50 protein-coding genes, 1 pseudogene and 2 riboswitches (1 of these 53 running past the window's edge) are annotated in these 57,671 nt (G+C 73.8%); of the genes and pseudogenes, 14 read left to right on the plus strand and 37 right to left on the minus strand.

From position 1 onward, the window contains the following. Positions 1 to 429 precede the first annotated feature (429 nt). The 19 genes from tyrS to infC form a co-directional block, all read right to left on the minus strand. The gene (gene tyrS / locus BXY45_RS16420) at positions 430 to 1,710 is read right to left on the minus strand and encodes a tyrosine--tRNA ligase (RefSeq protein ID WP_109775607.1); all 1,281 of its coding nucleotides are present in this window, start codon (positions 1,708 to 1,710) and stop codon (positions 430 to 432) included. Further along, positions 1,707 to 2,438, minus strand: coding sequence for a DNA-3-methyladenine glycosylase (locus BXY45_RS16425; RefSeq protein WP_109775666.1), 732 nt, complete (start codon positions 2,436 to 2,438; stop codon positions 1,707 to 1,709). Before BXY45_RS16425 ends, tyrS begins: the two co-directional genes overlap by 4 nt. A 45-nt stretch (positions 2,439 to 2,483) precedes the next feature. Further along, entirely contained in the window at positions 2,484 to 3,917 is a 1,434-nt protein-coding gene (gene argH / locus BXY45_RS16430) for an argininosuccinate lyase (protein WP_170131565.1), read from the minus strand. After that, positions 3,914 to 4,504, minus strand: coding sequence for an arginine repressor (locus BXY45_RS16435; protein WP_109775608.1), 591 nt, complete (start codon positions 4,502 to 4,504; stop codon positions 3,914 to 3,916). Before BXY45_RS16435 ends, argH begins: the two co-directional genes overlap by 4 nt. Then, positions 4,501 to 5,502: an ornithine carbamoyltransferase gene (argF, locus tag BXY45_RS16440; protein WP_109775609.1), complete on the minus strand. Its 1,002-nt coding sequence runs from the start codon at positions 5,500 to 5,502 to the stop codon at positions 4,501 to 4,503. The genes BXY45_RS16435 and argF overlap by 4 nt, the downstream gene beginning before the upstream one ends. Further along, complete coding sequence (locus BXY45_RS16445; RefSeq protein ID WP_245961875.1) at positions 5,499 to 6,887, minus strand: acetylornithine transaminase; 1,389 nt, start codon at positions 6,885 to 6,887, stop codon at positions 5,499 to 5,501. The genes argF and BXY45_RS16445 overlap by 4 nt, the downstream gene beginning before the upstream one ends. Continuing rightward, the gene (gene argB / locus BXY45_RS16450) at positions 6,884 to 7,807 is read right to left on the minus strand and encodes an acetylglutamate kinase (RefSeq protein WP_109775610.1); all 924 of its coding nucleotides are present in this window, start codon (positions 7,805 to 7,807) and stop codon (positions 6,884 to 6,886) included. Before argB ends, BXY45_RS16445 begins: the two co-directional genes overlap by 4 nt. After that, a complete protein-coding gene (argJ, locus tag BXY45_RS16455; protein ID WP_109775611.1) occupies positions 7,804 to 8,997 on the minus strand; it encodes a bifunctional glutamate N-acetyltransferase/amino-acid acetyltransferase ArgJ in 1,194 nt (397 codons plus the stop codon). Before argJ ends, argB begins: the two co-directional genes overlap by 4 nt. Further along, complete coding sequence (locus BXY45_RS16460; protein WP_218566932.1) at positions 8,994 to 9,395, minus strand: ACT domain-containing protein; 402 nt, start codon at positions 9,393 to 9,395, stop codon at positions 8,994 to 8,996. Before BXY45_RS16460 ends, argJ begins: the two co-directional genes overlap by 4 nt. Then, positions 9,392 to 10,462 carry an N-acetyl-gamma-glutamyl-phosphate reductase gene (gene argC / locus BXY45_RS16465; protein ID WP_245961876.1) on the minus strand — a complete coding sequence of 357 codons (1,071 nt, stop codon included), beginning with the start codon at positions 10,460 to 10,462 and terminating at the stop codon, positions 9,392 to 9,394. The genes BXY45_RS16460 and argC overlap by 4 nt, the downstream gene beginning before the upstream one ends. A gap of 45 nt (positions 10,463 to 10,507) precedes the next feature. After that, positions 10,508 to 11,329, minus strand: a complete 822-nt coding sequence (locus BXY45_RS16470) for an SDR family NAD(P)-dependent oxidoreductase (RefSeq protein ID WP_109775613.1) — start codon at positions 11,327 to 11,329, stop codon at positions 10,508 to 10,510. Continuing rightward, positions 11,326 to 13,983 (minus strand): phenylalanine--tRNA ligase subunit beta, encoded by a 2,658-nt coding sequence (gene pheT / locus BXY45_RS16475; RefSeq protein ID WP_211319658.1) that lies wholly within the window; start codon positions 13,981 to 13,983, stop codon positions 11,326 to 11,328. Before pheT ends, BXY45_RS16470 begins: the two co-directional genes overlap by 4 nt. Then, positions 13,983 to 15,044: a phenylalanine--tRNA ligase subunit alpha gene (gene pheS / locus BXY45_RS16480; protein WP_170131564.1), complete on the minus strand. Its 1,062-nt coding sequence runs from the start codon at positions 15,042 to 15,044 to the stop codon at positions 13,983 to 13,985. The genes pheT and pheS overlap by 1 nt, the downstream gene beginning before the upstream one ends. A 58-nt stretch (positions 15,045 to 15,102) precedes the next feature. Beyond that, positions 15,103 to 16,293 carry a sensor histidine kinase gene (locus tag BXY45_RS16485; RefSeq protein WP_211319659.1) on the minus strand — a complete coding sequence of 397 codons (1,191 nt, stop codon included), beginning with the start codon at positions 16,291 to 16,293 and terminating at the stop codon, positions 15,103 to 15,105. Positions 16,294 to 16,400: 107 nt separating this feature from the next. Then, positions 16,401 to 16,781, minus strand: coding sequence for an ATP-binding protein (locus BXY45_RS16490; protein ID WP_170131566.1), 381 nt, complete (start codon positions 16,779 to 16,781; stop codon positions 16,401 to 16,403). After that, complete coding sequence (locus tag BXY45_RS16495; RefSeq protein ID WP_218566933.1) at positions 16,778 to 17,779, minus strand: TrmH family RNA methyltransferase; 1,002 nt, start codon at positions 17,777 to 17,779, stop codon at positions 16,778 to 16,780. The genes BXY45_RS16490 and BXY45_RS16495 overlap by 4 nt, the downstream gene beginning before the upstream one ends. A 38-nt stretch (positions 17,780 to 17,817) precedes the next feature. Continuing rightward, positions 17,818 to 18,201 carry a 50S ribosomal protein L20 gene (rplT, locus tag BXY45_RS16500; RefSeq protein ID WP_109775617.1) on the minus strand — a complete coding sequence of 128 codons (384 nt, stop codon included), beginning with the start codon at positions 18,199 to 18,201 and terminating at the stop codon, positions 17,818 to 17,820. 59 nt (positions 18,202 to 18,260) lie between these two features. Further along, positions 18,261 to 18,455 carry a 50S ribosomal protein L35 gene (gene rpmI / locus BXY45_RS16505; protein WP_109775618.1) on the minus strand — a complete coding sequence of 65 codons (195 nt, stop codon included), beginning with the start codon at positions 18,453 to 18,455 and terminating at the stop codon, positions 18,261 to 18,263. A gap of 114 nt (positions 18,456 to 18,569) precedes the next feature. Beyond that, the gene (infC, locus tag BXY45_RS24875; RefSeq protein WP_218566934.1) at positions 18,570 to 19,766 is read right to left on the minus strand and encodes a translation initiation factor IF-3; all 1,197 of its coding nucleotides are present in this window, start codon (positions 19,764 to 19,766) and stop codon (positions 18,570 to 18,572) included. A gap of 354 nt (positions 19,767 to 20,120) precedes the next feature. Between infC and BXY45_RS16515 the strand changes: the two genes are divergently transcribed. Beyond that, a complete protein-coding gene (locus BXY45_RS16515; protein ID WP_109775619.1) occupies positions 20,121 to 20,498 on the plus strand; it encodes a DUF1844 domain-containing protein in 378 nt (125 codons plus the stop codon). Positions 20,499 to 20,579: 81 nt separating this feature from the next. On the opposite strand, the gene hrpB is transcribed toward BXY45_RS16515, so the two are convergent. Together hrpB and BXY45_RS16525 are read right to left on the minus strand one after the other, a co-directional pair. Next, entirely contained in the window at positions 20,580 to 23,240 is a 2,661-nt protein-coding gene (gene hrpB, locus BXY45_RS16520; RefSeq protein ID WP_109775673.1) for an ATP-dependent helicase HrpB, read from the minus strand. A gap of 89 nt (positions 23,241 to 23,329) precedes the next feature. Next, a complete protein-coding gene (locus tag BXY45_RS16525; protein ID WP_109775620.1) occupies positions 23,330 to 25,051 on the minus strand; it encodes a phosphoenolpyruvate--protein phosphotransferase in 1,722 nt (573 codons plus the stop codon). 242 nt (positions 25,052 to 25,293) lie between these two features. On the opposite strand from BXY45_RS16525, the gene BXY45_RS16530 reads away from it, so the two are divergent. The 10 genes from BXY45_RS16530 to BXY45_RS16575 all read left to right on the plus strand — a co-directional run bounded on the left by BXY45_RS16530 (position 25,294) and on the right by BXY45_RS16575 (position 34,851). Next, complete coding sequence (locus BXY45_RS16530; protein WP_109775621.1) at positions 25,294 to 26,058, plus strand: DeoR/GlpR family DNA-binding transcription regulator; 765 nt, start codon at positions 25,294 to 25,296, stop codon at positions 26,056 to 26,058. Continuing rightward, a complete protein-coding gene (locus BXY45_RS16535; RefSeq protein WP_109775622.1) occupies positions 26,055 to 27,041 on the plus strand; it encodes a 1-phosphofructokinase family hexose kinase in 987 nt (328 codons plus the stop codon). Before BXY45_RS16530 ends, BXY45_RS16535 begins: the two co-directional genes overlap by 4 nt. A gap of 82 nt (positions 27,042 to 27,123) precedes the next feature. Further along, positions 27,124 to 29,235, plus strand: a complete 2,112-nt coding sequence (locus BXY45_RS16540) for a PTS fructose transporter subunit IIABC (RefSeq protein ID WP_109775623.1) — start codon at positions 27,124 to 27,126, stop codon at positions 29,233 to 29,235. Between the two features lie 80 nt (positions 29,236 to 29,315). Further along, positions 29,316 to 29,573 carry an HPr family phosphocarrier protein gene (locus BXY45_RS16545; RefSeq protein WP_109775674.1) on the plus strand — a complete coding sequence of 86 codons (258 nt, stop codon included), beginning with the start codon at positions 29,316 to 29,318 and terminating at the stop codon, positions 29,571 to 29,573. Positions 29,574 to 29,878: 305 nt separating this feature from the next. After that, positions 29,879 to 30,865 (plus strand): ABC transporter ATP-binding protein, encoded by a 987-nt coding sequence (locus BXY45_RS16550; protein ID WP_109775624.1) that lies wholly within the window; start codon positions 29,879 to 29,881, stop codon positions 30,863 to 30,865. Then, positions 30,862 to 31,698: an ABC transporter permease gene (locus tag BXY45_RS16555; RefSeq protein WP_109775625.1), complete on the plus strand. Its 837-nt coding sequence runs from the start codon at positions 30,862 to 30,864 to the stop codon at positions 31,696 to 31,698. Before BXY45_RS16550 ends, BXY45_RS16555 begins: the two co-directional genes overlap by 4 nt. Before the next feature lie 122 nt (positions 31,699 to 31,820). Next, the gene (locus BXY45_RS16560) at positions 31,821 to 33,068 is read left to right on the plus strand and encodes a sensor histidine kinase (protein ID WP_146211244.1); all 1,248 of its coding nucleotides are present in this window, start codon (positions 31,821 to 31,823) and stop codon (positions 33,066 to 33,068) included. Next, on the plus strand, positions 33,065 to 33,667 hold the full coding sequence (locus tag BXY45_RS16565; RefSeq protein ID WP_109775627.1) for a response regulator transcription factor: 603 nt from the start codon (positions 33,065 to 33,067) through the stop codon (positions 33,665 to 33,667). The genes BXY45_RS16560 and BXY45_RS16565 overlap by 4 nt, the downstream gene beginning before the upstream one ends. A 93-nt stretch (positions 33,668 to 33,760) precedes the next feature. Further along, on the plus strand, positions 33,761 to 34,282 hold the full coding sequence (locus tag BXY45_RS16570) for a ferritin (protein ID WP_109775628.1): 522 nt from the start codon (positions 33,761 to 33,763) through the stop codon (positions 34,280 to 34,282). A gap of 44 nt (positions 34,283 to 34,326) precedes the next feature. After that, positions 34,327 to 34,851: a protein-tyrosine phosphatase family protein gene (locus BXY45_RS16575; RefSeq protein ID WP_211319660.1), complete on the plus strand. Its 525-nt coding sequence runs from the start codon at positions 34,327 to 34,329 to the stop codon at positions 34,849 to 34,851. On the opposite strand, the gene BXY45_RS16580 is transcribed toward BXY45_RS16575, so the two are convergent. Genes BXY45_RS16580 through BXY45_RS16590 form a run of 3 tightly spaced genes read right to left on the minus strand, consistent with a single transcriptional unit; the run spans position 34,773 to position 37,734 of the window. After that, positions 34,773 to 35,600: an ABC transporter ATP-binding protein gene (locus BXY45_RS16580; protein ID WP_109775629.1), complete on the minus strand. Its 828-nt coding sequence runs from the start codon at positions 35,598 to 35,600 to the stop codon at positions 34,773 to 34,775. The two genes, BXY45_RS16575 and BXY45_RS16580, sit on opposite strands and share 79 nt — an antisense overlap. Further along, positions 35,597 to 36,670, minus strand: a complete 1,074-nt coding sequence (locus BXY45_RS16585) for a FecCD family ABC transporter permease (RefSeq protein WP_211319661.1) — start codon at positions 36,668 to 36,670, stop codon at positions 35,597 to 35,599. The genes BXY45_RS16580 and BXY45_RS16585 overlap by 4 nt, the downstream gene beginning before the upstream one ends. Beyond that, positions 36,667 to 37,734, minus strand: a complete 1,068-nt coding sequence (locus BXY45_RS16590) for a FecCD family ABC transporter permease (protein WP_211319662.1) — start codon at positions 37,732 to 37,734, stop codon at positions 36,667 to 36,669. The genes BXY45_RS16585 and BXY45_RS16590 overlap by 4 nt, the downstream gene beginning before the upstream one ends. A 61-nt stretch (positions 37,735 to 37,795) precedes the next feature. Here BXY45_RS16590 and BXY45_RS16595 point away from each other — a divergent pair, with 61 nt between their 5' ends. Then, positions 37,796 to 38,860 (plus strand): ABC transporter substrate-binding protein, encoded by a 1,065-nt coding sequence (locus BXY45_RS16595; RefSeq protein WP_109775631.1) that lies wholly within the window; start codon positions 37,796 to 37,798, stop codon positions 38,858 to 38,860. Between the two features lie 43 nt (positions 38,861 to 38,903). On the opposite strand, the gene BXY45_RS16600 is transcribed toward BXY45_RS16595, so the two are convergent. Beyond that, positions 38,904 to 40,361, minus strand: coding sequence for an aminotransferase class V-fold PLP-dependent enzyme (locus BXY45_RS16600; RefSeq protein ID WP_109775632.1), 1,458 nt, complete (start codon positions 40,359 to 40,361; stop codon positions 38,904 to 38,906). A gap of 33 nt (positions 40,362 to 40,394) precedes the next feature. Beyond that, positions 40,395 to 40,507, minus strand: a riboswitch (SAM riboswitch). Between the two features lie 111 nt (positions 40,508 to 40,618). Beyond that, positions 40,619 to 40,729, plus strand: a riboswitch (SAM riboswitch). A gap of 30 nt (positions 40,730 to 40,759) precedes the next feature. On the opposite strand from BXY45_RS16600, the gene BXY45_RS16605 reads away from it, so the two are divergent. Beyond that, the gene (locus BXY45_RS16605; RefSeq protein ID WP_109775633.1) at positions 40,760 to 41,800 is read left to right on the plus strand and encodes an LLM class flavin-dependent oxidoreductase; all 1,041 of its coding nucleotides are present in this window, start codon (positions 40,760 to 40,762) and stop codon (positions 41,798 to 41,800) included. Positions 41,801 to 42,139: 339 nt separating this feature from the next. On the opposite strand, the pseudogene BXY45_RS24760 reads toward BXY45_RS16605, so the two are convergent. The 10 genes and pseudogenes from BXY45_RS24760 to priA all read right to left on the minus strand — a co-directional run. Continuing rightward, a pseudogene (locus BXY45_RS24760) lies at positions 42,140 to 42,685 on the minus strand (DNA polymerase beta superfamily protein); the annotation flags it as partial. Positions 42,686 to 42,718: 33 nt separating this feature from the next. Continuing rightward, positions 42,719 to 44,380, minus strand: a complete 1,662-nt coding sequence (locus BXY45_RS16615; protein WP_211319663.1) for an alpha-amylase family glycosyl hydrolase — start codon at positions 44,378 to 44,380, stop codon at positions 42,719 to 42,721. Further along, a complete protein-coding gene (locus tag BXY45_RS16620; RefSeq protein ID WP_109775634.1) occupies positions 44,380 to 45,480 on the minus strand; it encodes a TIGR03885 family FMN-dependent LLM class oxidoreductase in 1,101 nt (366 codons plus the stop codon). The genes BXY45_RS16615 and BXY45_RS16620 overlap by 1 nt, the downstream gene beginning before the upstream one ends. 94 nt (positions 45,481 to 45,574) lie before the next feature. After that, a complete protein-coding gene (locus BXY45_RS16625) occupies positions 45,575 to 47,392 on the minus strand; it encodes a glycoside hydrolase family 3 N-terminal domain-containing protein (protein ID WP_109775677.1) in 1,818 nt (605 codons plus the stop codon). A 133-nt stretch (positions 47,393 to 47,525) separates the two neighbouring features. Next, entirely contained in the window at positions 47,526 to 48,359 is an 834-nt protein-coding gene (locus BXY45_RS16630) for a carbohydrate ABC transporter permease (RefSeq protein WP_109775635.1), read from the minus strand. Positions 48,360 to 48,375: 16 nt separating this feature from the next. After that, positions 48,376 to 49,299, minus strand: a complete 924-nt coding sequence (locus BXY45_RS16635; protein ID WP_109775636.1) for a carbohydrate ABC transporter permease — start codon at positions 49,297 to 49,299, stop codon at positions 48,376 to 48,378. Between the two features lie 78 nt (positions 49,300 to 49,377). Next, a complete protein-coding gene (locus BXY45_RS16640; RefSeq protein WP_211319665.1) occupies positions 49,378 to 50,643 on the minus strand; it encodes an extracellular solute-binding protein in 1,266 nt (421 codons plus the stop codon). A 130-nt stretch (positions 50,644 to 50,773) separates the two neighbouring features. Then, complete coding sequence (locus BXY45_RS16645; RefSeq protein WP_109775637.1) at positions 50,774 to 51,898, minus strand: LacI family DNA-binding transcriptional regulator; 1,125 nt, start codon at positions 51,896 to 51,898, stop codon at positions 50,774 to 50,776. 27 nt (positions 51,899 to 51,925) lie between these two features. Further along, positions 51,926 to 52,942, minus strand: a complete 1,017-nt coding sequence (locus BXY45_RS16650) for an SseB family protein (RefSeq protein ID WP_245961881.1) — start codon at positions 52,940 to 52,942, stop codon at positions 51,926 to 51,928. Between the two features lie 49 nt (positions 52,943 to 52,991). Further along, the gene (gene priA, locus BXY45_RS16655; RefSeq protein WP_109775639.1) at positions 52,992 to 53,759 is read right to left on the minus strand and encodes a bifunctional 1-(5-phosphoribosyl)-5-((5-phosphoribosylamino)methylideneamino)imidazole-4-carboxamide isomerase/phosphoribosylanthranilate isomerase PriA; all 768 of its coding nucleotides are present in this window, start codon (positions 53,757 to 53,759) and stop codon (positions 52,992 to 52,994) included. Between the two features lie 83 nt (positions 53,760 to 53,842). On the opposite strand from priA, the gene BXY45_RS16660 reads away from it, so the two are divergent. Next, a complete protein-coding gene (locus BXY45_RS16660; RefSeq protein WP_211319666.1) occupies positions 53,843 to 55,285 on the plus strand; it encodes a DUF2252 domain-containing protein in 1,443 nt (480 codons plus the stop codon). 165 nt (positions 55,286 to 55,450) lie between these two features. Here the strand turns inward: BXY45_RS16660 and BXY45_RS16665 are convergent, their stop codons facing one another. Both BXY45_RS16665 and BXY45_RS16670 read right to left on the minus strand, forming a co-directional pair. Beyond that, complete coding sequence (locus BXY45_RS16665) at positions 55,451 to 57,136, minus strand: amidohydrolase (protein ID WP_109775641.1); 1,686 nt, start codon at positions 57,134 to 57,136, stop codon at positions 55,451 to 55,453. After that, positions 57,133 to 57,671, minus strand: partial view of an APC family permease gene (locus BXY45_RS16670; RefSeq protein ID WP_109775642.1) — the 3' end only. It continues 961 nt past the right edge of the window; only the last 539 of its 1,500 coding nucleotides appear in the window; its start codon lies off the right edge, out of view — the gene reads right to left on this strand; its stop codon occupies positions 57,133 to 57,135. Before BXY45_RS16670 ends, BXY45_RS16665 begins: the two co-directional genes overlap by 4 nt.

Raw genomic sequence — 57,671 nt, forward strand, 5'->3', positions numbered from 1 at the left:
CGAAAAAGACGTCATCTGACATCCAACTCGAGCCAACATAAAGCTGGCATCGACATTCGGCACGCTGTTGAGTTCTCAAGAAACGAACACACACCGATTCGCAGCCTTTCGGCCGTTCGCTCGGGATGTCTCCATCCTACCCACAACAATCCCCCGGTCGTTACCGACCGGATTCTGTCGAGGTGGTCCTCCTCACCGGGGCTGGCCCTTTCAGGCCGGCCCGCCCGGCGGGCGAACAAGAAGAACATTACGTGACGCTCCGGTGAGCGTCAAACTCGGGGTGTCGGCTGCACGTCATCAGCAGCCCGATCGGCCGCCCAGCCCCGCACCTGCGCAGGTCACACGGGGTTCACACAGCCGAGACATGGGTGTCACCGACCGGACGCCCCGCTCGGTGACACCCCGTCACCCCGATCTGTCCCCCGTGCGTCAGGCGACGTCGACAGCAGCAAGCGTGCGCTTACCCCGTCGCAGGACGAGCCACCGCCCGTGGAGGAGCTGCTCCACGGGCACCGGCGCATCGGCGTCGGCCCATCGCTCGTTGTTGACGTACGCGCCGCCCTCGACCACGGCCCGCCGTCCTGACGAGGCACTGGGCACCACGCCTGCCTCCGCCAGAAGCCGGGGCACGATAAGCGGCTCCCCCGGCGACACCCGCGCCGTCGGTAGTTCCGCGAGGGCCGATCCCAGGGTCTCGGCGTCCAAGGTGGCCAGATCGCCCTGCCCGAAGAGCGCCGCGCTGGCGGCCTCCACGCGCGCCGTCGTCGTCGCGCCGTGGACGAGGGTGGTGACGTCCTGCGCGAGCAGTCGCTGCGCCGCCCGCGCCTGCGGACGGGCCGCCGTCTCCTCCGCGAGCGCCGCCAGCTCCTCCTGCGTGCGCTGGGTGAAGACGCGCAGGTACCAGTCGACGGCGGCGTCCTCCGCCGCCAACCAGAACTGGTAGAAGGCGTACGGGCTGGTCATCTCCGGGCTCAGCCACACCGTGCCCGACTCGGTCTTGCCGAACTTGGTGCCGTCGGGCTTGGTGATGAGCTGGGTCGACAGTGCGTGCACCGAGACGCCCTCCACCCGGTGGATGAGGTCGACACCGCTGGTGATGTTGCCCCACTGGTCCGACCCACCGGTCTGCAGCGTGCAGCCGTGGCGGCGGTACAGCTCGAGGTAGTCCATCCCCTGGAGGATCTGGTAGCTGAACTCGGTGAAGCTGATGCCCTCCTCGGAGTTCATCCGCGCCGAGACGGCCTCCTTGGCGAGCATCCTGCCGACCCGGAAGTGCTTGCCGACGTCGCGGAGGAACTCGATGGCGCTCATCGGCGCCGTCCAGTCGAGGTTGTTCACCAGGCGCGCCGCGTTCGGCCCCTCGAAGGACACGAACGGCTTCACCTGGTCGGCGATCCGCGCCACCCAGCCCGCCACGACCTCCGGGTCGTTGAGGACACGCTCGCCGCTCATGCGCGGATCGCCCACGAGCCCGGTGGACCCGCCCACGAGGATCAACGGGATGTGGCCCGCGTCCTGCAGGCGCCGGGCGGTGACCAGCTGGACGAGGTTGCCCATGTGCAGGCTCGGGGCCGTGGGGTCGAAGCCCACGTAGAAGGTGACCGGGCCGGCGTCCAGGGCCGCGCGCAGCGCGTCCTCGTCGGTGCTCTGCGCCAGCACACCTCGCCAGCGCAGCTCGTCGATGATCCCGGATCCGGGTGCCGTGGTCACTGCGTGCTCTCCTCGTCGGTCGGCCTCGTCGTCGTCGTCGTCGAGGTCGTCGGGGCAGAGCCTGCCCGACGGCGCCGCGGCGCCGCCACGCGGTAAGCCGACACGGTGGGCTCCCCCGTCAGCCAGAGCCGCCAGGGGTAGCGCGCGCCGTCCCCGCCCTCCCCCGAGACGCCGACCCGTGGGCCGGTGAGGATCTCGGAGGACGACGACGGCGAGCGCCCGTCCAGCACGCGCAACGCCGAGCTCGGGGCACACAGGTCGGCGCCGTCCTGCACCTGGCCGAGACCGAGCGCCGCGGCGAGGCGGGCCGGGCCGCGGGCGAGGTCGACGTCCTTGCGGGCGGTCGGGCGACGGTGGCGCGCCAGCTCCAGGCCGCTGACCACCTCCCCCGCTCGGAGCAACACGGCGCTGGCCGTGCCCTCGGGCCCGCAGACGAGGTTGGCGCACCAGTGCATGCCGTAGCTGAAGTAGACGTACGCATGACCGGGCGGGCCGAACATCACCGCGGTGCGCGGGGTGCGGCCTCGCGCGGCGTGGGAGCCCGGGTCTCCGGGGCCGGCGTACGCCTCGACCTCCGTGAGTCGGACGGCGACAGTGCCGCCGCCGACGCCGTCGACGCCGTCATCGGAGGTGTGGACGACGACGCGGCCGAGGAGGTCTCGCGCGACGTCGAGCACCGGCCTGTCGAAGAAGGCGCGCGGCAGCGATTCAGGTGGCCGACTGCCCATGATCACGGCCGGAGGTTTGTGCAGCGCCCATGATCACGGGGGGCGTCAGGAGAGGGTGGCGGCGGCGGCGCGCAGCTCGGCGAGCTGCTCGGCCACCCTCACCGGTGCGGTGCCGCCGCGAGCGTCACGAGAGGCGATGGAGCCCTCGACCGTGAGCACCGCCCGCACGCCTGCCGGGTCCTTCCCCAGCACGGGGTGAATCGCGGCGAGGTCGGCGTCGGGCAGCTCGTCGAGCTCGCAGCCCAGCTCCTCGCAGCGCCGCACCGCAGCACCGGCGGCCTCGTGCGCGTCGCGGAACGGCACGCCGAGCCGCACGAGGTGGTCGGCGACGTCGGTGGCCAACGAGAAGCCCTGCGGAGCGAGCTCAGCCAGGCGGGCGGTGTCGAAGCGCAGTGTGGCGACCATGCCCGTGAAGGCCGGGAGCAGCAGGAGCAGCGTGTCGGCGGCGTCGAAGACGGGTTCCTTGTCCTCCTGGAGGTCGCGGTTGTACGCGAGCGGGAGGGCCTTGAGCGTGGCGAGCAGGCCGGTGAGGTCGCCGATGAGGCGCCCCGCCTTGCCGCGCGCGAGCTCGGCGATGTCGGGGTTCTTCTTCTGCGGCATGATGCTCGACCCCGTGGAGAAGGCGTCGTCGAGCGCCACGAAGCCGAACTCCTTGGTGGCCCACAGCACGACCTCCTCGGCGAGGCGGGAGAGGTCGACGCCGACCATGGCTGCCACGAAGGCGAACTCCGCCGCCACGTCGCGGCTGGCCGTGCCGTCGATGCTGTTCGGCACCGACCCGGCGAAGCCGAGCTCCGCCGCGACGGCCTCCGGGTCGAGGCCCAGCGACGAACCCGCGAGGGCGCCGGAGCCGTAGGGCGACAGGGCCGCGCGGGCGTCCCAGTCGCGGAAGCGCTCGACGTCGCGCAGGAGTGCCCACGCGTGGGCGAGCAGGTGGTGCGCGAGCAGCACGGGCTGGGCGTGCTGGAGGTGCGTGCGGCCGGGCATCGCGGCGGTGGGGTGCGCCTCGGCGGCGGCGGCCAGCACCTCGATCAGTTCGAGCAGCTGCGCGCGGATCTTGCCGGCCTCCGAGCGCAGGTGCATCCGCAGCAGGGTGGCGATCTGGTCGTTGCGGGAGCGGCCCGCGCGCAGGCGGCCGCCGAGGTCTGCACCGGCGCGCTCCACGAGCACGCGCTCGAGCGCGCCGTGCACGTCCTCGTCGTCGTCGGCGGGCTGGAGGGCGCCGGAGACGACGTCGTCGTGGATGCCCTGCAGCACGTCCAGCATCCGGACCAGCTGCTCGTCGGTGAGCAGGCCGGCCGTGTGCAGCACGCGGGCGTGGGCCATCGAGGCGCGCACGTCGTGGGGGGCGAGGCGCCAGTCGAAGTGGGTGCTCTTGGACAGCGCCGCGAGCGCCGCGGACGGGCCACTGGCAAACCGGCCGCCCCACAGCGCGCCCTGGACGGTGGTCCCCGTGGAGGTGGGGCTGGTCTGGCTCACGGGGTCTCCTCGGTGGTGCTGTGCGAAGGATGGGCGATCGGCTCGTCGCGGCCGTCGGCGAGAGCGATCATGCGGGCCGCGAGCGCGGCGCCGCCGGCGGGGTGGCGGGCGATGAGCAGCACGGTGTCGTCACCGGCGATGCACCCCATGACGTCGGGCATGGCGGCGTGGTCGACCGCCGAGGCGAGGAACTGCGCAGCCCCGGGCGGGGTGCGCACGACGACGAGGTTGGCGGACGCCTCCGCCGTGACGAGCAGCTCCTCGCACAGCCGTGCCAGGCGCGCGGAGCGACCGGCCTCCGGGACGGCCGGACGCGGGGTGCGGTCTCCTCCCTCCGACGGCACCGCGTAGACGAGGCCCCCTGCTGCGCTGCTGGAACGCACCTTGACGGCACCGAGCTCGACGAGGTCGCGCGACAGCGTGGCCTGGGTGACCAGCACACCGTCGGCCGCGAGCAGCTCCGCCAGCTCCGCCTGGGAGCGCACCGGCCGGGTGCCGACGAGCGCGGCGATCCGGGCCCGCCGGGCGGTCGGGGTGGTCGGCTTCGTCGGGGTGGTCTGGGCCGGCGAGGAGGAGCTCCCGGTCATGCGCCGGGGAACGGCAGGCCCTCGCGGGCCTCGAGCAGGGCCACGAGCAGGGCCTTCTGCGCGTGGAGGCGGTTCTCGGCCTCGTCCCACACCCAGCTGCCGGGGCCGTCGAGGTAGCTCGCGTCGATCTCCTTGCCGCGGTAGGCGGGCAGGCAGTGCAGCACCCCGGCGTCGGGCTTGGCGCCCGCCATGAGCTCCGGCGTCACCGCGAACGGCACGAACGGGGTCTCGCGGGAGGCGGCCTCGGCCTCCTGGCCCATCGACACCCAGGTGTCCGTGGCGACGACGTCGGCGCCGGCCACCGCCTCGGCGGCGTCGTGGACGACGCTCACCGAGCCACCCGTGAGCGCGGCCGCGCGGCGCGCATCCTCGAGGATGCCGGGGTCGGGCAGGTGGGTCTCGGGCGTGCCGACCACCACGTGCATGCCGGCCACCGCCCCGCCGAGCAGGTAGGAGTTGGCCATGTTGTTGTTGCCGTCGCCGACGTAGGCGAAGACCGTGCCGGGCAGGGCGTCGACGCCGCCGGGGCGGTGCTCGGCCACCGTCTGGAGGTCCGCGAGGATCTGGCACGGGTGCAGCAGGTCGGTGAGTGCGTTGACCACCGGCACGTCGCTGGCGGCGGCCATCGCCTCCAGCTTGGCGTGCTCGAAGGTGCGCCACGTGATGAGCGCGACCTGGCGGGACAGCACGCGGGCGGTGTCCTCCACCGGCTCGCCGCGCCCCAGCTGGCTGGTCGACGCGTCGATGAGGAGCGGGAACCCGCCCAGCTCCGCGACCCCCACCGAGAAGGACAGCCGCGTGCGGGTGGAGGGCTTGTCGAAGAGCAGCGCGGCCGTCTTCGGACCCTCCAGCGGACGCTTCGGGTGAAGACCCGCCGTGCGCGCCGCCTTGAGCTCGATGGCCAGGCGCAGGACGTCGGCCTGCTGGGCCTGGGTGAGGTCGTCGTCACGGAGGAAGTGCCGGGGGAAGTCCTGGGAGAGGTGCGTGGTGCTGGTCATTCGGGGCTCCCGGTCGGGGCAGGCGGGGTGGGGGCGCTGCTGCCGGGACTGGACGCCGCGTGAGAGGCAGCGGCGCGCGCGAGGATCCCGGGGATGGCGTCGGTGAACTCGGCCAGCTGTGCGTCGGTGAGGACGAGCGGCGGGGCGATCCGGACGGCGTCCGGGGCGACGGCGTTGACGATGAAGCCGGCGTCGAGCGCCGCGGCGGCGACGTCCTTGGACGCCGGGGCGTCCAGCACGAGGGCCTGCAGCGCTCCGACGCCACGCAGGCCGACCAGCAGCGGCGGGCGCTGACCTTCCGGCTGGGCGACCAGGGCGTCGACAGCGGCCTGCAGCTGCTCGCCGATGCTGCGGGCGCGCTCGGCGAGGCCGTCTCGCTCCACGACGTGCAGCACCGCAAGGCCCGCGGCAGTGGCGAGCGGGTTGCCGCCGTACGTCGTGCCGTGCTGGCCGGGGCCGAGCAGGCTCGCGGCCTTGTCGGTCACGGCGACGGCAGCGCCGACGGGCACTCCCCCGCCGAGCGCCTTGGCGAGCGTCACCACGTCGGGCAGCGTCCCGGCGTCCAGGCCGATGCCCGGCAGCTGGTGGGCGAACCAGGCCCCGGTGCGCGCGATACCGGTCTGCACCTCGTCGAGCACGAGCAGCGCGCCCGCCTCGGAGGTGAGGCGTCGCGCGGCCGCGAGGTAGCCGTCGGGAGCGGGCAGCACGCCGCCCTCCCCCTGCACGGGCTCGAGCACCACGGCAGCCACCGCGCCACGCGGGGCGCCGTCGTCGTCGACCTCCGACAGAGCAGCGGCGAGCGCGTCGACGTCGCCGAAGGGGACGTGCTCGACTCCGCCCGGGAGGGGCGCGAAGGGCTCGCGATAGCTCGGGTTCCACGTCATCGCGAGGGCGCCCATCGTGCGGCCGTGGAAGGCACCGCGAGCAGCGACGATGCGCGGACGCCCCGTGCGGCGGGCGATCTTGAAAGCCGCCTCGTTCGCCTCCGCGCCGGAGTTGGTGAAGAAGACGCGGCCGCCCGGCTCCGCGCGGGTGACGGCGAGCAGCTGCTCGGCCAGGGCCACCTGCGCGGGCGTCGCGAAGAAGTTGGAGACGTGGCCGAGGGTCGCCATCTGGCTGGTCACCGCGGCGGTGAGCAGCGGGTGGGCGTGCCCGAGCACCGAGGTGGCGATGCCGGCGAGCAGGTCGACGTAGCGGCGGCCGTCGGCGTCCCAGACCTGGGCTCCCTCACCGCGCACGAGCGTGCGCAGCGGGGTGCCGTAGGTGCCCATGACGGCGCGGCCGTGGCGCTGCAACCAGGCGGCGGACCCGCCGTCCGGGTGCGCGAGGGCCGGGGGGAGATCTGGGGTGACGTCGGTGCCCGTCGGATGGGTGGGGGCGCTCACGGCAGCACCATCGTTCCCACGCCGGACTCGGTGAAGACCTCCACCAGCAGGGTGTGCGGCACGCGTCCGTCGACGACGTGCGCGGCCTCGACACCGCCGCGCACCGCGCGCAGGCAGGCCTCCATCTTGGGCACCATCCCGGACTCCAGGGTCGGCAGTAGCTGCTCCAGCTCGGCGGCGCCGATCTGGGAGACGAGCGAGGACCTGTCCGGCCAGTCGGAGTACAGGCCCTCGACGTCGGTGAGGACGACGAGCTTGCGAGCGCCGAGCGCCACCGCGAGGGCCGCGGCGGCGGTGTCGGCGTTGACGTTGAGGACGCCGTCGCCGTCCTCCTCGGGGGCGACCGTGGCGACGACGGGGATACGACCGGCCTCGAGGAGGTCTTGGACGGCGCGCGGGTCGACGGCGACGACGTCACCGACGAGTCCGACGTCCACCGGCTCCCCGTCGACCACGGCGTGGCGGCGGCGGGCGGTGAACAGGCCGGCGTCCTCCCCGGACAGGCCCACGGCGTGCGGCCCGGAGGCGTTGAGCAGGCCCACCAGCTCGCGGCCGACGGAGCCGGTGAGCACCATGCGGACCACCTCCATGACCTCGGGGGTGGTGACCCGCAGGCCACCGCGGAACTCGCTGGCGATGTTCAGCCGCTTGAGCATCCGCGAGATCTGCGGGCCGCCGCCGTGGACGACGACGGGGCGCAGCCCGGCCAGGCGCAGGAAGTTGACGTCGGCGGCGAACGCGCGCGTCAGCGTCTCGTCGACCATGGCGTTGCCGCCGTACTTCACCACCACGAGGGAGCCGTGGAACTGCTCCAGGTAGGGCAGCGCCTCGACGAGGACGGCGGCCTTCTCGACGGCGGTGCGCAACCGCGGGTTGCTCCCGGTGCTGCTCAGGTCAGCGCTGCTCAGGTCGGTGCTCATGAGGAGTACGCGCTGTTCTCGTGCACGTAGTCGTGCGTGAGGTCGTTCGTCCAGACCGTCGCGCTGGCAGGGCCGGCGTGGAGGTCGACGAGGATCCGCACCTCGCGGGGGCTGAGGTCGACGCCGTCGCGGGAGTCGCCCACGCCACCGGCGCGGCAGACCTGAACGCCGTTGAAGGACACGTCGAGGGCGTCGGGGTCGAAGGCGGCGTCGGTGGTGCCGACGGCGGCGAGCACGCGGCCCCAGTTGGGGTCGTTGCCGAAGATCGCGGCCTTGAAGAGGTTCGAGCGGGTCACGGCCCGGGCGACGGTGACGGCGTCGTCCTCGGTGGCCGCCCCGACCACCTCCACGGCGATGTCGTGGCTGGCGCCCTCGGCGTCGGCGACGAGCTGGCGGGCGAGGTCGGCGCAGACGGCGGTGACGGCCTCGCGCAGCTCGTCCTCGCCCGGCTCGACGCCGGAGGCGCCCGAGGCCAGCAGCAGCACGGTGTCGTTGGTGGACATGCAGCCGTCGGAGTCGACCCTGTCGAAGGTGACCCGCGTGGCCGCCCGCAGCGCGGCGTCGAGCACGGAGGGCTCGGCAACGGCATCGGTGGTGAGCACCACGAGCATCGTGGCCAGGCCCGGGGCGAGCATGCCAGCGCCCTTGGCCATACCGCCGACGCTCCAGCCGGGCTGGCCGTCGGCTCCGGCGGGCCCGTGGGCCACCGCCTGCTTGGAGACCGTGTCCGTCGTCATGATCGCGGTGGCCGCGTCGGCGCCGCCCTGCGCGCCGGAGCCGTCGAGAGCGACCGCAGCGGCTGTCACACCGGCGAGGAGCTTGTCCATGGGGAGGCGCTCGCCGATGAGGCCGGTGGAGCAGACGGCGACGTCGGCCGCGCCGATGCCCAGGGCATCGGCCACGGCCTCGGCGGTGGCGTGCGTGTCGACGAAGCCGGGCGCTCCCGTGCAGGCGTTGGCACCGCCGGAGTTGAGGACCACGGCATCGCAGCGGCCGTCGGAGAGCGCCTGGCGGGTCCACTTCACCGGGGCGGCCTGCACGCGGTTGGACGTGAGGACGACGGCGGCGTCATGGCGGGGACCGTCGTTGACGACGAGGGCGAGATCGGGCTTGCCGCTGGCCTTGAGGCCGGCGGTGGTGCCGGCGGCGCGGAAGCCCTGCGGGGCGGTCACCCCGGTCGTGCTGGTCATACCGCCAGCACCTCCACCTCGTGGCCCGCAGCGCGCCACGCGGCGGTGGCCGGAGCCGTGGAACCGGTGGGTACGAGCACCCAGTCGGTGTCGAACGTCGAGAGCGCGAACACGCTGATGCCTCCATCGGCGAGCGGGCGGAGCAGACCGGCGAGCACGCCGGTCAGGGCGGAGTCGGTGGGGCCGGCCACCTCGAACGCGGCATACGGCCCCTGCACCGGGCCGGGCAGCTGCTCGGGCACGGCGATGGCGGGGCAGACCACGCTCAGCAAGTCCGGGGTGCGGGCCACGCACACCAGCGGCTCGCCGCGGGCCCACGTGGGGTCAGGCGCGTCGGCGGGCAGTCGCACCACGGAGACCGCTCCGGGGTGCTCGTGGAGGAGCACGCCGGGACTCACGGCGCCAGCCCCGTCGTCGGCAGCCCCAGCGTCTCGGGCAGCCCGAACGCGAGGTTGAGGCACTGCACGGCCGCGCCGGCGGTGCCCTTGGTGAGGTTGTCCTCTGCGGCGACGACGACGACGCGGCCCACTCGCTCGTCCAGCGCCAGGCCCATCGCCACGACGTTGGAGCCGAGCACGTCCGCGGTGCGCGGCCAGGAGCCCTCCGGCAGCAGCGTGATGAAGGGCTCGTCGGTGTAGGCGGTGTTCCACGCCTCGCGGAGCTGGGCCGCGGTGACGCCGGCGCGCACCGTGGCGGTGCACGTGGCGAGGATGCCGCGGGGCATCGGCGCCAGCGTGGGCGTGAAGCTCACGGTGACGGGCTCGCCCGCAGCGCCGGACAGGTTCTGCTCGATCTCCGGCGTGTGGCGATGCACGCCGCCGACGCCGTACGGGCTCATGGAACCCATGACCTCGCTCCCGAGCAGGTTCGGCTTGAGGCCCTTGCCGGCACCGGACGTGCCCGAGGCCGCGACGACGACGACGTCGTCGGGTTCCAGCAGGCCCGCGGCGAAGCCCGGCGCGAGGGCGAGCGAGATGCCCGTGGGGTAGCAGCCCGGCACGGCCACCCGGCGGGCGCCGACGAGGGCTGCGCGCTGCTTGTCGGGCGCTGCGCCGCTCGTCGTCGTCGAAAAGGGAGCGGTGGGCAGCTCGGGCATGCCATAGGGCCAGGTACCGGCGTGCTCGCTGCCGTAGAAGGTCTTCCAGGCGACCGGGTCGGCGAGGCGATGATCGGCGCCGCAGTCCAGGACGAGCAGGTCGTCCGGAAGCTGAGCGGCGAGGGCTGCGGAAGCGCCGTGCGGGAGCGCGAGGACGACGGCGTCGTGCTCGGCGAGCAGCTCGGGCGTGGTCTCGGCCAGGACGCGCTCGGCCAGAGGCATCAGGTGGGGGTGCACGTCCCCCAGGCGCGTACCCGCACTGGAGGCGGCCGTCACCGCTCCGACCTCGACCTCGGGGTGCCCCAGGAGGAGGCGCAGCGCCTCACCTCCGGCGTACCCGCTCGCCCCCGCGACAGCCACTCTGATCACTCGATAAACCATACATACCCCTGCATGGCCATGCAAAGCTGCGGGTCAGCGCAGGGGGTCGTCGGCGCCCCAGGGGCGCAGCCGGAGGCGGCGTGCGTCGTCGTCGAGTCCTGTCGCGGCCCGCTGCGCGAGCGACGCGGGGGTGTCGACGCCCGCACGGACCATCCGACCCGAAAACGCGTCGAGCTCGCCGCGGGCGAAGGCGACGGCAAGCGCGTCGACCTCGGCCTGGGACGTCCACTCGTCGCGCTGGCGCCGCTGCTCGTGGGCGGGCATCGCCATCGTCATGGGCGTCTTGACGACGCCCGGCGCCAGCTCCAGCACCGTGATGCCGTGCGCGGCACCGGCCGCGTGGAGGTTGCCACCCAACCGGAAGAGCCCGGCCTTGGCCGCGTTGTACGCGGAGTAGACGGAGCTGTCCTTGATGCCGGCGCCCGAGTCGAGCTGCAGCACCCGCCCTCCGCCGCGCGCGACCATGCCGGGGACGACGGCGCGGATTGCGTGGAAGGCGCCGACGAGGTCGACGTCGACGACGCGACGCCACTCGGCGGGATCCGCCTCCCAGACCGGCACCTCACTCGCCTCGATGACGCCCGCCGCCGAGACGAGCAGGTCCGCCGGCCCGAGCTGGGACTCCAGGTGCGCCACGGCATTCTGGAGCCCAGGGAGGTCGACGACGTCGGCGGGCACCGCGGCAGCCCGCGCGCCGGTGCGGCGCACGGCCTGGAGGGCCTCCGCGAGGCGCTCGCTGTCGCGGCCGAGCAGTCCCACGGCGAATCCGGCAGCGCCGAGCGCCTCGGCGAGTCCGCGCCCGATGCCGCTGGTCGCCCCGGTGACGAGCGCGACCCGGCTGGGCGGGGTACTCATGCCCCGCGCAGCACGGCGCCGTGGCGGCGCGCTGCCTCGGCGACGGCGGCCTCACGCACGGCGGCGGCGTCCGCCGCGGTGAGCGTCCGGTCGAGCGCGCGCAGACGCAGGGAGAACGCCAGCGACCGTTGCCCGGCGGGCACGGGCGCACCGGTGTAGACGTCGAAGAGGCGGACCTCCTCGACGAGGTCGGCGTGGCCGCCCCCGGCGGCACCGGCGAGCAGCGCCTGACGGACAGCCTCGGCGGGCACGGACGCGTCGACGATGAGGGCGACGTCCTCCTTGCTCGGCGGGAACGGCGACAGGCGCGGGGCCGGCACCAGCTCGGGCGCGGCGGCAACGAGCGCGTCGAGGTCGAGCTCGAAGGCGACCGTGCGCGGCGGCAGCCCGAGAGCAGCGACGACGGCGGGGTGCAGCTCCCCCGCGTGGCCGACCACGGCACCCGTACCCGCAGCCGCACCCTCGTCACCGTCCGGGCCGGGAGCGGGCAGCGACAGCTGCGCGCAACGGCCCGGGTGCCACGGGGCGAGCGCGCCCGCGGTCACCACGAGGTCCAGACGGAGGGCACCCGCCACGGTCTGGGCGGCGGCCACGGCGTCGGCGGCGTCAGCCGTGCGCCCCGGGCCCCACCAGCCCTCGGGCTCGGCGCGACCGGCGAGGACCCCGGCCACGTGCACGGGCTGCGGCGGCACGGCGGCGAGCAGACCCGCCAGCTCGGCGTCCGAGGGGCGCTGGTCGACGCGCAGGCGCGGCGCCGCCGGAGCACCCGGAACCGGGTTCACCACGCCGCCGACCTCGAACAGCGCCACATCGGTCGCTCCGCGCGAGGTGTTGCGACGCAGCACGTCGAGCAGCGTGGCGAGCACGCTGGTGCGCAGCAGCGGCTGCTCGTCGGAGAGCGGGTTGGCCAGCCGCAGGGCGGTGCGCCGCGGGTCGTCGGCGTCCAGACCCAGCTCGTCGCTGCGCGCCGCGGACGTGAACGGGTAGGACCGCACCTCGACGAAGCCTCCGGCCGCCAGGGCGTCGGCGGCGCGACGGCGCAGACGCTGCGCGCTCGTGAGGCCGCGGCCGGGCGGCGCGGGCGGCAGCACCGACGGGATCGCCTCGTAGCCGTGCAAACGCACGACCTCCTCCACGAGGTCGACGGGCTGCGCGAGGTCGGGACGCCACGTGGGCGGGACCACGTCGAGCGTGCCGAGAGCCTCGTCGTCGCTGGGCGCGACGCTGCAGCCGATCTGCTCGAGAAGCTCGACCACGCGGGCCTCGTCGAGCTGGTCCGCCGGCACGCCCGAGAGCTGGGCCGACAGGCCCACCGGCAGCGCGATCGGCGCCGGCTCCAGAGAGGTACCGGGTGCAACGACGTCGGTGGCGGCGTCGTCCGCCGTCCCCCCGCCGTGCTCCACGAGCAGTCGCACCGCCAGCTCCGCGGCCGCGGCCTGCAGCGCCGTGTCGACGCCGCGCTCGAAGCGGCGGCTCGCCTCGCTCGGCAGCTTGTGGCGCCGCGCCGTCCTCGCGATGGTCACGGGGTCGAAGCGGGCGGCCTCGACGAGCACGTCGCGCGTCGTCATCGTGACCTCGGTGTCGCGCCCACCCATGACGCCGGCGAGCCCGATGGCGCGCGCGCCACCCACGCCGTCCACACCAGTGCCGTCGGCGATGAGCAGGTCCTCGGGGTCGAGGGTGCGGTCAACCCCGTCGAGGGTCACCAGCCGCTCCCCCGGACGCGCGCGGCGCACGACGAGCGGGCCGTCGACTTCTGCGAGGTCGTAGGCGTGCAGCGGCTGGCCCAGCTCAAGCATCACGTGGTTGGTGATGTCGACGGCCAGGGAGATCGGCCGCATGCCGGCCTGCTGCAGGCGGCGCTGCAGCCAGAAGGGCGACGGGGCCGTCGGGTCGACGCCGCGCACGACGCGCGTCACGAACCGGGTGCACCCCGGAGCGCCGTGGATCGGGGCGTCGTCGCGCAGCTCGACGCCGTGCCCGGCTGCCGCGCCGGAACCGCCGGCGGCGGGCACGTCGACGGCGGCCGGGTCGCGGAACGCGGTGGCCACGTCGAGGCGAGCGCCGTGGGCGTACTCGCGGGCCAGCCCGCGGACGCTGAAGCAGTAGCCGCGGTCGGGCGTGACGTTGACCTCGACGACCTCCTCGGTGAGCCCGAGCAGCGCGAGGGCGTCCTGGCCGGGCTCCAGCTGCGACGCGGCCGTCTCACCCAGGAGACGCGCCAACACGATGATCCCAGCGTGGTCCTCGCCGAGCCCTAGCTCGCGCGCCGAGCAGATCATGCCGTCGGAGACGTGCCCGTACGTCTTGCGGGCGGCGATGGGGAACGGGCCGGGCAGGACCGCCCCCGGCGTGGCGACGACGACGAGGTCTCCGGCGGAGAAGTTGTGCGCTCCGCAGACGACGCCCCGAGGCTCCTCGCCGCGGGCGACCTCGCCGGTGTCGACCGAGCACCAGTTAATGGTCTTGCCGTTCTTCTGCGGCTCGGGCGACACCGACAGCACGCGGCCGACGACGACGGGGCCGGTCACGTCACCACCGTGCAGGCCCTCCTCCTCCAGCCCCACACGCACCAGCGCGGCAGCGACCTGCTCGCCCGTGACGTCAGCGGGCAGGTCGACCCACTCGCGCAGCCAGCTCAGCGGCGCGCGCATCAGAGGGCCGTCCCCAGGCCGGCGCCGAAGGCGCGCGAGAAGCGCACGTCGCCCTCGACCATGTCGCGCATGTCGGCGACGCCGTTGCGGATCTGCAGGATCCGCTCGATGCCCATGCCGAACGCGAAGCCGCTGTAGCGGTCCGGGTCGACCCCGCACGCGCGCAGGACGTTCGGGTTGACCATGCCGCAACCTCCGAGCTCGAGCCAGCCGCTCCCGGAGCCATCGGGGCGCTCGAACCACACGTCGAGCTCCGCGGACGGCTCCGTGAACGGGAAGAAGGACGGGCGCAGGCGCGTGCGGGCACTCGGCCCCAGCAGCGCCGTCGCGAGGCGGTCGAGGGTGCCGCGCAGATGGGCCATGGTCAGGCCCTCGTCGACGGCGATGCCCTCGACCTGGTTGAAGACGGGGGTGTGGGTGGCGTCGAGCTCGTCGGTGCGGAATGTGCGGCCCGGGCACACCACGTACAGCGGGGCGCCGCGTTCGAGCAGCGAACGCGCCTGCACGGGGGAGGTGTGCGTGCGCATCACCAGGCCCGAGCTCGGCGGGTCGACGAAGAACGTGTCCTGCATCTGACGGGCCGGGTGGTCGACGCCGAAGTTCAGGGCGTCGAAGTTGAACCACTCCGCCTCGACCTCGGGGCCCTCGGCCACCTCGTAGCCCATCGCGGTGAAGACGTCCTCGAGTCGCTCGGCCACCAGCGCCAGCGGGTGGCGCGCGCCAGCGCGGGTGCGCTGCACGGGGACCGTGAGGTCGACGGTCTCCTCCACGAGCACGCGAGCGTCGCGTTCGGCCTCCAGCTCGGCCGTGCGGGCCTCCAGCGCAGCGCGCACGCGGCCCCGCGCGCTGCCGATGCGCTTGCCGACGGCCGCGCGCTCGCTCGGGGGCACCTCGGCGATGGCGCGGTTGGCCAGGGCGAGCGGACTGCGGTCTCCGGCGTGCGCGAGGCGCACCTCCTTGAGAGCGTCCAGGTCCGGCGCGGCGGCCAGCGCGGCTAGCGCGGCGGCGACGGCGCTCTCGACCGCCTGCTCACCGAGCAGGTCGTCATCCAGTTCGGGCACCGGGCAAGCCTGCCAGAGCGCGTGCGGGCCTCCCCCGGTCGGCCCACCCCCGGGCCCGTCAGCAGCGGCGCTCGGACGCGCTCGCCGTCGTCGTCCTGCCCGTCGTCGTCCTGCCCGGTGTCCTCGAGGAGGCCCGCTCGTCGACGAACTCGGGCAGCGGCAGGTGCACCTGGCGCCGGTCGAGCAGCGGCGTGCCCGGCAGCTGCACGAACTCCGGGACGGCCGCCGGGAGCGTGAAGCGGAACCTCGCGCCACCCGCGGGCGAGGCCCCCACGGTGATGCGCCCGCCGTGCGCCTCCACGAGCCCGCGCACCACGTACAGACCCAGCCCCGTGCCGCCGCGACGAGACCCGCGCCAGAACTTCGTGAACACCACCCCGAGGTGCTCGGCGGGGATGCCCTCGCCCTCGTCGTCGATGACGACGGCGACGCCGTCGCCGTCCGGGTCCGCCGTCACCGAGATGTCGATCTGGCCGGCGCCGTGACGCACGGCATTGCCGACCAGGTTGCTCAGCACCTGCTCGAGGCGGTCCGGATCGGCCCAGACCTCCGGCAGCGGGGAGGCGATGGCCACGCGGAACCGCTCGGCAGGCTGACCGGTGGCCACCGCCCGCTCGACCTGACCTCGGACAAGGGCCTCCAGGTCGACCACCTGCCGCTTCACCTCGAGGCGGCCCGCGTCCATGCGGGAGATGTCGAGGAGCTCGGCGATGAGACGGGTGACCCGGTCGGCGTCGGCCTCGACGGTTTGCAGCATGAGGCGCTTCTGAGCGTCCGTGAGGCGTTCCCAGCGCCGCAGGAGCGTGGAGGTGAAGCCCTTCACCGAGGTCAGCGGCGAGCGCAGTTCGTGCGCGACGGTCGAGATGAGGCCGGCATGGTCGTTCTCGAGGCGGCGGCGGGCCTCGGTGTCACGCAGCTGCAGGAGCACGCGATCGACCGGGGCGCTACGCCCCGAGCGCACGTACCGGGCGGTGACCAGCACCTCGTGCTCTCCCGGCAGCACCAGCAGACGTTCCCGGTGGCCGCTGCGGGTGGCGAGGCCGGTGAAGGGATCGGTCAGCACCCACCAGTCGCGCCCGGTCGTGTCTTGCAGGGGGAGTGCGGTGCGGACGTCGCGACCGATCAGCTGCTCGCGGTCGATGCCGGTGCACCGCTCGGCCTCCGCGTTGACGATCTGCACGCGGGCATCGGGCCCGATGACCACCAGTCCGTCCGGCAGCTCCTCGAGCAGGCCCTGCGCGGCATCCACGGAGGTGACCGTACCGTCCCTGCCTCCGTCGCCATCACTCCCGGTGACGGATGGTGTCGGCACTGTGGTTGGCACTGTGGTCGGCACGGTTCTCGGGGGACGAGCGATCAGTCAGCGACCGGGTCTGCGCGGAGCTCGAACCAGACGACCTTGCCGATGCTGTCGTCGCGGACGCCCCAGCGGGTGGTGAGCAGGTCGACGATGAACAACCCCCGCCCGTCGAGGGCACCGTCGTCGGCGGGCTGCAGGTGCGGGTGCCGGGAGTTGTCGTCGCCGACCTCGATGCGCAGCCAGCCCCGGTCCGCCTTCATCCAGAGCCGCACGTCGGAGCGGCCGTGGACGATGGCGTTGGTGACGAGCTCACTGGTGCACAGCAGGGCGCTGTCGCACGCGTCGGGCGGGAGCTGCGCGTCAGCGCACGCCCGAGCGACGAGTCGCCGGGCTTGGCCGGCGGCCTCGGGCCCGCACGGCAGCACCGTCTCCGTCACGAGTGGGCCCCGTGGCCGACGTCGGCGGCGTCGCCGTCGTCCCCCGGAGCGGGGGGCGTGTGGTGCTCCACGTTGCCAGTGTGGCTGACGCCCGGGGCGATCTCGCCGAGGGTCGCCGTGAGAGCTCCCGCCGCGGCGCCGCGGCGCCGGTGGGCGCGAGCGCTGGCGTACAGGCAGACGGCTGCCGCTGTCGCGAGGTTGAGGCTCTCCGCGCGGCCGTGCAGCGGCACCCGGACGGCGAGGTCAGCCAGCTCGCGCTCGGCGGGGTCGAGGCCGCTGGCCTCGTTGCCGAACAGCCATGCGGTAGGTCCGGAGAGAGGCCCGGAGCCGGCTTCGGCGTCGTCGAGGAGGTCGTCGAGGTCGGCGCTGCCGCGACCGGGTACCCCGTCGGTGGCGAGGACGGCGACGCCGGCACCTCGCAGGCGCCCGACGGTCTCGGCGAGGTCGGCCCCGGGGACCACGTCGAGGTGGAACAGGCTGCCCGCCGTCGACCTGACGACCTTGGGGTTGTGGAGGTCGACGCTGCCGCGGGTGAGCAGGACGGCACCCGCGCCCGCGGCGTCCGCGGCACGGATCACGGTGCCCGCGTTGCCCGGGTCCTGTACGCGGGCCAGCAGCGCGAGGAGCGCCGGCGGCCCGGGTGCGAGGACGTCGTCGAGGGTCGGGTGCACGGCATCGCAGACGGCCACGACGCCCTGGGGCGTACGGGTGCCGGAGAGGACGGCAAGTACCTCGTCGGTGCACTCCAGCAGCTCGGCCCCGGCGCGGTGGGCGCCAGGGCCGAGCTCGGGGTGACGCTGCAGCGCCGCGGCCGTGGCGATGACGGTGCGCACTCGGTGGGGTGCTACCGCGACCAGGGCCTCGCGGACGGCCTGGGGGCCCTCCGCAAGGAAGGCGCCGGCGCGGGCACGGCCAGAAGCCGTGGCCAGGCGCGCCAGCGCCTTCACGCGGTCGGCGCGGGGGTTGCCCAGCAGCGGGATCGCCGCTGTGGTGCTCACGCGTCGCGCCGTTCGCGTCGAGGAGTCTGAGACTGCCGTCAGGCCGCCGACTCGGCGGTCTGGGTCGCCGGCAGCGCAGCGCGAGCCGTGGTGACGAGGGCGGTGAAAGCGCCCGGGTCGTTGACGGCGAGCTCGGCCAGCATGCGACGGTCGACCTCGACACCAGCGGCCTTGAGGCCCTGGATGAAGCGGTTGTACGTCATGCCGTTCTCACGGACCGCAGCGTTGATGCGCTGGATCCACAGGCGGCGGAAGTCGCCCTTGCGGGCGCGACGGTCACGGTAGGCGTAGACGAGGGAGTGAGTGACCTGCTCCTTCGCCTTGCGGTATAGCCGCGAGCGCTGGCCGCGGTAGCCGCTGGCGCGCTCGAGGACGGTGCGGCGCTTCTTCTGGGCGTTGACTGCCCGCTTGACGCGTGCCACGGGGTGCTCCTGGGTCTTCTAGAGGTCGGTAGACGTCGGTGAGGGTGCGCTCAGCCGCGTCAGCGGCCGAGCAGGCGCTCGGCGCGCTTGGCGTCGGCCGGCGAGAGCTGCGCGTCAACGGACAGGCGGCGCGTGCGGCGGGTGGACTTGCCCTCCAGCAGGTGGCGCAGGTTGGTGCGCTCGCGCATGAGCTTGCCGCTCCCGGTGACCTTGAAACGCTTCTTGGCCCCGCTGTGGGTCTTCATCTTCGGCACGGCTGCCGTCCTCCTCGTATCGGGCGGGCGCACTGGCCCGCCCGCGCTCTGGTCAGCGCCCGGAGGGGTCCCTCCGGGCGGCACGGGTGCTGTGGTGTCTGGCTGGTCCGACGCTCACTCGCCCGAAGGCGGCGGGGGTGTCGGACGAGCCGGACGGGGGGTCGGCCGCGGGGCGGCCGGTGTGGGGCGGGGCCCCGGCGTGGCGCCGGGCGTCGGTCCCGGCGTGGCGCCCGGACGGGCGGCCGCGGGACGCGGCGTCGGGCTCGGCGCTGCTCCCTCGCGGGAAGGCACGGGGGCCGGCGGGCGAGGGCCGGGCGCTGCACCCGGACCCGCCGCGGGACGCGGCATGGCCGGACGGGCAGGCCGAAGACCGGGCGGAGGACCGGAGGGACGCGTCGACGGACCGGCAGCGGGACGCATCGGGCGGGAGCCGCCCTCACGGTCGCCACCGCGGTAGCCGCCGCCCTCACGGTCCGGACGGTCACCACCACGGTCGGGGCGGTCGCCACCGCGGTAGCCGCCGCCCTCACGGTCGGGACGGTCACCGCGGTCGGGACGGTCACCGCGGTCAGGACGCTCGCTGCGGTAGCCACCCTCGCGGTCACCGCGGTACCCGCCCTCGCGTGCCGCCGGGGCGGCCGGCTGCGGGGCGCGACGTACGAAGAGCGGCTCGTCACCCTCGGCGATGAGCGGGGAGATCTGCGGCGGCTCGGGAGCCTCCGGCGCGGTGGACTCGCGCTCGGCCTGCTCCGTGCGGTCCTTCTCGGTCCGCTCGGCGCGGGCAGAGCGGTCGGCGTCGCGGCGGGTGCGCTGCTCGGCCTTCTGCTCGGCCTTGACGTCCGCCTTGCGGCGCGTCGGGCCGATGACCATGACCATGTTGCGGCCGTCCTGCTGCGGGCTGGACTCGATCGAGCCCAGCTCGGCGACGTCGTTGGCGAACCGCTGGAGCAGACGCAGACCCATCTCCGGGCGCGACTGCTCACGACCACGGAACATGATCATGACCTTGACCTTGTCGCCACCTTCGAGGAACTTCTCGGCGAAGCCCTTCTTGGTCTCGTAGTCGTGCGGGTCGATCTTCAGGCGCAGCCGGACGGTCTTGAGCACGGTGTTCGTCTGGTTCTTCCGAGCCTCGCGCTCTTTCATCGCGGACTCGTACTTGAACTTGCCGAAATCCATGAGCTTGCAGACCGGGGGCTTCGCCTGCGGGGCGACCTCGACCAGGTCGAGGTCGGCCTCCTGCGCGAGGCGAAGCGCGTCCTCGACGCGCACGATCCCGACCTGCTCACCGTTCGGCCCGACCAGCCGCACCTCGGGGACGCGGATGCGGTCGTTGATGCGCGGTTCGCTGATGTGCCTAGCTCCTCTGCGACGTGCTCGGAACCACCGTCGCGGGAGGGTCTCCCCCGGCGGACGCGTCGCGGGGGCCTGACCCGGCTCGAACGTCGTCAGTCGACGCCCGAGAGCCGCACGTGCCCTCAATGACTCACAGGGCAGTGCGGTGGACCGGGAACCCGGCGGCCGGTAAGGGCCGACGCGGGTGGGAGGAGGCCTCCACTTGGCGCACCGGGCCTCGTGCAGCGTCGCCCCCGAGGACCCGGCAGGGCCGGGTGGGGGCGGGCGCGGTCACGAAGCCGCGGTCGGTCAATCACCTAATGTACCAGCGTGAGCGAGTCCGAACCTCCTGCGTCGTCCGAGCACCAGAACGGCGGAGCCTCCAGCGCCGCCCGGGACCTCGCGGAGGTCCCCGCCGTCGAGGTGGTGACCGCCGCCGCCGTCCACCTGATGAGCGCCGCGGCCGTGAAGTGCGGGCTCGCGGAGGACGCCGAGGCGGACGGCCACCTCGACCTGGGCGAGGCCCGCGTCCTCATCACGGCACTGGCCGGCCTGGTCACCGCAGCCTCTCCGGAGATCGGAGACCACCACGCCAGGCCCCTGCGCGACGGGCTCCGCACGCTGCAGCTGGCGTTCCGGGAAGCGTCCCTGTTCCCCGACCCCCACGGCTCCGGACCGGGCGAGAAGTACACCGGCCCCGTCCGCTGACACCCTCGCCGTGACCATGGACTTCCCGAACACCCGGGGACAGCGACGCGGAGACACCCGTGCCTCACCCCACTCCGCTGATCACGAGGGAGCGAGGGGGTCTTCGGGCCAGGGGTGCTTGGGGTACCGGCCGCGCATCTGCGCTCGCACCTCCCGGTAGGCGCCGCGCCAGAACCCGGCGAGGTCGGCCGTCACGGCGAGCGGCCTTCCCGCCGGGGAGAGCAGATGGACGACGACGGCGACGCGCCCGTCCAGCACACGCGGCGCCCCGGTCCAGCCGAGGACGTGCTGGAGCCGCACAGCGAGCACGGGCGCCGCCGGGTCGGACCAGTCGAGCGCGGCGCTGGCCTGGCGCCCGCCCGCCGGCAGCGGAAGGCGCTCGGGGGCCAGCTCGTCGAGACGGGTGGCTTCGGGCCAGGGCAGCAGGCGCCGCAGTGCCGACGTCGTGTCCACGCGGGCCAGGTCGGCGCGGCGGCGGGCATCTGCCAGCTCCGGCCCGAGCCACTCGGTGGCACGGGCAAGCAGGGCGTCGTCGTCGACGGCGGGCCAGGGATCGCCGAGCGCCTCGCGGCACGCGGCGAGGCGCTGCCGCAGCCGCACCGCCGCCTCGGGCCAGGGCAGCAGCGCGAGGCCGGCCTGGGCCAGCCCGTCCGCGAGGGCGTCGGCGACGAGGGCGCGCTGGCGGTCGTCCAGGGCACCGGTGAGCGGGCGGCTGGACAGCTCGATCACCCCCAGACGCTCGACGCGGCGGGTGACCACGTCACCGCCGGCCCCTCCCTCCCAGGTGATCTCCTCGACATCGGAGAGCAGCTGGGGCGCGGCAGCGCGCGCGCCGTCCTCGTCGAGCGCGGCGGCTACCCGCACGCGCGCCTCAGGGTCGGCCCCGGACCTGTCGGCCACGGCCACCGCCAGCCACGGCGCGCCCCGCAGCGCCGACCCGGGGGCCAGCCGGACCGCCGTGCCGCCGGCCGTCAGGTAGGAGTCGCCCGACGACCCCGCAGAGCGGGCGCGGGCGAGGCGCTCGGGATGCGCCAGGCCGACGACGAGGGCCGCCGCCGCATCGTCGGTGAGTCGCGCTGCTCGCTCTGCAACCTGTCCAACGCCCTGACCTGTGGGCAGGTCGGCCAGCGCACCGGTCAGTCGCCTCACCTCGGCGCGCCAGCGTGCCGAGCGGCCGGGGTCGTCCTCGCGGCGCAGGGAGCGCCAGCTCGCCGCCACGTCGTCGCCTGCGCCCGCGCCCCCGCCTGGGCCACCGCCACGACCACCTCCTCCGACGAGACCGTCCTCGCTGAGCAGCGCGACCACCTCGGCCGCGGTCCGCTCCCCCACCAGCGCGGCGCCGTCGAGCAGCGCCCGGCCCCACCGCGGCTCCAGGCCGAGCGAGGCGACAGCGCGACCCCGCGCGGTGGGACGGGCGGTGGACGGATCGTCGCCGTCCAGGAGGCCCAGGTCGTGCAGTACCCGGACGGCCGCAGCGGTGGCGCCGGCGGGAAGGGGGTCGAGGAGCGGCAGGCCGGCGCCGTCGGCCCGCGACCACGCGGCCAGCGCCAGCACCGCGCCGGTGAGGTCGGCGGTGGCCACCTCCGGCTGCGGCTGGGCCGCAAGGCGCTCGTGCTCCAGCGCGCTCCAGCAGCGGTAGACCGTGCCAGGCGCCTCGCGGGCGGCGCGGCCGGCGCGCTGCTCGGCAGCCGCGCGGCTCACCCGGACGGTCGCGAGGCCGCCGAGTCCGCGGGCGTGATCGGTGCGGGGAACGCGAGCGAGGCCGGCATCGACGACGGTCCGCACACCCGGCACCGTCAGGCTCGACTCGGCCACCGCCGTGGAGACGACCACGCGGCGCCGGCCCGGCGGGGACGGGCGCAGGGCCGAGTCCTGCTCGTCGGCGCTCTGGCGGCCGGAGAGGGCGAGCACGTCGGTCTCGGAAGCCACCGACGCGGCCAGCCGCGAGCGCACCCCGCCGACCTCGGCGGCGCCCGGGACGAAGACCAGCACGTCGCCGTCGCGCTCGGCGAGGGCACGGCGCACCGTGGCGGCCACGTGGTCGAGCAGGGCCGGGTCGGTGCGCGTCCCCTCGGGTGGTCGCACGGGGCGCGTCGGCGGGGCCCACACGACGTCGAGGGGGTGCAGCGGTGCCGTGGCGACGACGACGGGCGCCGGCCGCTCGCCGTCGTCGTCCTCTGAACTCTCTGAACCGCCGGAGGAACCGAGGACGGCGGCGAGCCGGGCGGTGTCGGGCGTGGCCGACGCGGCGAGCACGCGCAGGTCGGGGCGGAGCGCGGCGCGGGCGTCGAGGAGGAGGGCGAGGGCGAGGTCGGCGTCGAGGTGGCGCTCGTGGACCTCGTCGAGGACGACGACGGCGACGCCCGGCAGCTCCGGGTCACGCTGCAGGCGCCGCAGCAGCAGCCCGGTGGTGACGACCTCGATGAGCGTGGCGGCGCTGGTGCGGCGCTCTCCGCGGACGCTCCAGCCGACCCGCTGGCCCACCGGCTCGCCGACGAGGGAGGCCATGCGGCGGGCGGCGGCGCGCACGGCCACACGGCGGGGTTCGGCGACCACCACGCGCCCACCGCCGGTGGGCAGGGAGTCGGCGAGGGCGAGCGGCACGAGCGTGGTCTTGCCGGTGCCCGGCGGGGCGACCAGCAGGGCGGTGCCGCGCTCAGCGAGGGCGGTCGCCAGCTCGTCGAGGACGTCCCGGACCGGCAGGTCGGAGCCGGCGCCAGGCCGTCCCGCGGGCGGCAGCATCACGCCACCCATCCTCCCTCCCGTTCACGATCAAGGAAGTTCTGCACGCCGAGCGTGCAGAACGTCCTTGATCGTCGCGGGGGTGGGGGTCAGACGCCGAGCAGGGACTCGCGGGCCGCGGCGCGGGCGGCGGCCGGATCGTCAGCGGCGACGGCGGCGCGGGCGGCCTTCTGGCAGGCGGCCAGCTCGACCTGCGCCAGGCGCGCACCCACGGCCGAGATCGCGCTCGCCGCGCACGACAGCGACGTGACACCCATCCCCGCGAGCACCGCACCGAGCAGCGGGTCGGCTGCGGCCTCACCGCACACGCCGACGGGCTTGCCGGCTGCCACGCCCGCCGCGGCGGTCATCGCGACAAGCTGCAGCAGCGCCGGCTGCCACGGGTCGTTGAGGTGGGCCAGGTCGGCGGAGAGCCGGTCGGCGGCGAGGGTGTACTGGCACAGGTCGTTGGTGCCGATGGAGAGGAAGTCGACCTCGCGCAGGATCCGCTCGGCGTGCAGCGCCGCCGCGGGGATCTCGATCATGACGCCGGCGGTCAGGCCGCGGGCGCGCACCTTGGTGGCGAAGTCACGGGCCTCGGCGGCGGTGGCGACCATCGGCGCCATCACCCACGGCGAGGTGCCGGTCTGCTCGGCGGCGAGGGCAATCGCGTCGAGCTGGCGGTCGAGGATGCCGGGCTGGCCCCATGCGATGCGCAGACCGCGCACGCCGAGGGCGGGGTTCTCCTCGTCCGGGGCGGTGGCAAACTTCAGCGGCTTGTCGGAGCCGGCGTCGAGGGTGCGCAGCACCACCTTGCTCCCCCCCTCGCGCCCGGCGAAGGCGGCGAAGACCTCGCCGTAGATACGGGCCTGCTCGGCCACGGAGGGCTCGGAGTCGGCGTCGAGGAAGCACAGCTCGGTGCGGAACAGGCCCACGCCCTGCGCGCCGGTGGCGGCGGCCTTGCGGGCGCCCGCGCCGTCCTGGACGTTGGCGAGGACGTCGACGGTGTGCCCGTCGGCGGTGGCCCCCGGGCCGGTCCAGGCGGCGACGGCGGCAGCCTCGCGCTCGGCAGCTTCCACGCGGGCGGCGGCGTGCACCCGGTCGGGCTCGATGACCACCTCACCGGAGGTGCCGTCGACCAGGACGAACTGGCCGGTGGCGACGTCGTCGAGACCGGCCACGGCCACGACGCACGGGATGCCGAGCTGGCGGGCGATGATCGCGGTGTGGCTCGTAGGGCCGCCGCGCGTGGTGGCGATCGCGAGGATCAGCTCCGGCTGCAGGCCCGCGGTGTCGGCGGGGGCGAGGTCGTCGGCGAGGAGCACCGAGGGGACGGCGGGCACGGGCACGCCGGGCTCGGCCTGGCCGGTGAGCTCCGCGACGAGCCGGTCGCGCAGGTCGGCCAGGTCGGTGACGCGCTCGGCCATGAGGCCGCCCAGCTGGGTGAACATCGCGCTGAACTGGTCGGCGGCGCCGACGACGGCCTGGTCGGCGGGGACGCCGGACTTCACCCGCTTGGCGACGGCGGCGAGCAGGCCGCGGTCACGGGCCAGCCCGGCGGTGGCCTCGAGCACCTCGGCGGCGGCCCCTGACGCACGGGTCGCGCGGCCTTCGAGCCGCTCGGCGACGACGCCGGCGGCGGCCTGGAACCGCTCCAGCTCGGCCGGGCGGCCCTCCTCCGACACCGCGGGCTCGCCCGTGAGCTGGGGAAGGAGGGGCCGCTCAGCGGGCCGGATCACGGAACCGGCGCCGACCCCGGGGACCACGGGGATGCCGGCGAGGGCGCGGCCGCCCGAGGCGGACGCGGTGGGGGCGGTAGCGACGCTGCTCATGGTGACTCCTGCGCTGGAGCGGACCCGGCGTCCGAGACGGGCGCTGACGGGCGGGGGGGCTGGAGATGTGGTGTCCAGGGACAGCGTGCACCGAACCTGGCACTTGACACAACAACATGACCGGGCGTAGAACCACACATCACAAAGATGTTTCCCACATGGACCAACATCGTTGCGCAGTCGCAGCGGCGCCGGCGAACCAGCGGGAAGCACTCGGACCCACAGCACGAGGGAGTGCGCGGTTGTACGCGACGGAGCGCCACGAACTGATCACCGGACTGGTGCGCCAGCACGGGCGCATCGGTGTCGCCGACGTCGCCGCGCAGTTCGGCGTCACCACCGAGACCGTGCGTCGTGACCTCGCCGTCCTCGAGAAGGCCGGCCTGCTGCGCCGCGTGCACGGCGGCGCCGTCCCCACCACGGCGCTGTCCGTGGTGGAGCGGGCCGTGGCCGACCGCGACGTCGAGCACGCCGACGTCAAGGAGCGCATCGCCCGCGCCGCCCTCGACCTCGTGCCCTCCGGCGGCTCCATCGCCCTGGACGCCGGCACGACGACGGTGCGCCTGGCACGGCTGCTGCCGCTGGACTCCCCCCTCCTCGTCGTCACCAGCGCCGTGCCCGTGGCCGCTCAGCTCGCCGGCGCCGGCCGCATCGACCTGCACCTCGTGGGGGGCCGCGTGCGCGGCACCACGCAGGCCGCCGTCGGCCCCGAGGCGCTGGCCTCGCTCGGCGCGCTGCGCGTCGACACCGCCTTCGTGGGCACCAACGGCCTCACCGCCGACCACGGCCTGACCACCCCCGACCACGACGAGGCCGCCCTCAAGCGCGCGCTCGTCGCGGCCGGGCGCCGCGTCGTCGTCCTCGCCGACGCCTCCAAGCTCGGACAGGAGCACCTCGTGCGCTTCGCCGGGCTCGACCAGATCGACGTCCTGGTCACCGATTCCAGCGCCCCCCGGCGCGAGCTCAAGTCCCTCGAAGCCCGTGGAGTGGAGGTGCTGGTCGCGTGATCGTCACTCTGACCGCCAACCCCAGCCTTGACCGTCTGGTCTCGCTGGCAGGTCCCCTGGAGCGCGGCGCCGTGCTGCGCTCGGCAGCAGCCGTCGACCAACCCGGCGGCAAGGGCGTCAACGTGGCCCGCGTGGTGACCGCCGGCGGGCGTACCGCCGTCGCCGTCCTGCCCGGCCACCCTGACGACCCGCTGCTGCTGGCCCTGCGTGAGGCGCACCTCGTGCACACGGCGGTGCCGATCGCCGGCTACGCCCGGGTCAACCTCACCCTCGCCGAGCCCGACGGGACCACCACCAAGGTCAACGCCCCGGGCGCACCGCTCGACGAGGCGGCGCGGACGGGCCTGGTGGAGGCGCTGCGCCGGGAAGCCGACGGGGCGCGCTGGGTGGCGCTGTCCGGCTCGCTGCCCCCCGGCGTGGCAGACGACTGGTACGGCCGGCTCGCGGCGCAGCTGCGCGGCACCGGCGCACGGGTGGCCGTCGACACCTCCGGCGCGGCACTGCTCGCGACGGCCGGACAGGACGCCCCCGCGTCGTCGTCCTCGAGCACGGCCCTGCCCGACCTGCTCAAGCCGAACGCCGAGGAACTCGCCGAGCTCACCGGGCTGGCCGCCCCCGGCCGTGGCGGCGCGGCGGGAGCCGAGCTCGAAGCCGACCCGGTGGCTGCGGCCAAGGCCGCCTCGACCCTCGTCGAGCGCGGCGTCGAGACCGTGCTGGTCACCCTCGGCGGAGCGGGTGCCCTGCTCGTCACCGCCGACGGCGCCTGGCACGCCGTGCACGAGCCCGTCACGCCGGTCAGCACCGTCGGCGCCGGGGACTCCACCCTCGCCGGCTACCTGCTGGCCGAGCTGGACGGCGCCGACGAGGCCGAGCGCCTCGCCGTCGCCGTCGCCCACGGCACCGCTGCCGTGCAGCTGCCCGGCTCGACCCTGCCCGGGCCCGAGCACGTGCAGCGCGACCGGGTCACCACCCGGCGCCTCTGATCCCTTTTCCGCACCACCCCGTTTCCCCCAGCTCTCCCAGCAAGTGGACCGCCGACGCCGTCGGCCAGACCAGGAGGACCCTGTGACCACCCCCGACACCGCGGCCCCGCCGCGGCTGATCACGACGGAGCTCGTGCGTCTCGACGCCGACCTCGGCTCCCGCAAGGAAGACGTCATCGCGGCGCTCGCCGAGACCGTCGCCGCCACGGGACGCGCCACCAGCGCCGAGGGCCTGCAGCGCGACGCCATGGCCCGCGAGGCACAGTCGGCCACCGGCCTGCCCGGCGGCATCGCGATCCCCCACTGCCGCTCCGAGGCCGTGACGACGGCGACGCTCGCGTTCGCGCGGCTCGCACCCAAGGTCGACTTCGGCGCCCCCGACGGCGGCGCCGACCTGGCCTTCCTCATCGCCGCACCGGCCTCCGGCGGCCAGGAGCACCTCAAGCTCCTCACCGCGCTGGCCCGCGCGCTGGTCAAGCCGGCCTTCACCACCGCGCTGCGCGAGGCGAAGACCCCCCAGGAGATCGTCGACCTCGTCACCGACGTCGTGACCCCCAAGCCGGCCGCCGCGCCGGCTGCTGGGGCGACGACCGGGACAGCTACTGGGACGACGACGAGCGCCGCTCCGGCTGCCGCGGGCGCTGCGTCGACGTCGGGTTCCTCCTCGGCGGCCGGCAAGGTCGTCGTGGCGGTCACCGCGTGCCCCACCGGCATCGCCCACACCTACATGGCTGCCGACTCCCTCGTGGCGGCCGCCGAGCGCGCCGGCATCACGCTCAAGGTGGAGACGCAGGGCTCCGGCGCGACGACGCCGCTGCCCGCCTCCCTCATCGCCAGCGCCGACGCCGTCATCTTCGCCACCGACGTGCCGGTCAAGGGCCGCGAACGGTTCGCCGGCAAGCCGGTCATCGCCTCCGGCGTGAAGCGCGCCATCAACGAGCCCGACGTCATGGTGGCCGAGGCGCTCAAGGCCGCCACCGACCCGTCGGCCGCGCGCGTGGCCGGGGACGGCGGCGGGGCGTCGGCCTCGACGGCGGTGCAGGGCGGCGACGTGTCGTTCTGGGTCAAGGTGCGCCAGGTGCTGCTGACCGGCGTCAGCTACATGATCCCGTTCGTGGCGGCCGGCGGTCTGCTCATCGCCCTCGGCTTCCTGCTGGCGGGCTACCGCGTGACCAACCTGCCCAGCGGCGCGGACAGCATCCTGCTGAACAACTCGCTGTGGAACCTGCCCGACGTCGCCTCCCTCAAGGCAGCCGAGCCGCTGCTGCAGGGTGACGGTCTGCGTGACAGCGCGCTGCTCGTCTACCTCGGCGCGATGCTCTTCCAGATCGGTGCGCTGGCGTTCAGCTTCCTCGTGCCGGCCCTGGCCGGTTACATCTCCTTCGGCATCGCCGACCGGCCCGGTATCGCCCCCGGCTTCACCGCCGGTGCGGTCGCCGTGTTCACGGGAGCCGGCTTCCTCGGTGGTCTGGTCGGTGGTGTGCTCGCCGGTCTGGTGGCGTACGCGTTCTCGCGTCTCGACGTCCCCAAGTGGCTGCGCGGCCTCATGCCCGTGATGATCATTCCGCTGGTGGCCTCGATCGTGGCCGGTGGCCTGATGTTCCTCTTCCTCGGCCGCCCGCTGGCTGCCGCCACCAACGGCCTGTCGAGCTGGCTGAGCGGCCTCACCGGCACGTCGGCGATCCTGCTCGGCGTCATCCTCGGCCTGATGATGTGCTTCGACCTCGGCGGCCCGGTCAACAAGGCGGCCTACGCGTTCGCCACCGCCGGCCTCTCGGTGAGCAACCCCGGCTCGATGCAGGTCATGGCTGCTGTCATGGCTGCCGGCATGGTGCCGCCGCTGGCGATGGCGCTGGCCACCGCCGTCCGCCCGAAGCTCTTCTCCGCCGTGGAGCAGGAGAACGGCAAGGCCGCTTGGCTGCTCGGCTTCTCGTTCATCTCCGAGGGCGCCATCCCGTTCGCCGCGGCCGACCCGCTGCGCATCATCCCGGCGTCGATGGCCGGTGGCGCTGTGACCGGCGCGCTGATCATGGCGTTCCAGGTGCAGTTGTCCGCTCCCCACGGCGGCCTGTTCGTGTTCTTCGCGATGAACAACTTCGTGCTGTTCATCGCCGCGCTGGTGGTCGGGTTCGTGATCTCGGCGGCGCTGGTCATCGTGCTGAAGAGCACCGCCAAGCGCCCGGTCGCCGCCTGACTAGGGTTCTGACTCAGTCCGTCTGACGTCGCGTTCCATCTGACGTCGTCTTCCATGTGACCCCCGCGAAGGAGAGCTCCGTGCCCAGCACCACCGTGACCGTCGGATCCGCCGTCGGCCTGCACGCCCGTCCCGCTGCCGTCATCGCGCAGGCTGCGGCCGCGTCGGGTGCCGAGGTGACCCTGTCGGTCGAGGGCCAGGAGCCCGTCGACGCCGGCTCCGCCCTGATGATCATGACTCTGGGCGCCGCCAAGGGTGACCAGGTCACCGTCGAGTCCGACGACGAGACCGCCATGAAGACCGTGGCCGACCTCATCGCCACGGACCTCGACGCCTGACGCGTCAGCTCCACCGCGAGGGCCCCCGCCGGATCCGGCGGGGGCCCTCGCGCGTCCCACCCAGAGGTGGCGGACGCCCATGATCACCAAACGTCGGTGATCATGGGCGTCCGCCACCCCGCCGGCTCCGCCCCCTCCCCGCACTTGCCGCGGAAAGTGCGGCAAAGGGACCCCAAGTAGCGCACTTGCCGCGGAAAGTGCGGGAAGAGGTGTGACGGATGTCAGGCCGCGGGCCGTGACGGGTGCACACGAGGTCGTGAGGGCGCGCACTGCCGCCGGGCCTCCCGGAGCGGGAGCGTGGAGCCATGACCACGACAAAGACCGCCGACGCCCCGGCGGGCACGACGACGGATCTCGTCGTCGACGTCCGGGGCCTGTCCGTCACCTACGGCGCGTTCAGCGCCGTGGACGGCATCGACCTCGACGTCCGCCGCGGTGAGGTCTTCGCCCTGCTCGGCACCAACGGCGCCGGCAAGACCTCCACCCTCGAAGCGCTCCAGGGCTTCCGCCGCCGCGCCGCCGGCAGCGTCACGGTGCTCGGCGAAGACCCGATGATCAGCACGCGGCGCCTCCGCGCGAGCAGCGGCACGATGGTGCAGGAGGCGGGCTTCGTGCCCGAGGCCACGCCGCTCAGTGCCCTCCAGCTGTGGGCCTCGCTGAGCAGCCGCGTCGACGACGCCGACGCCGTGCTCGAGCGCGTCGGCCTCGCGCACCGCCGCACGGTGCTCGTCAAGGACCTCTCCGGCGGCGAGAAGCGTCGCCTCGACCTGGCCCTGGCCATCTGGGGCGCCCCCGAGCTCATCGTGCTCGACGAGCCGACCACGGGGCTGGACCCGGAGTCGCGCGCCACCCTGTGGAGCCTCGTCCGTGAACTCCGCGACGGCGGCACCACCGTCCTCATGACCACGCACCACCTCGAGGAAGCCGAAGCCCTCGCCGACCGGGTAGCGATCATGCACCGCGGCCGCATCGCCGTGGCCGGCACGCTCGCCGAGGTGCTCCGCGAGCGCCCCGCCCGCATCACCGCCGTCCGCAGGCTCCCGGGTCAGGACGCCGTCACGGCGGAACAGGTCGACCTCCGCACCCACCACCTCCAGCGCGACCTGCTCGCCCTGCTCACCGACGCCGAGCGCACCGGCGCGGTGCTCGACCAGCTGCGCGCTACCCCGGCCTCCCTGGAGGAGGTCTTCCACGCCGTGGTCCGCGGCGACCTGCACACCACGTCAGCCGCCCCGTCAGCGAGCACGGCAGCGAGCACGTCAGCCAGCACCTCCGAGGGAGCGTCCCGATGACCACCGAAGCCCCCACCCCCATCAGCAGGACGACGACGACGGCGCGCGGCCGCCGCACCGTGACCCCGCTGCAGCGCACGCTGCGCCTGGCGAGGTTCGAGACGTCGATGCTCGCCAAGCAGCGCACCACCCTCGTGACGCTGCTCAGCGGGCCGCTGCTCGTGCTGGGCCTGGCGGCCATCAGCCCGTCGAGCTCACCGCAGGCGCTCGCCGCCCTCGCCGGGATGGGCGTCGTCGTCGTCATGTCCCTCACCACGCACTTCGCCGCGGTGATGCTCACGGTCAACCGCCGGGAGGCGCAGGTGCTCAAACGCCTGCGGACCTCCGAGCTCAGCGGCAGCGAACTGGTCACGGGCATGTACCTGCCGCTCGCGGTGGTCGGCGTGCTGGAGTCGCTCGCGGTGGTCGCGGTGCTGGCCGCCCGGGGCGGGGCACTGCCCGACGCGGTCGGCTGGCTGCCCTGGCTGGCCGGTGTGCTCATCGGCTCGGCGGGCCTGGTCGCGGCGGGCGTCGCCGTCGCCGGGCTGTCGGGCAACGCCGAGAAGGCCAACTGGGCTGCGGTGCCGCTGCTGGTCGTGATCTCCGGCGCGGCCAACATGCTCACCGTCGGCGTGCTGCCGGAGGCGGTGCGGCAGGTGCTGCTGCTCGTGCCGTTCGCCAGCCTGACGGACCTCGTGGCCCGCACGTCGGGCGCTTCGGTGTCGTTGGTGGAGCTGCCGGACGTCGTCGCCGGGGTCCCGCCCGAGCTGGTCGACCTGGTGCTGCTCCTGCTGTGGACGGTCGTGTTCGCGGCGGTGGCGAAGAAGCTCTGGCGCTGGGAGCCTCGCGGCTGATGCACGAGGCACGCCAGCACGAGACACATCAGCAGGGAGCGCCACCACGGCGGGACCCGGTCGGCGACCGGGTCCCGCCGTGGTGGCGATCTCCGCGACTCTGGTGGGCCTCGCTCGACCAGGTGCAGCGGGTAGAGCTCTACACCGCGCAGCTCCTCTACTGGCTGGGAGCCTTCCCTCCGCTACTCCTGCTCGTGCTCACCCGAGGCTCCGGACCGGGGTGGCAGACGGCGCTGGTGGTGAGCCTGTCCGCGGTGCAGGGCGTCGCGGCCTTCCTGGTCCTGCGGGGTGGTCTCGACCCGCGCAGGACCCACGAGCACCGACCGGGGCTGGTGCTGCTCGCGGTGAGCACCGCGGTGCTGCTCGCCGTCGCGCCGATCCTGCCGGGAACGGACCCCTCCGGCGCCTCCCCGCAGCAGGCGGTGGTGGCGTACTCGGTGCTGTTCTCGCCCGCTGCGGTCGCCGTGGTCCACCGGCGCGCGGGGTGGCTGGTGCCCCTCGGCGCGGGCGCCGCGATCGCCGTCGCCGGGCTGCTGGCGGGCAGGCCGGCCCTGGTGGTCGTCACCGCCACCGTCTTCACCGTGGTGGGGTCGGCGTTCATCGTCGCGACGCTGCGGCTGTCGGTATGGCTTCTCGACGTGGTGCGCCAGCTCGCCGACGCCCAGGGAGACCGCGCCCGCCTCGCCGTTGCGGAGGAGCGCCTGCGCTTCGCGCGCGACCTGCACGACGTGGTCGGCCGTGACCTGTCGGCCATCGCCCTGAAGTCGGAGGTGGTGGCGCGGCTCGCCGAGCGCGGCCGCCCCGAGGCGGTCGCGGAGGCGCTCGCGGTGCGGGAGCTGGCGCAGTCCTCGCTGGCCGAGGTCCGCGCCGTGGTGCGCGGGCACCGCCGCGCCGACCTCGACGTGGAGCTGGCTGGGGCACGGGCGCTCCTGGCCTCGGCCGGGACGGCGTGCAAGCTGCGCGTGGAGCCGGGCGCCGTCGCCGCACTGACACCGGCCGCCCAGGAGGCGCTGGCGTGGGCGGTGCGCGAGGCCGTGACCAACGTGGTGCGGCACTCCCACGCCCGGCAGTGCTCGGTGTCGCTGGCCGTGGTCGAGGGGACGGGCGTGCTCGTGGTGAGGAACGACGACGCCATCGACGACGGAGCCGGGCCCGTCCGCCCCGGCGCCGGCCTGTCGGGCCTGGCCGAGCGTCTGGAGGCCCGCGGTGGGTCGCTCCAGGTGCGCCGCGAGCATGGGCGTGTGGTGCTCACGGCTACCGTCCCGGTGTCCCCGGCGGAGCCGGGATCGTCGGTGGCGTCGGTATCCCCGGCGGAGCCGGCAGGATCGGCGACGTCGGCCCACGAGCCGGAGCAGGAGGTCCGCGCGTGATCAGGGTGCTGCTGGCGGACGACGAGCAGCTCATCCGCACCGCACTCGCCACACTCGTGAACCTCGAGGACGACGTCGAGGTGGTCGGCCAGGCGGCGTCCGGGCCGGAGGCCGTCGCGGTGGCTCGGCAGGTGCAGCCCGACGTCGCCGTCCTCGACCTGCAGATGCCCGGCCTGGACGGCATCGAGGTGGCAGCGCAGCTGCGGGAGCACGTACCCGGGTGCGGCGTCGTCGTCACCGGCCACGGACGGCCCGGTCACCTCAAGCGGGCACTCGCTACGGGCGTGCGGGGCTTCCTGCCGAAGACGACGTCGGCGGCGGTGCTCGCGCAGGTGATCCGCACGGTGCACGCCGGTGGCCGGCACGTCGACCCGGAGCTCGCCGCTGACGCCATCGCCGCCGGTGACTCACCGCTCACCCCGCGCGAGGCCGACGTGCTGGAGCTGGCCGCGGGTGGGGCGAGCGTGGAGGAGATCGCGGTGCGCGCGTCGCTGTCTCCGGGCACCGTGCGCAACTACCTGTCGGCGGCGGTGCAGAAGCTCGGCGTGACCAACCGCCACGAAGCCGTGGTGCGAGCCCAGGCAGCCGGGTGGATCTGACCCTCACCGGACCTTTCGGCGGGCACCCGCGTGACGCCGCGTCCGCGGCATCCGCGAAGATCAGAACCTCCCCCGTTGAGAGGACCATTCAGCATGACCACGTTCGACACTCTCCTGGCCCAGCAGATCGGGCATGAGTTCGCCGCGTCGCACCAGTACGTCGCCATCGCCGTCTGGTTCGACGACCACGACCTCCCGCAGCTCGCCGGGTACTTCTACCGCCAGTCCGTGGAAGAGCGGAACCACGCCATGATGCTCGTCCAGTACCGCCTGGACCGCGGCATGGGCGTCGTCATCCCCAGCGTTCCGGCCGTGCGGAACGAGTTCGCCGACGTGCGCGAGCCGATCGCTCTGGCGCTCGCCCAGGAGAAGCAGGTGTCCGAGCAGATCCAGGCGCTGTTCGCCGCCGCCCGCGCCGAGAACGACGGTCTCGGCGAGCAGGCGATGCTGTGGTTCCTCAAGGAGCAGGTCGAGGAGGTTGCCTCGATGCAGACGCTGCTGACCATCGCCGAGCGCACCACCAACCTCTTCGACATCGAGAACTTCGTGGCCCGCGAGGCCGGCAGCCACGGGGACGACCCGAGCGCGCCCTCCGCCGCCGGCGGAGCTTTGTGAGGCGTTGACCGCCAAGGTTCCATCCGCTGAGGCACCCTCAGCGGATGGAACCTGACCTCACAGCGACAGGGAGTGCGTGGCCGCTGGACGCTCCCGACGTCGTCGTCCTGCCCTCGGGCAGGCGGGTGCGCGGCCGCGGCGTGCGCACCGGCGCTCCCCCGGCGGGTCTGGAACCGACCGTCAGCTACCAGTGCACATGGGTTCGCCCGGCGCCCCAGCCTTGGCCCGTGCGATGGGTGCGCTGGCCCGACTTCGGGTTGCCGCTGGTGCCCGTTGACGCCCGTGCTGCGCTATGTGAAGCCTGGGAGCGCGCCGCCACCGAGCGCGTCGAGGTGAGCTGCGGCGGCGGCAACGGACGCACCGGGACGGCGCTCGCGGTGATGGCGGTGATCGACGGCGTCGACCCGGCCGATGCCGTGGCGTGGGTGCGCGAGCACTACCGGCCGACCGCCGTCGAGACGCTGTGGCAGCGCCGGTGGGTGGCTGGCGCTCAGAGCACCGGCGCCCGCGGCACCACGAGCGGAGTGCCCGTCTCCGGGTCGGGGACCACGCGACAGGCTAGGCCGTAGACCTCCTCCACCAGCTCCGCGGTGACGACGTCCGTGGGCTTCCCCTGCGCCACGAGCCGCCCGCCGGACATGGCGATGAGGTGCGTCCCGTACCGGCACGCGAGGTTGAGATCGTGCAGGACGGCTACCACGGTGCGGCCCTCGCGGCGCAGCCGCGCGCACAGGTCGAGCACTTCGACCTGATGGGCGATGTCCAGGTACGTGGTCGGCTCGTCGAGCAGCAGCACCGGCGTCTCCTGCGCCAGCGCCATCGCGATCCAGGCGCGCTGCCGCTGGCCACCCGACAGCTCGTCGACCGGCGCGCTGGCCAGGGAGGCCACTCCGGTGGCCTCCATCGCAGCCCTCACGGCGCGCTCGTCGGCGGCGGACCACTGTCGCAGCAGGCTCTGGTGGGGGTAGCGGCCGCGGCCGACAAGGTCGGCCACGGTGATGGCGTCGGGTGCGGTGGGGCTCTGCGGCAGCAGGCCCAGCTGGCGGGCGACGGCCTTGGCAGGCTGGCGATGCAGCGCCTCGCCGTCGAGCAGCACCGCCCCGGCCTGCGGCACGAGCAGGCGGGCGAGGGCGCGGAGAAGCGTCGACTTGCCGCACGCGTTGGGGCCGACCACCACGGTGAACTCGCCGTCGGGGATGTCGAGGGTCAACGCATCGACGATGACGCGGTCGGCGTAGCCGAGCCGCACCCCGTCGACCCGCAGCCGCGCCGAGCGGGACGCGGGAGGAGGCGGCGGATCACTGGGAGCGGTGGTCATCGGCGCCTTCCGAGAGAAACCAGCAGGTAGACGAGGTAGAGGCCGCCCACCGCGCCGGTGACGAGCCCGACCGGCAGAGGGTCGGGGAAGCGGGAGGCGATGAGGTCGGACAGGAGCAGCAGGGCCGCTCCCCCGAACGCCGCGGCGAGCAGGCCTGGACCGGGCGCCCGGGTCAGCCGGCGCGTCACCTGCGGTGCGACGAGGGCGACGAAGGCGATGGGCCCGGCTACCCCCACCGCGAGTGCTGCAAGGAGCACTCCGACCAGGGCGAGCAGGAGCCGGGCCCGGCCGAGGCGGACGCCGAGGGCGCGGCTGGTGTCGTCGCCGACCTCCATCGCTGTCAGGGGTCTGCTGAGCGCGGCGAGCAGGGGCGTCAGGACCACGAGGCCGACGGCGAGCAGCTGCAGCTGCGACCAGGTGGCCTGGGAGGTGCTGCCGACGGTCCACCGCTCGGCGGTGAGCGCGTCGAGCACGTTCGCGCGGCTGATGAGCGCGGCGTTGAGCGCGTAGACGGCGTACCCGGTACCCAGGCCGACGAGCACCAGCCGGAACGGCTGCAGCACTCCGCCGCGCACGGACAGGGCGTACACCGCCGCGGCGGTGAGCAGGCCCCCGGCGACCGCCGCGCCCGACACCTGCCACTGCTGGCCCGAGCCGTGCAGCACGGCGACGACGCCCCCTGCCGCAGCTCCGCTGGTGAACCCGATGACGTCGGGGCTGCCCAGGGGGTTGCCGGTGAGCCCTTGGAACACCGCGCCCGCGGCTCCCAGGGCCGCTCCGACGAGCAGCGCCGTCACGACCCGCGGCGCTCGCAGCTCGGTCACTACGAAGGCGGTACCCGGGTCAGCGGTGCCCAAGAGCGCCCTGACGACGTCGACCGGGGGCACGGCCAGGTCTCCGGTGGTCATGCCCACGGTGGCCATCGCCACGAGGAGCACCAGGAGGAGGACGACGACGGCGACGCTGCGGCGTCGCACGCGCACGCTGGTGCCCAGAGGGCCACGCAGCACCGACACCCCGGCGGGCAGCACCGAGTCGCGGAGTACGCGCTCCGTGCTCTGCGCGCTCACAGGCGGGGGATCCGGCGCCGCCGGACCAGGAGCACGAAGAGGGGGCCGCCGACGGCTGCGGTGACGATGCCGACGGAGACCTCACCGGGGCTGCCGACCACGCGACCCATCACGTCTGCGGCCAGCAGTGCCACCGCTCCCAGGGGCAGGGAGAGCACCAGGACCCACCGCAGGTCCGCCCCGACGAGCAGGCGTGCGACGTACGGAACCGCGAGGCCGATAAAGGCGATCGGCCCGGCCAGGGCCGTCGCCGCACCACACAGCACCGCGACGGCGGCGGCCGCGAGCACCCGGGTGCGTCGCAGGCTGACGCCGAGGCCGGCGCCGACGTCGTCGCCGAGGGCAGCGGCGTTGAGCGCCTGCCCCAGCCCGAGGGCCACCACGGCGCCGAGGAACAGCAGCGGCCCGACGACGAGCAGGTCGCCGGCGTCACGCCCGGCGATCGCGCCGTACCGCCAGGAGCGGAAGGCGGTGAACGCGGCGGGGTCGAGGAGGATGACGGCCTCGATGTAGGCGTAGAGGACGGCGGAGACCGCCGCTCCGGCCAGCACGAGGCGCACGGGATCGGTGCCGTTGCGCCCAGCGCCGACCGCGTGGACGAGCGCCGCGACGACAGCCGCTCCGACCAGTGCGAACGCCACGAACTCCCCCGGTGTACGCAGGCCCAGTAGCGCGATCGCGGTGACGACGGCGGCTGCGGCCCCCGCCTCGACGCCGAGCAGTCCCGGGTCGGCGAGGGGGTTGCGGGTGAGGGCCTGCATCAGCGCACCCGCCAGCCCCAGGGCGGCGCCGACGACCAGACCCAGGACCGTTCGCGGCACGCGGAGGTCGCGCACGATGACGGCGCCCTCGCTCGTGCCGCCGCGCACGAGCGCATCCCAGACCTCAGCTGGCGCGAGGCCGTGCGAGCCGAGTGCCAGACTCGCCACCGACACGACCACGACGGCAGCCAGGGCTGCGGCAAGCAGCGCACTGCGGCGTACGGCGCTGCGGTGCAGCGCACCCGGCGTCACAGAGCCAGGTGCCTGAGGGGAGTCCCGGCTTGCCGGGACCGTCGACGTCACGAACGCACCCTAACCGTAAGTAGGCAAGCCTTACCTAAGCCCCCTGCTAGGGTCCGGCGCCGTGACCGACATCTCGCGCAGGGCCCTGCTGGCCGTCGCCGCCACCACCACCGCCGGCGCTCTCGCCGCGTGCGGCGCATCCGCAGCCGGGGACTCCGCCGCCACCCCGGGAGCGGCGAGCGGATCCTCCGCGGGAACGGCCGGTGCGTTCCCGGTCACCATCGACACGCAGTACGGGCCCGTCACCGTGGAGAAGGCGCCGGAGCGCGTCGTCGTCGTCGGCATCACCGAGCAGGACACCCTGCTCGCCCTCGGGGTGGTCCCCGTGGCGACCACCGAGTGGTACGGCGAGCACCCCGGAGCGGTCTGGCCGTGGGCCCAGGACCGGCTCGGGAGCCAGGTGCCCGAGGTGTTGAGCACTGCCGACGGCTTCCAGTACGAGAAGATCGCGGCCCTGCGCCCGGACCTCATCATCGGCACCAACTCCCGGATGACGCAGGAGGAGTTCACCAAGCTCTCCGCGTTCGCCCCCGTGATCACCGGCCCGACGGGCAGCACGGGCTACTTCATGCCCTGGGACGAGCAAACGCTGATCATCGCCAAGGCCCTCGGGCGCGAGGCAGATGGCACGAAGCTCGTCGATGACGTCAAGGCCTCCTACGCAGCGGCGGCCGCCGCCCACCCCGAGTTCGCCGGCAAGGTCGCGACCTTCTCCCAGAACGCCTTCTACGACGGCGTTCTCTACGTCTACCCGCCCGGGCTGAGCACCCACTTCCTCACCATGCTCGGCTTCACCATCAACCCCGAGCTGACGCCGCTCGCCCCCGGGCCGGGCTCGCAGGCGGAGCTCTCAGCGGAGAACCTCGGCGTCATCGACACCGACGTCCTCGTGGTGGCCGCCGAGAAGCCGGAGGACATCCCCGCGCTCATGGCGGTCCCCACCTACGCGCGGCTCGACGTCGTCACGCAGAAGCGCACCGTGTACACCGACCCGGTGCTCGCCGGGGCCATCTACTTCGACTCGCCGCTGAGCCTGCCGTACGTGGTCGAGCGCCTGCCCCAGCAGCTCGCGGCCGCGGTGACGGGGCAGGCGCCCGCCGAGATCCAGGACACCTCCAGCAGCTGACGGCGACGAACGCGGGCTACAGCAGATGCTGGCCGGGCAGCGGTCAGTGCTGTCCGCACGGTGAGCCGGTACCCGCGGGCAGCGCGGCGGCGGGCAACCACGTCGGGAGGGGCCGCGGGTCGGGCACGGGCTGGTCCTCGGGGCCGCCGTACGTCCACGCCGGACCGCGGGTGAGCAGCTGGCGCAGGCCGGCGAGGAGCCTGTCGACGTCGTCGGCGCTGCTCCCGAGCCCGAGGCTGGCGCGCACGGCTCCGCCGTCGGCGCCGAGGCGCTCCAGCAGCGGGTGGGCACAGAAGCGGCCGTCGCGCACGCCGATGCCGTGCTCGGCCGAGAGGTACTGGGCCACCAGGCTCGGCCGCACGCCCTCGACGGTGAATGTCAGCACGCCGATCCGCTGGTCGACGGCGAGACCCGGCCACAGGCGGAGCACGCGCACGGCGTCGAGCTCCGCCAGTCCCCGCTCGAGGCGAGCCAGCAGCTCGGCTTCGTGGTCGATCACGTCCCGCTCCGGGAACGCCGCGAGCGTCTCGCACGCCGCGGCGAGTGCCAGGGCGCCGACGACGTTGGGCGTGCCGGCCTCGTGGCGGGCCGGCGACGTCGTCCACGTGGCGGTCTCGGTGGTGACGTTTCGCACCGCGCCGCCTCCGGCCAGGTGCGGCGGGGCGGCGTCGAGCCAGTCGCGTCGCCCCGCGAGGAAGCCGGCGCCGAAAGGTGCGTAGAGCTTGTGCCCGGAGGCGGCGACGTAGTCGACGCCCGAAGCGGCGAGGTCGAGCCGACGGTGCGGCAGCAGCTGGGCGCCGTCGACGGCAATGCGGGCGCCGTGGGCGTGGGCGATCTCGGCCAGCTGGGCCAGCGGGAGCAGCTCGCCGGTGACGTTGGAGGCGCCGGTGACCGCCAGCAGAGCGGCGGGCTCGCGGCGTAGCTCGGCGTCGACGGCCCTGACGGTCTCTTCGACGGACACACCCGCGGTGACCACACGGGCGCCGCGTGCCTGCCAGGGCAGAAGGTTGGCGTGGTGCTCCAGGTCGAGGTGCACGACCGGTCGATCGGTGCCGGGGACGTCGGGCACCGCAGAGGCCAGCAGGTTCAGCGCGTCGGTGGTGTTGCGGGTGATGACGACGACGTCGACTGCCACGTCCGCGCTGTCGTCACTGCCCGTGCGGGCGCCGACGAACGCGCCGATGGTGGAGCGGGCGTGCTCGTACGCCGCCGTCGCCACGGTGGAGGAGTAGCCGGCGCCGCGGTGCACGCTGGCGGCCAGGGGCAAGTACTCGGCCACCCTGCCGGCCACCGACGCGAGCGCCGGGGCGCTGGCGGCGAGGTCGAGGTTGGCGTAGCGCACGGTGCCGCCGGTCACGAGCGGCACCTGGAGGTCGGCACCGACGAGCGCTGCGAGCGGCCCCGCGGCGAGCGGACCCGCGCCGGGACAGCTGTCGCGCCGCCGGTGCCCCGTCTGCTGTGACTGCTGCGTCGGGAAGGGCGTGGGCAGGGTCGTGGTCATGAGCGCTCCTCGCGGAGTCGGGGACCCGTCGAGGGTCCGCACTTGCCCGCCCCGGACGGGACGGACCGTGTCATCACCCGGGGCACCCCAGCGCGGAGCAGGGTTGCCGGCCAGCGAGCCGGGGCTTGGTGCTGGCACTCGTGACGGCGCACACGCTACGACACCGAGCGTGGTCGGGGCTAGCTCCAGCGTGAGGACACAGCCACCACGCGGCCCCTGGTTGACGACACCTCGGGAACGCCTCTAGCTTCACCCGCGGCAACGAGCGTCAGCGACAAGCCCTGGCTTGCTGACCAGCAACCCTCTCCGCGAGCGGGGTGCTCCAGGTGACAGCCCGGCAGGTCCGTCCGGACCCGCAAGCGCGTGGCCCGTCAGGGCCAGGACCCGAGGAGCAGTCCGTGTCGTCGTCGTCCCCGATCACCTCCCTCGCTTTCCTGACGCCCGGCAACTACCCCGACGACGATCCCGCCGCCGGCCTCGAGGCGACGCTGCAGCTCTTCGAGCTGGCGGAAGGCCTCGGCTACGACGGAGGCTGGGTGCGGCAGCGCCACCTCGAGCACGGCGTCTCGTCCGCGGCGGTGTTCCTCGCGGCTGCGAGCCAGCGCACGTCGCGGTTGGAGCTCGGCACCGGCGTCATCCCCATCGGCTACGAGAACCCGCTGCGCCTCGCGGAGGACCTCGCCACCGCCGACGCACTCTCCCGGGGACGCCTCCAGCCCGGCTTCAGCACCGGAGCACCGCACCTGGACCTGCTCGGAGACCTCGTCCACGAAGGCGACTGGGCCAAGCGGGACCTGTCCTACGGGCGCATCGCCCGGACCGTGGAGCACCTGCGAGGCCGGTACCTGGGCGGACCCGACACCGTCATCCGCTCCCCCGGCAACGTCCAGCGCCCGCGCGTCCAGCCTTACAGCCCCGGCCTGGTGGACCGCGCCTGGCTCGGTAGCGGCAGCGCCCGGTCCGCCGCGTGGGCGGGGCGGCGAGGCCTTCACCTGCTGACCGGCAACATCGTCTCGGGTACTGACGGTGACGACTTCACCTCCGTGCAGCTGGCCGTGCTCCGCGCGCACGCGGCGGCGTCCGACCCGCGGCGGCCGCTGCGGGTGGCGCTGGGGCGCGTGGTCGTGCCGACGGACAGTGCAGACCGCTCGACCCGCGCGCGCTACCGCGAGTACGCGGCCAGCCGGCACGAGCGCACGCTGACCGCGCACGGGCCCGCGGCGACGCGCTTCGCGCCCGACCTCGTCGGCAGCAGCGACGAGATCGTCGAGAAGCTCCTCGCCGACCCGGTGGTGGCGCAGGTCAGCGAGCTGCGTCTGGAGCTGCCGTACGAGTTCTCCGCGGAGGACTACGCCCAGATCCTCACGGACGTCGCTCGCTCGGTCGCTCCGGCGCTGGGGTGGCGGCCAGCCGCCGTGCCCGTCCCTGTTCCGGCCTGAGGAGGACGACGACGGCGACGGCAGTCGTGGCGTCTGGGCTGACGCCCGCGCCGTCGTCGTCCTGATCAGCCGAGCAGGCCGTGCTCCTGCCAGTAGCGCAGGTGCTCGGTGGTCGACCACGCGCTGACGGCGTCGAGGTCGGGGTGCTCCGGTAACGGTGACCGACCGGTGGCCAGCAGGTCCTCCAGCTCGGCGGCGCGGGCATCGATGAGAGCAAGCGCCTGCTCCTGGGTGCGCTCGCCGCGCTTGACCCTCCAGTGCCAGCTGGCGATCGGGCTCCGGCATCGGCAGTGTCAGGCGCCCGTGGCGTGCGACCTCCAGGCCCTGGATCGCGAGCCGCAAGGCGTGAGAGGCGTACTTGGTGTCGAACCCGTACTGCGCGATGAGCTCCGGGCGGTTCGGGGCACCGGACGCGACGCCGAGCATCCGCTCACGCTGGCTGCGCAGGTACCCGAGGAACCGGTGCCCCGCCTGCTGGCTCAGCAGCTGCGGGCCGAGCGCGCGCAGTCGCTCTCCCAACGGCGTCGTGACGAGCACGTCGGAGGGCGGCGTGAAGAGCGGTAGCAACGCGGTCGGGTTGCCCGTCATGACCAGCGCCAGGTAGCGGCGCAGGCTATAGGCGACGAGGTCGACGTCGCCATGCTTGGAGCGGTGCCCCTCGGGCACGGTCCGCGCGACGTAGTGGCCGTCGACGTGCCCGACGCCGAGCACCGCACGCGGGTGCTCGACGAAAACGGCCATCTCGTCGTGGTCGTCGGTGCCCTCGATGGCGATGCCATGCACACCCGAGCCGACCACCGTGCGCAGGATCTCTCGCTCGGTGGCGGTGGTGTCACCGTGCTGCGTCAGCCACGTACGGCCGCTGTCGACGTCGTCCCTGTCCACGCGGAGATCATCGCCGACAGGCGCAAGCGAGTATCAGGTGTCGCCGAGCCAGACCTTGCCGTAGCGGGGCAGCTCCAGCTCGAAGGGCCCCTCGGGCACGGTCACCGGTGTAGACGTCAGCAGCTCCACCAGCTCGGTGCCCGGCGCCACCACCCCGTCCGGCACCGTCACCGTGAGGGACTCGGACGACAGCGAGTGCAGCGCCAGCACCGTGCGGCCCCGCCACGTCATGGTGTGCGCCAGCACCGACGGCTCCCCCACGTCCACCAGGCGCACCTCACCGCGGCCAAGCTCGGGACGGCCGCGGTAGGCGCGCAGCATGCGGCGGAAGAAGTGCAGCAGGGAGTCCGGGTCACGCTCCTGATCTGCCACCACCGGTCCGGGACCGGCGTCGCCGGCGGCCCAGGCCATCGGCGTGCGCACGGACATCCGCCCCGGGATCGACAGGTCCTCCAGCTGGCCGACCTCCTCGCCGTAGTAGAGCACCGGTGTGCCGGGCAGGCTCCACGTCAGGACGTAGGCGAGCTCCATCCGGTCTCGGTCTCCGTCGACCATGGTCGGCAGGCGCAGCCGCAGCCCGCGGCCGAACAGCTGCACCTCCTCCTCGGGGCCGAAGGCGGCGAAGACCTCCTGCCGCTCGTCGTCGTCGAGCTGGTCGAGGGTGAGCTCGTCGTGGTTGCGGACGAACAGGCCCCAGCTCTTGCCCTCCGAGAGCCGCGGCCGAGACTCCAGCGCGTCGCGCAGCGGGGAGGCGTCACCGCGGGCCATCGCCAGGTAGAGGGCCTGGTTGAGCGTGAAGTCGAAGCACATCGTCATGCGCTGGCCGGCGCCGCCGAAGAAGGGGGCGATCTCGTCCCGGGGCTTGTTGACCTCCCCGAGCATCACCGCCTCAGCGCTGCGGCGAGACAGGAAGGTGCGCATCACGTCGAGCATCGCCAGCGACTCGTCCAGGGCGGTGTCGCCGTCGTGCTGCTCATCGCGCTCGCCACTGGGCGAGCCGGGCGAACCGGCCCCGCTCGCCACGCCGGCGTCGTCGGCGTCACCGGACCGGGTGGCCGTCTCGGCCAGGTACGGGGCCGCGTCCACCCGGAAGCCCGCGACGCCCAGCTGCAGCCAGAACCCCATGATCCGGCGGATCTCGTCGCGAACCTCGGGGTTGGAGGTGTTGAGGTCGGGCTGGTGGCGGTAGAAGCGGTGGCGGTAGTAGAGACCGGCCGCCTCGTCGTGGCTCCACACAGAGTCTTCCGCGTCCGGGAAGATGATGTCCGCGTCGTCGTCCTCGGGGTCCGGCTCCTCGCGCCACACGTACCAGTGGCGGTAGGGGGAGTCCGGGTCGGAGCGGGCCGACTGGAACCACGGGTGCTCGTCGCTGGTGTGATTGACGACGAGGTCCACGATGACGCGCATCCCGCGCTCGCGGGCCGCCCGGACCACCTCGACGAACTCGCCCAGCGTGCCCAGACCGTCGTCGACGCCGTAATAGTCGGAGATGTCGTAGCCGTCGTCGCCCTCGGGCGAGGGGTAGAACGGCTGCAGCCACAGGAAGTCAACCCCCAGGTCGACCAGGTGGTCGAGGTGGGCGCCGAGCCCGGCGAGGTCACCGCGCCCGTCGCCGTCGGAGTCGGTGAAGCGTTTGATGTCCAGGCAGTAGCCGACGGCGGTGGCCCACCACTCGTCCGCGGTCGTGGTCAACATCAGAGGACTCCCGTCCCTGCGTCGGCGCCCCCGGCCGCGCCCCGGTCCGACGCGGGTGCGGTGCCGCCCCCTCGCTCGGCCAGGGCGCGCGCCGTCGTCCCCCCGCCGGTGCGGCCGACCAGCTCCGGCGGAGCCATCGGAGCCAGGCGCGGCAGCACGCGCTCGCCGGCCTCGTCGATCCACGCCTGGAGATGCTGTCCCACGTGGTGGAGGTACACGCCGTCGAACCCGAGCCCGGCCCACTCGGCCACGGTGTCCGCGACGTGCGCTGCGTCGGCCGAGACCAGCACCGAGTTCTCCACCTCGGACGGCTGCACCCGCTGGCCGACGTCGTCGAACTGCTCGACCGTGGCGAGGTCAGCGAGGACCTTGGAGGTGAAGACGTTGTTGCGCCACTGCTCGTGCGCCACCGCCAGCGCCTCCTCGCGGGTGGGCGCCCACGACAGGTGCACCTGGAGGTTGACCGGACCGGTGCCGCCCGCGCCCCGATAAGCCTCGACCACCGAGCGCATCTGGTCGGGCAGGGCGTTGACCGTGATGAGGCCGTCGGCCCAGCTCGCGGCCCACTGCGCGGTGCGAGGGGTCAGCGCGGCGGCCAGCAGCGCCGGCGCCCGCTCGACCGGCGGGCGGCTGAAGACCCGGGCCTCGTGCACGACCACCCGTCCGCGGTGCGTCACCTCCTCGCCTGCCAGCAGCCGACGGACGACGTCGACCACCTCCACCAGCCGGGCGTCTCGCTCGTCCTTGGGCGGCCAGCCCTGCCCCGTGACGTGCTCGTTCATGTACTGACCGCTGCCGAGCGCCGCCCAGAAGCGGCCCGGGAACATCTCCGACAGCGTCGCGATGCCCTGCGCCGTGATCGCCGGGTGGTAGCGCTGGCCGGGGGCGTGGACCACGCCGAACGGGAGACGCGTGCGGGCGAGCGCGGCACCGAGCCACGCGAACGCCAGACCCGACTGGCCCTGGGCGGTGCCCCAGGGCGTGATGTGGTCCGAGCACATGGCGGCGGTGAAGCCAGCCTGCTCCGCCATGACGGCGTACTCCAGGAGCCGGCTCGGAGGGAGCTGTTCGTGGCTGCAGTGGAAGCCGATCACCGTCACGCACAGCGACGCTAGGGGGCGCACAGCGGTTGAGCACGTCGACGACGGACGGGCATCGGGCTGCCCGTCCGTCGCTGACGTGCCTCACCGGGGCTCACACCGTCGCAGGCACCTCCAGGCCCAGGCCGTGGTGCAACGGGAACACCGGGTCGGCGGTGTCGCTGGGCACGTCCTCCCGCGACGCGCGCACGGCGTCCATCGACCGCGGGATCTCCACCGGCAGCTTCCCCCGCGGTGCGATCCGCCCGGTCAGCGCCGCCAGTACCGCCGCGTCGGAACTGCCGTACTCCGCGACGATCGCCGCGGCGAACTCCGTGAACGGCGTGAGGATCCCCGGCCGGTCCAGCCCGACCACGACCACCAGCGGGCAGTGGTCGGCCACCCGCCGCAGCCGGTGCACCAGCCCGGGCGGGAACTCCAGGGAGCCCTGGTGGAACCACGCTTCCAGGAACAGGTCGCTGCGCGGCTCGAAGGGAGCCCCGATGCGGACGACGGCGACGTCGGCGTCCTCGGGAGCGGTCGCGACGGCAGCCCCCCACTCCGCGAGCGCCTCCGGGCGCACGCCCTCGGCGTAGACGCGCAGCCCCGCGCCGTCCTGTGGCAGGGGCAGCAGCGGACGGCCGTCCGGCTGGCCGGTGGGGGCGTCGTTCTGCAGCACCGTCACCGATGCCGCTTGCGCCTCGAACCCCAGCGCGCGGTGCTCCGCGCAGCCGACCACGGCCTCCGCGGCGTCCTCGTCGACGTACGGGTTGTCGAAGAGCCCGAGGCGGAACTTCACGAGCAGCAGACGCCGCGCGGACTCGTCCACTCGCGCCTCGGAGACGCGACCGGAGCGCACGAGGTCGAGGAGCACGTCGACGCACTCCTCCCCGCCGAACTGGTCGCATCCGGCGTCGAGGATCTTCAGCATCCGTCCGGCCGGGTCGAGGTGCTCCACGCCCCAGGCCCGCGCGGGGAGCACCTGGTCGCCGACGTGGTTGTCGTTGACGAGCTCCCAGTCGGTGACGACGACGCCGTCGTAGCCCATCTCTTCGCGCAGCAGTCCGGTGATGATCTGGCGGTTGTAGCCGAAGCCGACCTCTTCGATCGGCTCGTCGTGGCGCACGAGCCCCACGGGCATGCCGTAGTAGGGCATCACTGCGGCGGTGCCGTGGGCGATGGCCTCCTGGAAGGGCCGCAGGTGGTACTCGAACATCCCGCCCGGGTAGACCTGTTCGCGCCCGTAGGGGAAGTGCGCGTCCTCGCCGTCCTTCTGGGGTCCGCCGCCGGGGAAGTGCTTGGTGGTGCACGCGACGCTGTCGGGTCCGAGCCGGTCGCCCTGGAACCCGGCGAGGTAGGCGGCGGTGTACGCGGCGACGCGCTCGGCGTCGTGCCCGAGCGACTGCGCCTGCCGGCCCCAGCGGGGCTCGGTGGCGAGGTCGACCTGCGGGTGCAGGGCCGCCCGAATGCCCACTGCCACGTATTCGCGGCGGGCGACGTCGGCGAAGCGGCGGACCAGGTCGATGTCGTCGAGAGCTGCCAGCCCCATCGCCTCGGGCCACTGCGAGAACGGTCCCGCGGAGAACGCCACGCCGGTGTTCTCCTGGAACGCGTGCCGCGGGTCGGTGCTGATGGTGACCGGCACCCCGTGCGGGGTTCCCTCCGCGAGGCGCTGCAGGGTGTTGTTCCACCGTGCCGCCTGCCGCGCCGCGGCGATGTGGTGGACGTTGAAGTGGCTGAGGTGCTTGCGCAGCACCACCTCCGACGTGCCGGACTTGCTGATGTTCCCCGCGCCCTCCACGAGTGCGCCGTCGGGCCCGACCTCGATGACGGTCTGGAAGAGCAGGCCGACCTTCTCCTCCAGTGACATCCGCGCCAGCAGGTCGTCCGTGCGCTCGTCCGGCGTGCGGCGCGGGTCCTCGTAGGGGTCCATGACGCCGTTGCCGTTGAGGTCGCGGTAGACGGTGCCGTCGGGTGCGGTGAGGGTGGTCAGCAGGGGGTTCGGAGTGCTCGGGGTGGCGGGCACGGTTCTCCTCGTCGTCGTGGAGCTGTCAGTCGTGGAGCTGTCACTTGAGGCCCGTCGTCGCCACCCCGCGGATGAAGTACCGCTGGAGCGCCACGAAGAGCAGGAGGATGGGGGTGATGACCAGCACCGACCCGGCGAGCAGCAGCCCGTAGTCGGTGGCGTTCTGGCCGGTGGAGTACAGCGACAGCGCCACGGGCAGGGTGTAGCGCGACTCGCTCTGCGCGGCCACGAGTGGCCAGAGGAAGTTGTTCCAGCTCGACAGGAACGTGAGGATGCCGAGCGTTGCCAGCGGCGGACCGCACAGCGGCATGACGACGCGCGCGAAGATGCGCAGCTCCCCCGCCCCGTCGATGCGCGCGGCCTCGAGCAGCGAGTCGGGGATGCCGAGGATGAACTGCCGCATGAGGAACACCCCGAGCGGGGTGGTGACGAACGGCAGCACCAGCGCCGCGTACGTGTTCACCAGGCCGAGCTTGGAGACCATGACGAACAGCGGCACGAAGGTCACCACGCCCGGGACCATGAGGGTGACCATGACGACGACGAACAGCGCGCGCTTGCCGGGGAAGTCCACCTTCGCCAGGGCGTAGCCGACCATGGAGCAGAAGACGAGGTTGCCGAGCACCGTCGCCGCGGCCACGACGAGACTGTTGGTGAAGTACGTGGTGAAGCCGAGCCGGTCGAACCAGGCCGCGAAGTTGGCGCCCGTCGGGTTCTCCGGCCACCACGTGGGCGGGCGTTGGAGGATCTCGCCCTGCGTCTTGACCGACCCCAGCGCCATCCAGGCGAACGGGACCAGCCAGGCGGCCAGGCCGACGGTGAGCACCGCGTAGGTGAGGACCTTCGCTGAGGGCCGGCGTCGTGTCACGGACATGATCGGGCTCCCGGGGTCACGAGTCCTGCGAGCGCAGCAGCCGGAACTGGAGCAGGCTGACGAGCGCGATCGCGAGGAACAGGACGTAGCTGGCGGCCGAGGCCAGGCCGTACTGGCCAAAGCCGAACTGCTGGTAGGTGTAGTAGGCGACCGAGAGCGTCGAGTCGAGCGGCCCACCGCGGGTCATGACGAAGGCCTCCTCGAAGAACTGCAGGTAGCCCACCGAGATGAGCACCGCGCCGAGCAGCAGCGTCGGGCGCAGCAGCGGCAAGGTGACCGACACCAGGCGGCGCAGCGGCCCGGCGCCGTCCATGACGGCGGCTTCCTGCACGTCTTCGGGCACGGCCTGCAGCCCCGCCAGGAAGATCACCATGAGGGTGCCGACGTTGCGCCAGACCGCCATGAGGATGAGCGACGGCAGCGCCCACGACGGGTCCTGCAGCCAGTTCGGCCCCTGGATCCCCACCAGCGCCAGCGCCTGGTTGAGCAGCCCGTCGGGCTGCAGGATGTAGCGCCACACCACCGCCACCGCGACGATGCTCGTGACCACGGGGGCGTAGAAGCCCACCCGGAAGATCGCCACGAGGCGGCCACCGCCGCTGTTGAGCGCGAGGGCCAGGGCGAGGGCGACCAGCATCGTGATCGGGATGCCGACGACGACGAACACCGCCGTCACGCCGAGCGACCGCAGGAAGCGTGGGTCGCTGAGCAGGGCTGAGTACTGGTCGATCCCGACGACGTTCACGGCGAACGGCGTGCGGATGTCGCGGGCGGTGAAGTCCGTGAAGGACATCGCGAACGACCCGAGGAGCGGTCCGAGCATGAAGACGGTGAAGACCGCGACGAACGGCAGGCAGAAGCCCCACGCGACGATCGCCTGACGACGGCGCCGCCGCGAGGCAGGCGCGCCTGACGCGCCAGCCTTCCTGCTGCTCGCCATCCCCGGAGCCGGCCTGGTGGCCCCGCGGCCGGGGCGATCGACCGCCCCGGCTGCGGGCGTAGTTCCGACGGACACGGGTCAGCCCAGCCCGATCGCGTCGGCCTGCTGCTGGAGCGCCTTCAGCCCGTCCTGCACGGACTCCTGGCCGCGCCGGATCTTCTCCAGCTCGGTGTCTCCGGCAGCGGCCACCTGGGTCCAGGTGGGGTTGGCAGGCGGGGCGACCGCCGTCTTGAGCTGCTCACCGAAGACGGCGAGGTTCGCGTCACCGGACAGCGACGGGTCCTGCCAGGCCTGCTGGGAGGCGGGTAGGTCAGTGGATGTCTGGTACCAGGACACCTGGGTCTTCGGGTCGCTCAGCCACTGGACGAGACGCCAGGCAGCGTCCTTGTTCTTGCTCTGGTCGAACACCACGAGGTTCGCGCCGCCGCTGAACGAGGTCGAGGAGACCTTGGTGGGGAGCACCGCCGACGCGTACTTCTGGTCGAACCCCTCACCGCCCAGCTTCGCGAGCTGGCTGCGCATGAAGGGACCCTCGATGAACATCGGCGTGGCGCCGGAGACGAAGTCGGCCTCGGCGGCACCGGGAGAGATGTCGGTGTCGGGGTTGGAGAGCTTGTCGGTGAAGAAGCTGTTGTAGTACTCGTACGCCTCGACCTGCTGCGGGGTGTCCAGGGTCCACTTCGACCCGTCGGTGAGCGTCGCGCCGTTGGACAGCGGCATCCACAGACTGCCCTGGTAGGAGTCGTTGCCCGCGGGCATCCGGATTCCCCACTCGGCGCCGGCCTTCGACTTCATGTCGGAGGCCATCTGGTGCAGCTCGTCCCAGGTGGCGGGGGGCTTGGTCCACCCAGCCGCGGCCGCGAGGTCGGTGCGGTAGTAGAGGACGCGCGTGTCCACGTACCAGGGCACGCCCGCCGCACGCCCGTTTACCTGGGTGGACTGCACGGCCCCGGGGAAGAACCCCGACGTGTCGAGGTCCGTGGGGACCGTGGCGAAGGCGCTGCCGAAGTCGGTCATCCACGTGGAGCCCATCATCGCCATGTCGGGTGTCTGACCGCCGGCGATGGCGGTCTGGAACTTGTTGTGCGCGGCGTCCCAGGGGATGGCCGTCACCTCGACGTCGACCCCCGGGTTCTCCTGCTCGAAGGTCTTGACGAATTCGGGCAGGAGCTCGCCCTCGGTGCCCATCGCCCACAGGGTCACCGTTCCCGAGGCCTTGCCCGAGCCGAGCGCGGTGGCCTCGGCGGGCCCTGCGGCGCTCTCGTCCGAGCGACCGCAGCCGGTCATGAGCAGGGACGCCACCACGAGTGCGGCCGCTGCTGCGAGACGTCTGGTCCTTCGCACGAGTCCTCCTTTGGAACGGTCCGCAGGCACCTTCGCCGCGGATCTATGCGCTTAGAACGTCACGAGTGAACCACGGTCCCCGTCGGGGACACAAGGCGAAAGGGCCGGTCGAAAGTCAGGAGGTCGGCGGTCAGGAGGTCGGCGGCCTGGAGCACCCGCACGAGCGTCGTACCTGCAGCCGTGTCCCGAGGCGCACCACGCGGCCGCCCTCGTCCCCGGCCCCCATGAGCAGGTGCACCGCCACGCGACCCATGGCCTCCATGGGCTGGGCGACGGTGGTCAGCGGCACTGCGCCCAGGCGCCCGGCGAGGATGCCGTCGAAGCCCGTGACCGCGATGTCCTCCGGCACGCGGACGCCCTCTCGTGCCAGCAGCTCGAGCACGGCCAGGGCGACCTGATCGCTCCCGCACACCAACGCGTGGGGAAGCCGCCCGGAAGTCACGAGAGCTCGCACCCCGTCGAAGGTCGCCCCGTCCACGAGGTCGGTGTCATCACAGACCTCGTCGGGCGCGGGCAGCCCGAGGGCCTCCAGCTCGCCACGCATCCCGAAGAACCGCTCGCGCAGGTCCCACGGCGCCTGACTCCCGACGAACGCGAGGTCGCTCAGGCCATGGACGGTGACGAGGTGGCGCACCAGCTCGCGCGCACCGCCGCGGTTGTCCGCCAGCACGTGATGGTGGGGGTCGTCGTCGGGTGGGCTCCCGAAGACGACGACGGGCATGTGCAACCGCACCTCGCGGACGAGGCGCTCCGCGGCCCGACCAGGGAAGATCGCCAGTCCGTCCACGCGCCCGGCGGTCTCGGTGACGTCGCCTCCGGACTCGGCACTCCGACCCACCAGTACGGGCCTGCCGTGACGACGCGCCTCCAACTCGAAGCCGCGCTGCACCTCGTCGACGTAGAGCGGGAAGGCGGCGGGGCCGCTGACCGCCCCCGGTCCCAGCTGGTCCCAGGACACGACGTCCTGGTCGAGGTCGAGGTCAGCCACCTGCAGGGGCACAGCTCCCTCGGTGAGGCCCTGCGGCCTGTCGAGCAGGTACTCGAAGCTGTGCAGGCCCAGCGCGCCCGTGCGCCGCTGCGCGAGTCCGCGGGCCGAGGCACTGGGTACGTAACCGATCTCCTGGGCCGCTCGCAGCACGGCCTCACGTGTTTCGGCACGGACCTCGGCCGGGCGTCGGAACGCGAACGACACGGTGGCGATCGAGACGCCGGCCTGTCGGGCGACGTCGTAGACCGTGGGACGGCGACCCGCCATCGCGCACCTCCTGCTCGGCGCAGCACCCTAGGCGCCGCACCACCGGCATCGCTCGTCGCCCGCACGCGGTTCGTGCCCACCGTCCTCCTCGCACCATTGCGCCGCGGCGGCGCGAGCGGCGGCTTCGCTGCGGTGCGCCGTCGTCGTCCTGGCCGGCTGACCGGGGGTGGCGCCGACCGGGTGCACGGCCCAGCGCCGCAGCATCCCGCCCTCGCGGGGCCGCACCACCAGCAACGCGCGTGGCAGCTCGCGCACCACCAGCTCCACGGAGTCGACGCGCTCGGCGAGCAGCTCGTGCTGGCCGAGCCGCTGCGCCACCGCCGATCGCGCCCGGTCGGCGCGGTCACCGGCACCGGCCACGAGGTGCACCACCACGCGCAGCTCGCCGCCGGCACCCGCTCCCGCGCCGGGCTCGGCGGTCACCTCGACCACGCCCTCCAGCCCGTCTGCGAGCCCCGCAACGGCGGCAACCACGTCCGGATCACGGGGGGACGGCGTCCACGGCTCCCCCTTCGCCAGCGCCCACAGCGCGGGACGGGGGACGACGACGGAGCCGGCCGGCCCCTCAACGCCCGGGTCGAGTACGAGCAGCTGCTGCCCCTCCTGCACTGCGCTCACGGCGGCGCGGCGCGCCTCGACGGGCACCGGGCGGGCCTTGGCGTTCCAGGCGGTGAGCGCGGCGACGCCGGTGAAGACGGGCAGCGCGTCGCGGCCGTCGGGCGATCGCAGGGTCGGGATGGCCATGTCGGCGCCCAGGTCACCTCCGGTGGCTTCGTCCGTGCCGGCGGAGACGGCAGTCACCGGCACGAAGAGCCGCGCCCCCGGAAGCGCCGCGACGAGGGCCGCCACGTCGACCGGCTCACCGCTGACACGGGCAGCATCGAGCAGGGCGGCCACCGCCGAGGCCACCGCGCCGTCGTCGCCGGCAAAGGGGCTGTCGGTGAGGGTGCGCCCGGTCCAGGGAGTGCCGGCGGAGTCGCCGTGAGCGTCACCGTGGCGGCCGGGCAGGTGCAGGCCGCCATGCGGGGGGTGGCTAGCGCCCATGATCACGGGAGGAAGGGGGGCGGGAAGTCCATGATCACGGCGGTGGGGGTCAGGGACGGCCGGCGACGTCGAGCGCTTCGGGCAGCGTGAACGCCCCCGCGTAGAGCGCCTTGCCGACGATCGCGCCCTCCACGCCGTCCGGGACCAGAGCGCGCAGCGCCTGCAGGTCGGCCAGGGAGCTCACGCCGCCGGAGGCGATGACGGGGGCCTTCGTCGCGGCACACACCTGCGCGAGCAGCTCGGTGTTCGGACCGCGCAGCGTGCCGTCCTTGGTGACGTCGGTGACCACGTAGCGGGAGCAGCCGTCGCGGTCGAGGCGGTCGAGCACCTCCCAGAGGTCACCGCCGTCCTGCGTCCAGCCGCGGGCGGCCAACGTGGTGCCGCGCACGTCGAGACCCACGGCGATGCGGTCGCCGTGGCGCGCGATGGCCTTCGCGGTCCACTCCGGGTTCTCTAGCGCCGCGGTGCCGAGGTTCACGCGCCGACAGCCGGTGGCCAGCGCGCGCTCGAGGGAGGCGTCGTCGCGGATGCCGCCGGACAGCTCCACGTCGACGTCGAGCGTGCCGACCACGGAGGCGAGCAGCTCGGCGTTGGAGCCACGACCGAAGGCGGCGTCGAGGTCGACGAGGTGGATCCATTCCGCCCCGCCCTCCTGCCACGCCAGCGCGGCGTCGAGCGGAGCGCCGTAGTGCGTCTCGGAACCGGCCTCACCCTGCACCAGGCGGACGGCCTGGCCGTCGGCCACGTCCACGGCGGGCAACAGCTGCAGGCGGGCGGCACTCGAGGGGAGGGTGGTCTCACTGCTCACGGGCGCCATCTTCCCAGCCCCGCCGGGATGGATTGCCAGGTGGCTGGATGGCCAGGTGGTCGCCGTCCTGCGGTAGGGCCAGGCTGAGCGCCGTGTCCAACAGCAGCGGCGCACCCGCCACCCACCCCGTCGTCGCCGCAGCGCGCCGGCGCGAGCCCCACGCACGGCGCGAGCACGTCGTCGCCGTCCTCCTCGACGCCTTCGGGCCCCTCATCGAGTCGGACCCCGCGGCCTTCCGGCGCCGCTTCCGGCGCATGGCCGCCAGCCCCTGGACCTTCTACCGCGGCAGCGCGTGCCTGTTCTACGCCGACGTCGCCGCCCCCGAGGTGGGCGATCAGGACAGGTGGGCCGACGAGCGCACCAGCCGGGTCTGGATCCAAGGAGACCTGCACGCCGAGAACTACGGCACCTACATGAACGACCAGGGCCAGCTGGTCTTCGACGTCAACGACTTCGACGAGGCCTACCTCGCCCCGTTCACGTGGGACGTGTGGCGGATGGCGGCGTCGGTGGCGCTGCTCGGGGTGGCCAAGGCCTTCGCCGATGCGGACATCGAGCGCATGGTCACCGCCTACTGCACCGCGTACACCGAGCAGGTGCGGGCCTTCGCCACCGGCGACGACGACGCCGCATTCGCCCTACGCCTCGACAACACCACCGGGCCCGTGCACGACGCACTGGAGCGCGCCCGCGCCTCCCGGCGGATCGACTTGCTGGACGCCGAGACGGAGATCGCCGACAGGCCGGACTCCACGATCGACCGCCGCTTCCGCGACACCCCACTGCACCGCCGCCTCGACGACGACGAGCGCGCGGCGGTGCTCGCGGCCTTCGACACCTACCTCGACACCATCCCGGAGGCCAAGCGCGGCGAGCGCATCGAGTACCACGTCAAGGACGTCGTCGGCCGCTCCGGAATCGGCATCGGCAGCGCGGGCCTGCGCACCTACAGCCTGCTCTTGGAGGGACGCACGCAGGCGATGGAGAACGACGTCGTCCTGTCGATGAAGCAGGGCGTGGTGGCGGCGCCGTCCCGGGTGGTGGGTCGGCTCGTGACGAGCGACGGGTCGACGGAGCTGTTCACCGATCACGGCCACCGCACCGCGGTGAGCCAGCGGGCGCTGCAGGCCCACGCCGACCCGTGGCTTGGTCACACGCAGATCGACGGCGTCGGCTACGTGGTCAGCGAGGTGTCGCCGTACACCGCCGACCTCGACTGGGACGACGTCGACGAGCCCGACCAGGCCGTCGCGCTGCTGCGCGACCTCGGCCGCGCGACCGCCAAGGTGCACTGCGTCGCCGACTCCTCCAGCGACGGCGGGGAGGTGCCCTTCCAGGTGGAGGAGGCGATCGTCGCCGTGCTCGACGCCGCCGGTGAGGGCCAGGACAAGGGCGACGACGACGGCGGGCGCAGCGGCGACGAGCTCTTCGCTGCTGACGTCGTGACGTTCGCGCTCGGCTACGCCGAGGTGGTCAGAGACGACTTCCGCCTCTTCGTCGACAGCTTCCGCAACGGCGCCTTCCCCGGCCTCTGACTCCTCCCCCTCTGACAGTCCCTGCCCCGCCACGATCATGCGGTTCCGCGCCACCACCCGGTCCCCACGTCCGGTGCCCTGCGCTCTCGTGACGCGCAGGCGCATGATCGTGGCGGGTAGGTGGCGCGGACTCGCATGATCGTGGCGGGGTGAGAGGGCGCGAGGTCAGAGGGTGCGGTGGACAGGCCGGCCGCCGACCACCGTCATGACGACGGGCGCGGCGGCGAGATCGGCCGGTGGCGCCGTCGTCGGGTCCACACCCACCGCGGTGAGGTCCGCGACGGCCCCCACGCGGATCGCCCCGCGTGAGGCGTCACCCACGGCGAGCGCCGGCCCGCGGGTGTACCCGGCGAGCGCGGCGGCGCCGCTGATGGCCTGGTCGGGCCTGACGGGCGCGGCGTCGTCGTCCTCCACGGGTCGGCGCAGCTGCGCCGCCGCCATGATCGCGCGGGCGTCGTAGTTCGCGACGGGCCAGTCCGAGCCGAGCACCACGAGCGCCCCGGCCTGGAGGAGGTCGCGGATGCGCCACCCGTGCCCGGCGCGCTCCGGCCCCAGACGCTGGGACCAGTTGTCGCTGCCGTCGGCCGCGACGAAGTGGGAGCAGTGCGTCGGCTGCATCGAGGCGGTGATCCCCGAGGCGCCGATGCGTGCCACGAGGTGGTCGGGGAGCGTCTCGAGGTGCTCCAGTCGGTGCGGGGCGCGCCGCTGGCCGTGAGACCCGGACCCGTCGGCAGCCGCGGGAGGGCCGAGGGGCTCGAGGACGTCGAGCACGAAGCCCACGCCGCGGTCTCCGATGGCGTGCGTGACCGTGGGCACGCCGGCGGCGTCGAGGGCTCGCACGGCCCGGGCGTAGGCCTGGGGGTCGCGCCAGTACGAGGCGGTGCTCTCCCCCTTGACGTCGGGGTGCTCGAGCCAGGCCGTGCCGCCGTCGATGGTGCCGTCGATCATGAACTTGACGCCGGCGACGCCCCAGCGTCGTCCAACGCGGCTCTGCCAGGCGATGAGCTCGGCGATGCCGTCGTCGTCGACCCCGGGCATGCAGAACGGGGCGACGCGTAGCCGCAGCGGCAGGTCGTCGTCGTCCTCGGTGCGGGCCAGGAGACCCAGGGAGGAGGCGTCGCCGTCCATGACGTGGGCGCCTACCAGGCCCTGGGCTGCCATGTCACCGAGCAGCGCGTGGAGCCGTTTGCGCAGGTCGGCGTCCGGGGCACGGGGGGCGAGGTGGTCGACGAGCAGCATCGCGTCCCACTCGAGCAGGAAGCCTGTCGGGCGGGGGCCGTCGGGGCTGTCGTCGCAGACGACCTCGGCGGTGCTGGCGAACCGGCGCGGGCCGTCGACCCCGGCCGCCCGCAGCAGTGACGTGCTCGCGAGCGCAGAGTGCGCGTCGGCCATGCGGAGCAGGCAGAGCGCGCCTCCGTCGGGCCCGCCGAGGACGTCGTCGACGAGGTCGGCACGGGGCACCCCGCCGGGGAAGACGTCGGGCATGAGGCCCCAGCCCTGCACCCAGCCGTCGGTGTTCTCCCGGGCCAGCCGCGCGAGCGCGTCGCGCAGCTGGCCCAGGGTGCGGACGCCGGTGAGGTCGGCGCCGGCGGACATCGTGAGGCTGCCGACGGGGTGGGAGTGGCCGTCCACCCAGCCGGGTGTCAGCGCGGCGCCACGCAGGGGCACCACCTCGGTGCGGGAACCCCGCCATCGCTGCGCCACCTCGTCACCGCCGACGTCGACGACCACGCCACCGGCCACCGCCACCGCGCTGGCACGCGGACGGGAGGGGTCGAGGGTGACGACGTCGGCCTCGACGAAGAGGAGGTCAGCTGAGCCGGATGTCCCGGCACTGGAGGGGGTGCTCACGCTGCGCCTTCCTCCCCGCGGCCGGTGCCGAGCCGCGCCCAGGCCTGCGGCAGGCGCCGCGCGAGCACCGGGGAGAGCACCAGCCCGAGGACGACGACGGCGAACACCAGCCCGACGAGCACGGTGTTGACGGCGGGTCCGGCCGAGGTGAGCAGGTCGATCTGGCCGATGGTCAGGACGATGGCCACGACGAGCAGCACGAGCCCGAGAGCGGGAGCGACGATCACGCGGAGCGTGCTGTACCCGCGCCGGTTCTTCCAGAAGAAGCGGAGCACCGCGGCGCAGGCGAGGGCCTGGAGCAGGAGCAGCCCGATGCCGCCGGGGGTGTTCACCCACAGGAGCAGCTGGCGGTAGGGGTCGGCGCCGGCGAGGGCGAAGCCGCCGACGACGACGAGCGCGAGCACCGTCTGCGCGAGGCCAGCGGTGGCCGGGGACTTGTAGCGGGGGTGCGTGCGGGCCAGCGCCCGGGGCAGGACGCCCTCGACGGCGAGGGAGCGGGCGTAGCGGTTGCAGGCGTTGTGGAAGGCCAGCAGGG

Source organism: Quadrisphaera granulorum (assembly GCF_003149145.1).
Taxonomy (GTDB): Bacteria; Actinomycetota; Actinomycetes; order Actinomycetales; family Quadrisphaeraceae; genus Quadrisphaera; species Quadrisphaera granulorum.

Excerpts from the sequence above, each read along its gene's own strand:
- BXY45_RS16425 (WP_109775666.1), bottom strand. The coding sequence starts at position 2,438 with ATGGGCAGTCGGCCACCTGAATCGCTGCCGCGCGCCTTCTTCGACAGG.
- BXY45_RS16435 (WP_109775608.1), bottom strand. The coding sequence starts at position 4,504 with ATGACCGGGAGCTCCTCCTCGCCGGCCCAGACCACCCCGACGAAGCCG.
- argF (WP_109775609.1), bottom strand. The coding sequence starts at position 5,502 with ATGACCAGCACCACGCACCTCTCCCAGGACTTCCCCCGGCACTTCCTC.
- argB (WP_109775610.1), bottom strand. The coding sequence starts at position 7,807 with ATGAGCACCGACCTGAGCAGCGCTGACCTGAGCAGCACCGGGAGCAAC.
- argJ (WP_109775611.1), bottom strand. The coding sequence starts at position 8,997 with ATGACCAGCACGACCGGGGTGACCGCCCCGCAGGGCTTCCGCGCCGCC.
- BXY45_RS16470 (WP_109775613.1), bottom strand. The coding sequence starts at position 11,329 with ATGAGTACCCCGCCCAGCCGGGTCGCGCTCGTCACCGGGGCGACCAGC.
- pheT (WP_211319658.1), bottom strand. The coding sequence starts at position 13,983 with ATGCGCGCGCCGCTGAGCTGGCTGCGCGAGTGGGTCGACCTGCCCGCT.
- hrpB (WP_109775673.1), bottom strand. The coding sequence starts at position 23,240 with ATGCTGCCGCCCGCGGGACGGCCTGGCGCCGGCTCCGACCTGCCGGTC.
- BXY45_RS16525 (WP_109775620.1), bottom strand. The coding sequence starts at position 25,051 with ATGAGCAGCGTCGCTACCGCCCCCACCGCGTCCGCCTCGGGCGGCCGC.
- BXY45_RS16550 (WP_109775624.1), top strand. The coding sequence starts at position 29,879 with ATGACCACGACAAAGACCGCCGACGCCCCGGCGGGCACGACGACGGAT.
- BXY45_RS16555 (WP_109775625.1), top strand. The coding sequence starts at position 30,862 with ATGACCACCGAAGCCCCCACCCCCATCAGCAGGACGACGACGACGGCG.
- BXY45_RS16570 (WP_109775628.1), top strand. The coding sequence starts at position 33,761 with ATGACCACGTTCGACACTCTCCTGGCCCAGCAGATCGGGCATGAGTTC.
- BXY45_RS16575 (WP_211319660.1), top strand. The coding sequence starts at position 34,327 with ATGGAACCTGACCTCACAGCGACAGGGAGTGCGTGGCCGCTGGACGCT.
- BXY45_RS16580 (WP_109775629.1), bottom strand. The coding sequence starts at position 35,600 with ATGACCACCGCTCCCAGTGATCCGCCGCCTCCTCCCGCGTCCCGCTCG.
- BXY45_RS16600 (WP_109775632.1), bottom strand. The coding sequence starts at position 40,361 with ATGACCACGACCCTGCCCACGCCCTTCCCGACGCAGCAGTCACAGCAG.
- BXY45_RS16615 (WP_211319663.1), bottom strand. The coding sequence starts at position 44,380 with ATGTTGACCACGACCGCGGACGAGTGGTGGGCCACCGCCGTCGGCTAC.
- BXY45_RS16625 (WP_109775677.1), bottom strand. The coding sequence starts at position 47,392 with ATGGACCCCTACGAGGACCCGCGCCGCACGCCGGACGAGCGCACGGAC.
- BXY45_RS16630 (WP_109775635.1), bottom strand. The coding sequence starts at position 48,359 with ATGTCCGTGACACGACGCCGGCCCTCAGCGAAGGTCCTCACCTACGCG.
- BXY45_RS16635 (WP_109775636.1), bottom strand. The coding sequence starts at position 49,299 with ATGGCGAGCAGCAGGAAGGCTGGCGCGTCAGGCGCGCCTGCCTCGCGG.
- BXY45_RS16645 (WP_109775637.1), bottom strand. The coding sequence starts at position 51,898 with ATGGCGGGTCGCCGTCCCACGGTCTACGACGTCGCCCGACAGGCCGGC.
- BXY45_RS16650 (WP_245961881.1), bottom strand. The coding sequence starts at position 52,942 with ATGGGCGCTAGCCACCCCCCGCATGGCGGCCTGCACCTGCCCGGCCGC.
- priA (WP_109775639.1), bottom strand. The coding sequence starts at position 53,759 with ATGGCGCCCGTGAGCAGTGAGACCACCCTCCCCTCGAGTGCCGCCCGC.